Below are 57671 nucleotides of genomic sequence, written 5' to 3'. Positions count from 1 at the left end.
GAGGGGTCTGGTCAGAACAGCTTGCAATTTCTTACAAGCGAGCGTGGCTTGAGCCTCCGAGTTCCTGACTGATGATAATTTCAAAAATCGCACAGCTATTATAGCATATTTGGAATTTTTTTTAGGTTTTTTAATAAAAAAATAGTTATAACGAGGGTCATAAACGTAGGTTTGTAGTGAGGACTTCAGTCCTTCCCCTTAAGGACTAAAGTCCTCACTACGAACCTTGTTTGTTACATTTTTTTAAATTCTCAATTACGGACAATCAACTAATTTATTAAAAGCTGCCTGAGCCGCTGCTTGTTCGGCCGCTTTGATCGATCGACCTTTTCCCTCTGCTACCAACTCTCCCTGAATGTGAACCTCGGCGGTAAAACGATCCTCGCCGCCCTGTACTGTCCCGGTTTCTCGCACGCTATATTTGGGCAAAGTTTTATACTTGCCTTGAGTCAACTCCTGGAGGGCAGCTTTGTAGTTTTGGCGGGCGGGATCGCTGCGAATTTCCGCCGCTAGGCGCTGAAAGTGAGGATCGAGCCAAGGGCGAACTAATTCTAACGTCTGGGCACTCAAATAAAGGGCGGCCAGCAAGGCTTCCAAAGAATCTGCCAGTCTGGGCACTGCGCCTGTTTTGTCCGAGGCGGCGCTGCTGGAAACGATTAAATAGCGATCGAACCCGTAACTGTCAGCGATTTTAGCAAGGATGCGATCGCTCACCAAGATCGATCGAATAGCAGCAAATTCCCCCACCGCACAGTCAGGATAAATTTCAAACAACAATTCCGAAGCCGCCAGCCGCACCACAGCATCGCCGACAAACTCTAATTGCTCGTAATTTGCCTTAGCAGACGCACTAGCATGAGTCAAAGCCAAATCTACAAGATGCCATTTGATCGCAGCATCCTTCGGCAGCCCCAATTTTTCAATTAATATTTCAAGTTGCTTTTGGCGACCTGGATAAATCATACGATTTTAGATTTTAGATTTAGGATTTAGTTTTTTATACTTTAGACTTGAATTTTCAGATAATATTTTATAATTGCAGATTTCGCTTGCTGAATAATATCCGGGTTGGGAGCTTGTATAAAGTAGCATGAATTGTTGAAAAGAATATCAAATTCATTTTAATAAAAAAGCTTGTCATTACAAAACCAAATGTTCAGTTACCCAAATATTTCTGTGGGTGCTGATGGGCGAACCTTACCGAAAAATTGGAGGGGAAAAAGTCGGACATAAGCCGGGTTCTGTTCTCTCAACTGCAAGCAGTTTTCGAGGGCAGTTATCTATCTGGGACGCCTGTTACCAGACGCCTCAAGCGGTACCAAAGAACGGAACCGGTAAAAAACCAACCATAGTCCCTCCGACCTTGCTCCCAACCGGGGTTTACCTAGCCAGCACCTCTCGATGCTGCTGGTGCGCTCTTACCGCACCTTTGCACCCTTACCCCTAACACTTTGCGATTTTTGACGATCGATTTTTGATGCAATCTCCAATCTCCAATCTCCAATCTCTAAATGGGGGGCGGTATCTTTCTGTGGCACTATCCTCACGATCGCTCGCACTGGGCGTTACCCAGCAAGTTTGGTTTTTCGGGAGCCCGGACTTTCCTCAGACCAGCTTCCGCTAATCCGCAACCGCCTGCGCCTACTTTTTCCCCAGATTTATTGTACAGGAAGCCAGCGATTTTAGATTTTAGATTTTAGATTTTAGATTTACTTGCAGAATTGAATCTGGGAGCTTAAGAAGTTTTGATCGATGATATAGCCTTTCTCAAAAAAGTGAGGTATACCCGCGATTCCAATGCCCTGTTTGCCCTGTTTGCCCAATGCCCTATCCCCATGAGTACCTCATATGAGAGATCGAAAGGCTATATCAATGCCCAAATTAGGTACGTAGTTGCGCTTGGGCGCTCTTTCCTAATATTTATAAAGAGCGCCCAAGCGCAACTACGTACCTTGGCTCAAGTGCGAGCCGATCTTTGAGCGATACTTTTGGTAGTTTGAGATTTCCTATCCTGACAATAAAACCGCCCTGCTCTCCTAAAAAATGTCCTGGGTGGCGATCGCATTTTATCGAATTCCTGGGTTCAGTCATCCTTAAGAGTAGAAAAATTCTCAAACCAGCCGCGCCGCCAAAAAAAGTAAACTAAAGTAGAGGCGATCGCTAGCATCAGCCCCCAACAAAGTGGATAGCCAAAATACCAATTCAGTTCCGGCATATTCAACGGTGATTTCTCTGTATTGAAATTCATCCCGTATACTCCCGCCACAAAAGTTAGAGGAATAAAGATACTCGAAATCACCGTCAGCAGTTTCATAATTTCATTCATTTTATTGCCAACCGAAGACAGATAAACATCCATCAAACCCGAAGACAACTCCCGATAAGTTTCCACCATATCCATCACCTGCACCGTGTGATCGTAACAGTCGCGCAGATAAATTCGCACCTCAGGACTAATCAAATCGCTGCTATCGCGAATCAAAACATTAATTGCATCCCGCTGCGGCCAAATGGCGCGGCGCAGCGTCAGCAATTCTCGCCGGATTTTATAAATTTTTTCAAGAGTTTTTCGCGTTGGGCGCACCACCACTTCATCCTCTAACTCTTCAATCCGCTCTCCGTAAACTTCTAATACAGGGAAAAATCCATCTATAATCGAATCTAGGAGAGTATAAGCCAGATAATCTGCTTTGTGCTTGCGAATAGTTCCTTGTCCTTTGCGAATGCGAACTCGCACCGGGTCAAAACAATCATAGTCCGGTTCTTCTTGAACAGTTAGCAGGTAATGCTTGCCCAAAATAAAACTTACTTGTTCTTTATGAAAATTATCTGAATTTGGTTTAATCATCACCATCCAAGCAATGATTAAAAGGTGTTCTTCATAGTCTACAACTTTCGGTCGTTGAGGAACATTAACTACATCTTCCTGAGCCATAACGTGCAAATTAAATACTTCGCCCATTTGTCTCCAGGTTTCTTTGTTTCCCAATCCCAACATATCCACCCAAGAAACAGATTCTGTATCTAAATAGGCAGCAGCTTCTCTAGGATTTGCCAACTCGGCGCGGCTAGCTCCTGTCTCGCAATAGTCAATTAATATAATCTCAGGAGGTGGCGCATCGGGTTCTAAGTCGAGAGTTCCCGGCATCGCTCCTGGATCGTCATAAAAATAGTCAACGTAGGAATCATCATCATCTTTAATTGGTTTGGGAACGGCACTAGAAGTATGTATGCTTTTGTATACCATGTTGATATTTCCGAGTTTTGGAACATTTAATTAGACTATCATTTTTCCAGTATAACCATCAATTTTAAATAACAACTGTCCCAGGTCAACTGTCCCAGGTCAACTGACTAATTACCTTTGCTTAATAGGAATCTCGATCGCAAATTCAGTGCCACCACCGGGCGCGGAAATACAGTCCAGCTTGCCCCTGTGTCTTTCCACCACAATCTGGTAGGAGATAGACAGCCCCAAACCAGTACCTTTACCGACTGGTTTAGTAGTAAAAAACGGGTCAAATATCCGAGATTGAACAGACTCTGCCATTCCTGACCCGTTATCCGAAATTGCGATCGCCACCCGATTGTTCTCCAAAACCTCCGTGCGAATCCGAATCAAAGGAAATGCGTCACAAGCCAAAGGTAAAGTAGAAAAATTTTGCCGTTCCCCATCCGCTGCACTCGCCAATTCCAATTTTCTATTTCTGATATTTGCCAAAGCATCAATCGCATTACTTAGTATATTCATAAACACTTGATTTAACTGTCCGACATAGCACTGTACGGGTGGTAGCATACCATATTCTTTGACTATTTCAATCGGGCGATTTCTACCATTTTCTTTGAGTTTGTGTTGCAAAATTAATAGAGCGCTGTCAATTCCTTCGTGAATATCAACACGCTTAATATCAGATTCTTCCAGTCTGGAAAAATTACGCAAAGACAGAACAATTTCGCGAATGCGATCGGCTCCATTTTCAATTGAATTCAGCAGGCTCGGGAAATCCTCTTGCATAAATTCTACTTCTATTTCTTCAGCAAAATTCGCAATTTCCGTTACTGGTTGCGGGTAATTTTTTTGATACAAACTACACAATTGCAGCAAATTTTTTGCATACTCGTTAGCGTGAATAATATTGCCGTAAATAAAACTAACAGGATTATTGATTTCGTGAGCAATTCCGGCCACTAGCTGTCCCAAACTCGACATTTTTTCTGCTTGAATTAATTGAGCTTGAGTCCGGCCTAATTGTTGCAAGGTTTGCTCTAGTTCGCGATTTTTATCTTTTAATTCTGATTCGGCTTGTTTGCGCTTGGTAATATTGCGGGCGATAACTATTGCCTGATTCGAGTTAAAAGGTAGCAATCTCGCTTCATAGGTTTCTTCCCCAGACGGCATGGATAGGGAATACTCTAGACTAACTGGAATTCTATTTTCGGCAACTTCCAGTAGAGCCTCTTCTAGCTGGCTAGCGGCGGTTGTTGGCAATATATCGGTCACTTGTTTGCCAAGAAAAGAGTCGGAATTCAGATACAAATCCGCTGAATTTCCTGACAAATAATCCAAAATAATGCCGTCAGCATTGAGGCGGAAATACTGATCCGGCAATGCTAGAAAAACAGATTCCAACTCAGAAGTTTTTTGGCGCAATGCTTCTTGGGCGTAGTAGCGATCGCTAATATCCAAAATCACCCCGTCCAAACAGGAAACGCTCCCATCGGCGTCGAACACTGGAGAACCTTTATCCCACACCCATTTAACCGTGCTGTCTGCTGCTAGCAAGCGGTATTCTAAATTATAAGACTGTTTATTTTCTATTCCTTGCCGAATAGTTGCTTCTACTTTTGCCAAATCTTCGGGGTAAATAATGCTAGCAAAAGTTCTGCCTTTGCTGTCCAAACGCGAAATAAAATCCCCAGCCGGGTAGCCCGCTATTAAGTAAATTGCCTCGCTAATAAAACTTGTAGAAAAATCGCAACGCCAGCGATAAACCACTCCAGGAATATTAGCAACCAAAGACCTAAATCTGGCTTCACTCCTACGCAAAGCTGCTTCCGATTCATGACGTTTTGTAATATCGTTAGTAAAACCTAGCACTGCAAATATATTACCTTCAGCATCGCGCAGAGGGACTTTTTTGGTATCTAAAATATGTATTGAACCATCAGCAACAGTTGCAGCATCGCAGGGATTGTGGATGATTTCGCCTGCCAGTACAGCAGAATCATCTGTGCGAAATCCTCGGAGATTTTGTGCGGAGTTTCCAAATACTAGCTCTTCTGAAAATCCTAATTCTAAATCTGATTTGCCAATTATTTCTTCGACTGTTTTACCGATCGCTTCGGCTAAACTGTTGTTGGCTAAAATATAGCGAAATTGTTTATTCTTGGCAAAAATCCAGTCACTGGTTTTGTCGATTACCGTCCGCAGCAGTTGTTCCGAACGTTCGGTTTGTGCCAATGCTACTTGCAGTTCTACTTCCAGGCACTTGCGAGCTGTAATATTTTCAAATGCCACGCCTACGGAGTTGTTAGGTAACGGAAAAGCTTTAATAGAAAAAGCAAGAGTTATTTTTCCTGATTCGTCGCAGTCAATATCTTCAACTTCTACGGCTTTTTGAGTGCGAATTACTTCAGCAAATGCTTGGGGAATGTTTTTCGATCGCAAATGCGGAAAAATCTCGTCGATTGTCATGCCCAAAACGTCGGCCATTTCTAGCCCTGTAAACCTAGTGGCAGCGGGATTAGAGGCGATCGCCCTCAAGGTGCTATCATCTTCTATATTTTCCAAGTGATAGACGTACAAACCAATTTGCATATTCTCAACAATTTGGTCGTAGAGGCGCACGCTTTCGTCTACCTGCCTGCGTTCGGTAATATCTTCTGTAATCCCCAAAACGTACTGAGGATGGCCCTGAGCGTCGAGAATTGGCACTTTGCGGGTGTGTAGTATTCTCATACCTTTGTGGCGAGTCTGGATCGGCTCTTCGGCTATTTCTTTAACCAGAGATTGGTTGTGATGACTGGTCAATATTTCCCTGTCTTGAGCGGTAAAAACATCAGCTTGTTCTTTGGAGTAAATATCATAGTCATTTTTGCCGATCGCCTCTTGAGATGTCACACCTGCGATCGTTTCCCCCGCCTTATTCCACAGCACGAATTTTAGCGAAGAAGCATCTTTAGCAAAAACTCCCAAGGGCAGATTTTCTACTACGGAATTGAGGAACCCTCTAGCTGATTTTAATTCAGCTTCTGCACGCTTGCGTTCGATGCCTAAAGCGATGACATCGGCAACGGATCCTAAAGTTTCTTCAAAGGGTACTGTCAGCGACTGGTGGCTGACAATTACCATGACTCCCACTAGCCTTTCTTCGACAATTAAAGGATAGCCGGCGAAGGTAAGAATTTGCTTGGGGATTTGGCAATTTCCCCGATTGTGACTGCTGTCGATAATTGCTAATTGCGAACTGTGTGCTGGCGTGGCTTCCCCGCATTCTTGCTCCTCTAGCCCCAAATGATTCAGTTCAAATCGGCAATCAAATAGTGGTTTTTGCTGTTCGGCGATCGAGTTAACCTTATTTTGAATAAATCTAGCAACCTCGTCTGTGCGGCTGTAGATTCCAGAGGTTGCTTGCAACTCGCAAATATTGTATTGAGAGTTAAAAGTCCAAATTTCAGCAGAGGCGACATCGAGATTTCGTACCATTGCTTCGCAACAGGGAAGCAGGATATCTTGAGGGTGTTTGGTGAGGGCAATACCGACATCGGCTACCATTGCTGTAAGGCGAGAAGCTTGGGCTTTTTCTGCTTCCAGCCGTTTGCGATCCGTGATATCTTCCACCAAAGAAAGCACTGTAAAAGTGTCGCCGCTGCGAATAATCGAGTTGAACCAACGACACCAAATAACTTGTCCGCATTTGGTTTTATTTTGATTGATTGAAGTATTGCCGTTACCGGAGGCTAGTTCGAGTTCGATCGCACTTACAGCCTCTCGATCGTCCTCGCAAACCAAGTCCAAATCGCCGAAATGCTTGCCCAGCATATCATCGGAAGTCCAGCCAAAGATTTCTTCAGCACGTTTCGACCACTGAACGATCCGAAAATTCTCATCCCAGCCTACCATTGCCAGGGGACTGTTAGCTGCATTCAACCACAGTAAATGATTCGAGCGACGCAACTGTTGAGTTTTCTGCTGCTGCCAGCGGTAGTGTCTGGTGATATCTCTACCGACACCCAAAACCCGCATCTGGTTGGTAGAGACATCCAGCGCTGGCGTGTAAGCCGTTTCGTAGATTTTAATCCCCCCGTCTGCCGCCGTCACCTCGTGAATTGCCAGCTTTTTTTCCCCTGTGATAAATACTTGTTGCAGGCAGGAATCAATCTGAGAGATTATATTTTTTAGAGCTGTATTATTGGGATATAATTTCAACAATTCCCGATTCGTTTTGTTGACTGCTTCAGCCGGCTCCAATCCCATCCAAGCAGCAGCTACAGGATTAATCGATATGTACTTTTGCTGTCGATCGCACTCTAGGAAAGCATCAACAGAGTCAGAGAAAAAAGACTGTAACGAGTTGATAACTTCCTGCATGGGTATTTTTTGATCACTTGCAAGTTAAGCTTTAAATTTTTCCTAAAGTTAGTTTAACTCACTCAAATATTTTTTCGCACTTTACTGCTGGCGTTCCCGGTACAATTTTCGGCCCGTTCCCTATAATACAAAAAATTTCAGGAAATAGTATGTTTTGGAATATAACTTAATTAGAGCATCTGCTCTTTTTTTCAACAAGACGCATCGGATACAAAAGGGAGAGGGGTTCAACAGTTGACAGTTGACAGTTGACAGTTGACAGTTGGGGGAGAGATAGGGAGATAGGGAGATAGGGAGAGGGGGAGAGATAGGGAGAGGGGGAGAGATGGGGAGAGGGGGGAGAGAGAGGGGGTGGGCGCATTCGTGTCAACTCAAGGCTGGAACCATTGATAAATCTCGCTTTTATCGGAGGTGAGATCCCCCTAAATCCCCCTGATTGTTGGGGGACTTTGAGTGCTTCCGGTTCCCCCTTTTTTAACGGGGGCTAGGGGGGATCGGAGGGCTTAATCGTCTATCCGAGGGATCCCCCTAAATCCCCCCTGATAGTCGGGGGACTTTGAGTGCTTCCGGTTCCCCCCTTTTTAAGGGGGGCTAGGGGGGATCGGAACATTAGACGTTAAGTTGACAATAATGGACTACATCATGCCCATGCCGCCCATGCCGCCCATGCCGCCCATGCCGCCCATGCCGCCCATGCCGCCCATGCCGCCCATGCCGCCCATGCCGCCCATGTCGCCCATGTCGCCACCAGCTTTTTTCTTCTCGGGTTTTTCGACAATTACAGCTTCAGTGGTCAAAACCATGCCAGCAATGGAACCGGCATTTTGTAAAGCCGATCGCACTACCTTAGCCGGATCGATAATTCCAGCGGCAATCATATCTTCGTAAACGTCGGTGAGAGCGTTGTAGCCAATGTTCAATTCGCTAGCCCGCACTCGCTCGATCGCGATCGAACCTTCAACACCGGCATTATCAGCGATTTGACGCAAAGGTGCTTCCAAAGCTTTTGCAACCAAATCAGCACCAATTTGCTCTTCAGCGTCTAAAGTGCTTCTGATGGCATCAATTTTTGTAATCAGGTGAATCAGCGTCGTGCCGCCTCCAGCGACGATACCTTCTTCCACAGCAGCTTTAGTAGCGTTGAGGGCGTCTTCAATGCGGAGTTTGCGATCTTTGAGTTCGGTTTCGGTAGCTGCGCCTACTTTAATTACAGCAATACCGCCAGCAAGTTTGGCAATGCGTTCGGTTAATTTTTCCTTGTCGTAGTCAGAATCCGTCGCTGCTAGCTGCTTGCGGATTTGCTCGATCCGTGATAACACGTCTGCTTTGTGTTCGTCGCCAGCGACAATGATGGTGTTTTCTTTGTCGATCGTAATTTTGCGGGCGGTACCGAGCATTTCTAGTGTTGCGGTATCAATGCTGAGTCCGACTTCTTCAGAAATCAGTTGACCGCCGGTCAGAACGGCGATATCTTGTAGCATGGCTTTGCGTCGCTCGCCAAAACCAGGAGATTTGGTAGCTGCGATATTCAATACACCGCGTGCTTTGTTGATGACCAAAGTTGCCAAAGCTTCACCTTCAATATCTTCGGCGATAATGATCAGCGGTGAACCGGTGCGGGCAACTTTTTCAAGAAGCGGAATTAGTTCTTGAATGGAGTTAATTTTTTTGTCGGTAATCAGGATGCGAGCGTTTTCGTACTCAACTTCCATGCGATCGTTGTTGGTGACGAAATACGGGGAAAGATATCCGCGATCGTACTGCATCCCTTCGACAACTTCCAATTCTGTCAACAGAGATTTCGACTCTTCAACAGTAATGACGCCATCTTTGGTGACTTTTTCCATGGCTTGAGCAATCATGTCACCGACTTCTTCGTCGTTACCGGCGGAGACAGTGGCGACCTGAGCAATGGCAGATCCTTCAACTGGTTTCGCTAATTTAGCGATTTCTAGGACTAAATGGGCGATCGTTTTTTCAATCCCGCGGCGCAGTGCGACTGGATTGGCGCCTGCTGCGACATTCTTCAAACCTTCGCGAATGAGGGATTGGGCAATCACGGTAGCGGTGGTGGTGCCGTCGCCTGCGATATCTTTAGTTTTGGAGGCGACTTCTTGAATTAAGCGAGCGCCAGCATTTTCGAGAGGATCTTCGAGTTCAATTTCCCTAGCAACGGTGATACCATCGTTAACGATTTGGGGAGTGCCGAATTTCTTTTCGAGTAGGACATTCCGGCCTTTGGGGCCCAAGGTGATGCGGACTGCATCGGCGAGTTGATTGACGCCGCGTTCCAGTGCCCGCCGAGATTTGTCGCTAAATGCAACTATTTTGGTCATGTTTGTCTCCTTGCGCTTACATTAGCAAATTTAGCACTCTCTGACTCTGAGTGCTAAGTCGATCGACTTTAGATTGTAGCGTGTCCCTCAGAAGTGTGGGGCTGGCGGGGGCGGATTTGGGGGAGCAGTCGGGGTGAGTAGAGGACGGCACTGCGGTTTCCCCGCAGATATAATGTTATTTGTGCCATTGCGGGCGATCGGATGGAGTGTCAACTGTCCACTGTCAACTGCTATACGTATCAACGGTTAAATTCGGGTACTAACTGTCAACTGTCAACTGTCAACTGTCAACTGTCAACTGTTATACCTATGGCTCGTTATTCTCGACTGCAAAAACTGATTTCTTATATGCGCCCGCACTGGAAACCCACATTTTGGGGCGTTTTTTCGCTATTAATTGTCAATGCTGTAGGCGTTTATATTCCCCTGCTGATTCGGAATGCAGTTGACACACTCCAAGTGGCGACTAAATTTGACCAAGTTTTCAACTACGTGATACTGATTCTCGTACTAGCTTCAATCATGTGGGGAATTCGGATGGCATCGCGGATTCTGCTGTTTGGCGTCGGGCGTCAAGTAGAATTTGACCTCAAACAGCAAATATTTAATCATTTATTAACATTAGAACCGTCTTATTTTGCTGCCAATACTGTAGGGGATTTAATTAATCGCGCTACTTCCGACTTGGACAATATTCGCCGCTTGGTGGGTTTTGCAGTGCTGAGTTTGGCGAATACAGCCTTTGCTTATGCTTTGACTTTGCCGGTGATGCTGGGGATTAATGTACGGCTGACGCTGTTGGCGATCGCAGTTTATCCATTAATGCTAGTTTTGGTACAGTTATTTAGCGACAAACTTCGCATCCAGCAACTAGCCGTGCAAGAAGAACTCTCGGCAATGAGCGATTTAATTCAAGAGGATATGAGCGGAATGTCCGTAATTAAAATCTATGCTCAAGAAGAAAATGAACGTCGAGCTTTTCGCGATTGTAACGCCAAGTTGCTATCAGCCAATTTGACATTAGCCCAAACTAGAAACTTTATTTTTCCACTGCTGGGCGGTTTGGCAAGCATCAGTTTGCTGGTGCTGCTTTCTGCGGGTGGCGGAGCAATTGCTAAGGGCGACATTAGCATCGGCGATTTTGTGGCGCTGCTAATTTATGTCGAGCGTTTGGTATTTCCCACGGCGCTGTTGGGTTTCACCATTACTGCTTACCAGCGCGGAGAAGTCAGTGTCGATCGCATCGAATCAATTTTGACTGTGGAAGCGCAAATTAAGGATGCTCCGGATGCAGCGGACTTGCCAAGTCCCGTCAAAGGTGAAATAGTCGCTCGCAATTTGAATTATACCTATCCAGGCGCTAAGATACCCGCGCTCAAAGATGTCAATTTTACCATCAAACCGGGCGAAACAGTCTCGATTGTTGGGGCGATCGGTTCTGGTAAATCAACCTTGGCCAATGCCCTGCCGCGCTTGCTGAATATCGATGCAGGTGAGTTGTTTGTAGACGGGCAGGATATTACCGAGGTGAAGTTGAGGGAGTTGCGCGGGGCGATCGCCTACGTGCCCCAAGAAAGCTTTTTGTTCGGTACTACCATCAAGAATAACATCCGCTACGGCAATCCTTTAGCAGAAGAGCCAGAAATTGAAGCAGCCGCGAAACAAGCACAAATACACCCAGAAATCCTCAACTTTCCGCAACAGTACAAAACAGTTGTCGGCGAGCGCGGCATTACCTTGTCCGGCGGACAAAGGCAAAGAACAGCATTAGCTAGAGCCTTGTTAGTTGACGCTCCCGTGCTAATTTTAGATGATGCTCTTTCCAGCGTAGACAATCAAACTGCAACCGATATTTTGCAGAACTTGGCAACCGGAACCGATCGCAAAACCGTAATTTTCATCTCGCACCAAATGTCAGCCGCCGCCAGTGCCGATCGCATATTCGTCATGGAAAAGGGAGAAATAGTGCAAAGCGGCACTCACGCAGAATTGGTAAACCAAACAGGGCTGTATCAGTATTTGTGGAACCAGCAAAAACTAGAAGAATTGCTGCATTAAAGGTTCGTAGTGAGGACTTTAGTCCTTCTTCAGACAGGTTCGTAGTGAGGACTTTAGTCCTTCTTCAGGTTCGTAGTGAGGACTTTAGTCCTTCTTCAGACAGGTTCGTAGTGAGGACTTTAGTCCTTCTTCCGACAAAGGAAAAAGGACTGAAGTCCTCACTACAAACTGGCATTTAGTCCTTCTTCAGACAAAGGAAAAAGGATTGAAGTCCTCACTACAAACTTAAGCTTAGTTAACTTAGTTATTTATCAAATATAGTCGTGGGAAATCAAACTTCTCATCCTTCAAGCCTCTCCAGCAACAACGATTCACCGGGAAATCGTCCCATCAAAATCATGCCCCTAGGCGACTCAATTACCGATGGATACTTCGTACCAGGAGGATATCGCATCGACTTACAGCCTGCAATGGAGAATCGAGGCTATGCTATTGAGTTTGTCGGTTCCCTAAGCAACGGCCCCGAAACCTTACTCTCTCAGCATCACGAGGGACATTCCGGTTGGCGGATCGAAGAAATTTGCGATCGAGTTGCTGATTGGCTGCAAACCTTCCAACCGGATATTATTTTGCTCCTCATCGGCACCAATAATATCGCACAATTGCATCAAGTGGAAACTGCAAGCTATTACCTCAACCAATTACTCGATCGCATTTTTCAAACAGCACCCAATGTCAAACTCTTTCTCGCTTCAATTCCGCCGATGTCTGAACCCACCTTAAATCAGCGAGTTATACAATACAATCAAAAGAGCGAGGACTTAGTCAAGGAAAAACAACAAGCAGGGAAGCCCATAGATTTTGTTGATTTATATAAGATCCTCAGCCTAGACGATCTCCCCGATGGCGTTCATCCCAACCGAGAAGGATTTCGGAAAATGGCTGGTGCTCTGGAAGCTTGTCTGTCAGCGCACCTAAGTTAACCAATTCCCGATGCTGGATGAGACTCAGTTTACAATCGTCGCTTTCGCATCATAAAGTGTCGGATGTGACTACTAAAAGAAGTCATAAATAATATGTCAGGATATCTAAAAATATTACAAAAATAGTATAATGAATATATCTACTCTAACCCAATAATACCGAATCATGCTCGCAGAAGCAAACGCCACAGTCTGGCCTAGTCTAATTACTGTTTCAGCATTAATTCTCTATTTCATTGTTACCATCAACGTCGGCAGAGCCAGATTCAAATACAAAGTTTCTCCCCCGCAGATGACCGGAAACCCGGACTTTGAACGAGTGTTGCGAGTTCAGCAAAATACCTTAGAGCAAATGATTCTATTTTTGCCCTCGCTATGGCTGTTTTCGCAATTTGTCAGCCCACTTTGGGCCGCCGGTATCGGTGCAGTTTGGATAATTGGACGCATTTTGTTTGCTTGGGGTTACTATCAAGCTGCCGAAAAACGAGCGGCAGGATTTGGCATTAGTACCTTAGCCACTTTAGCTCTGTTGGGCGGTTCCTTAATTGGCACAATCATGTCGCTGCTGAAAGTTTCACAGCTATAATTGATATTAGTAGGGTGCGCCTCGCGCACCTTTTTATGTAAATCTAACTCTTTCAATCTCGTTCAGGATTAAATATGTCAGAAACAAATAAACCCGTATTTCAAATTAACCAGCAACTTTTTCAACAGCTTACCGAGTGGCAAGAAAAACTCGCACTAGAAGATGAATTAGCCAGCGAGTCAGAAGAAGAAAAACAAATAGAGGTAAAAAGTCCTCCCGATAGTGATGAACAGCATTCTCAAACAAATAATTCCTAGCTGGTGGCTAGCAGCATCCTTGGCATTTCCGGCTGCTGTCTCGGCTCAATCGGTGACACCAAGCCAAATTCAGCAAATCAATAGCGGTTTGTTTCGTTCTAACTCTCAAGATTTCTTTCAGCAAGGAAACCGCCAAATAGAAAGGGAAATCGCAGCTTTGTTGCGAAAAAATACCACTTCCCAAGATAAGATTCTGGAGATTGATGAAAAATTGCTTTCTGAGCTTTGTGACGAAGATTTTCAAGTGTCCTCGCGGTATTTTGATAATTTTAATTGGGTTCAGGCTAGCAGTTTGAATCGAAAATTAAAAGAGATTTGCAGACAAAAATAACATAACAATGCTATCATATCCGGTCAATGACCATCATAAAAACGGCTCGCACGTGCAGAGTTAAGTTGGTACGTGCGAACTAATCTGATTGAGGTTAATCGCTCGGACACGATATGAGGTCAAGATTAAAGTGTTGGCGTTAATGGATAAAGAAGTAATGACAAAATTGAAACTAGCTATGCTGGAAGCGGAAACGGTGGATCAGTTGGCTGCGATTATTATTGATTACACTCATGAGGAAATGATGCTGGTTTTTCACGATCTTGAATGGGAACAGCAGGCTAGAATTAAGGATATTTGGAAGAGTGTTTGAGGGCTGGCGCATTTAGGACTAAGGATCGCAAATTAAATAATTTACACTCTTGAAAGTGGGATGGGCGTCCCGCCCGTTCTTTCATGACGGGCGGGACGCCCCTCCCACAATAACCATCAAGTTTTACAGCCTTTCTCAACAAGGTAAGGTATGCGTGATAGCTTGTATAACCGCTTAGACTAAGAGGGCTGAAGCCCAACAACATACCTCATCTTTCTGAGAACCGCTATAAGTTATTTAATTGTCATTTCTAAGCTAGGGATTCGAGACACAATTGACGGAAATGATCGCCGCGCTGCTCGAAGCTTTGGTATTGATCGAAGCTGGCGCAGGCTGGCGAAAGCAGTACGACTTTAGCTTTGTTTTGTTTGCCTAATTCTGCGGCTCTGGGAATTGCTCTTTCCATTGTTTCGACGATTTCCCAAGCGTTATAATTTGCTTGTTCCAGCCGATCGCTAAAAATGCCCGCTGCATCCCCAATTAACAGCACTGCAACAGCCTTCGCCTTAATTGTATCAATCCAAGCGCTATCGTCGCCCTCTTTGGGATCGCCACCCGCAATCAAAATCGCCGGCGCGCTGACAGCAGCTAACCCGACTTGCGCCGCATCGTAATTAGTCGCTTTGCTGTCGTTGATGAAATCTATGCCTTCCCAGGTGCGGATGTGTTCGAGGCGGTGCGCCACTCCGGGGAATTTCGCGATCGCCCGGGCGATCGCACTTCGATCTATCCCCGCCAAATTAGCCGCCGCCACAGCCATCAACAAATTTTGCAAATTGTGTTCGCCCACCATCCGCAAAGACTCAGCAGGCAAAATTTTATCGCCTTGAGCGATTACCCAACCGTCTTCGATGTAGGCTCCAAAACTGCGTTTTCCCAACAATTCTTTTTCACCTTTGACACTCGTCCAACACGCATCCGGCCAAATGTCAACTCCTTGCTGCCGCAAACCAGGATCGTCACCGTTGATGATTTGCAATTCCGACTTTTTCAGCAAATGTGCTTTAATGCTGTAGTAATTTTCTAAAGTTTTGTGGCGGCTGAGGTGATCCGGCGTCAAAGTCGTCAAAACTCCGATGCGCGGCGCTACAGACGGCGATGATTCTATCTGATAGCTGCTGATTTCTGCGATTACCCAATCCGGCGGTTTCTTGGCTAAAGCTAATTCGCACGCAGCATAGCCAATGTTGCCGCAAGCAGGAGCATGAAGCCCTGCTTCCGCAAAAATCGCAGCAATTAAAGCAGTAGTCGTAGTTTTGCCGTTAGTACCAGTAATTGCTACCCAAGGAGATTTGAGATAGCGCCACGCGAGAGCCATTTCTCCGATTGTTTCAATTCCTAATTCTCGGGCGCGTACTAATGCTGGAATATCCCAGGGAACGCCCGGACTTACTACTACTAATTCTATCGATTTGTCAGGTTCAAAAGATTTACCTAACTCCAGATTGATGCCTTCGTTAGCTAGTTCCTGTTGTTGTTCGAGCAAGTTTGGGGCCGATGAGCGATCGCTCAGCGTTACTTCCCATCCTTCGCGTTTGAGCAGTCTGGCGGCGGCAATCCCTGATTTTCCTAATCCAATTATATGAGCGATCGGCATACGTTATGTGTGTGATGGAGCGAATTTCCCTGGTTTTCTAAGTTTATATCTTAACCTTGCATGAATTTTTGCCTATTGGCCATTATGCTTAATTTACGAAAAAAGGTATGTTGTTGCGCTTAAGCGCTCTTATTTATATAGATGAAAGAGCGCTGAAGCGCAACTACGTACCTCGTCTAAAATCGATTGACGATCGCCCTAAAGTCAGCCAACACCCGCTATATAAGAAAGAGCGCTGAAGCGCAACAACGTACCTTTATGTATGAAAGAGCGCTGAAGCGCAACTACGTACCTCGTCTAAAATCGATTGACGATCGCCCCAAAGTCTGCCAACACCCGCGCGTGATTCCGCAACAAACCCAGTAAATTCAAGCGATTGCGCTTAATTTCAGGGTCGGAATCCATCACTAAAACGCTTTCCGGGCCGTCAAAAAAGCTGCTCACAGCCGGAGCAATCTCAGTCAAACTATCTACCAACTGTTGGTAATTCCGAGTTTGCTTCGATAGCAGGGTTTGCGGCACTAATTGCACCACAGCATCGTAAAAAGCTTGTTCGGAAGACTTTTGAAATAACTCGGGTTTCACTGCCGTTTTCGGTTCCAATTCTACCTTATCCAAATCACCTTGAGCCGCCAAACGAGTGGAACGGTTGACTGTTTCGTAAATCAGATCCAAAGTCTTGTCATTGCGGATTTGTTGCAGGAAAATTGCTCTTTCCAGCGCGTCCAACAAATCTCTCAATGCTCGTTCAGTATATTCTGGGTCGTTTTCTCCCAAAACAGCATTCACTAAATCGTAATCTACGTTATTTTCTTCTTGCAACAAGGTGCGAATTCTTTGCAGGAAAAACTCGTATAATTGCGATAGCAACTCCGCCGATGTTTGGGGGCGCACCGCGGTAAATTCTGCGACAACTTCTGCAAGTAGTTGGTGCAAATTGATTGGTAACTGAGCCGCCCAAATAATGTTAGTTATTGCATTGGCTGCGCGGCGCAGGGCGAAGGGATCGGAGGAACCACTCGGCAGCATTCCCAAGCCGAAGATGCTGACTAATGTATCTAATTTATCGGCGATTGCGACAACTTGACCTGTGAGAGTTTGCGGCAAATTATCGCCCGCACCTTTGGGCAAATAATGCTCAAAAATTGCTGTGGCTACGGCTTCCGGTTCGCCGCAGGCTAAGGCGTATTTCTGCCCCATAATTCCTTGCATTTCGGGAAATTCGTAAACCATTTGGGTAACAAGGTCGGCTTTGCAAAGCAATGCTGCTCTTTCTATGTAAGCTTGTTCTGCTGCTGTGATTTGCAGTTGCTTGGTGATGAGGTTGGCAATCTTGCACAGTCGATCGACCTTTGCGCGCACTGTCCCCAAATCTTCCTGGAAAGTGACCGTCTCCAACTTTGGCAAATAATCTTCTAGAGGCTTTACCAAGTCTGCTTTGTAGAAAAACTGACCGTCTGCCAATCTCGCCCGCACGACTCGCTCGTTACCTGCGGCAATTATCGCCGATTTTGCCGGAGATCCGTTGGAAATTGTAATGAAATAGGGGAGGAGTTCGGGGAATTCTGGGCTTTTGAGAATTGGAAAATAGCGCTGGTTGCTGACGATAATTGTGGTGATTACTTCCGGCGGTAACATCAAAAAACCGTCGTCAAATTTGCCGACTACGGCGTTGGGCCATTCTACTAAGTCGGTGACTTCTTCTAACAAATCTTCGGTAATGTCGGCGTAACCGCCTTGTTTGGTGGCGGCGGCTTCTACTTGTGCTTTAATTTGGATTTTGCGCTGTTGTCGATCGACTTCCACGCCAGCAGCCCGCAGACACTCGACATAATCCTCGGCTTGAGGAATCGAAACCCCTCCCGTCCCCGGTGCAGGCAGGGTGTACAACACCCGATGTCCTTGGGAAATGCGATCGCTCTCGACGGTATCCGAGCCGCTCACTAAGGTAATTGGGAGTACAGTATCATCTAACAACGCTACGATCGATCGAATCGGGCGCGGAAACTTCAAATCTCCGTCAGCCCACCGCATAAATCTTTTGCCTTCTAACTTGTTAATCCACTGCGGCACAAGTTCGACCAAAATATCCGCCGTCATCCGCCCCGGAATCTGTTTGAGAACAAACACAAAATCGCCTTTATCGGTAGCGCGAACTTCCAAAGCATCGATTTCTACGCCTTGTTTTTTCGCAAAACCTTCGGCTGCTTTCGTAGGTTTGCCATCTTTAAAAGCCGAACTTGCGGGCGGCCCTTTTACCTCTTCTTCTCTGTCTAATTGCTTGAGTGGCAGTCCTTTAACAAGAACGGCCAAACGTCTCGGAGTTGCGTATACATTAATTGAGTTATTTGTCAAAGATTGTTCTGCCAGAGTTGCAGGTACGAGTTCCTGCCACTGTTGGACGCTACCTGCAACAAAAGATGCGGGCAATTCTTCGGTACCGAGTTCTAATAAAAAGTTAGGCATATAACATAGTTAGGTAGTTTTGTCAATAGGCAATTCATTTGCCCGTTCAATCATTACAAAAATTAGCGATCGGCAATCAAAAAAAGCCTGGAATGGCGATCGCGATAACATTACAGAATGATTTTACTGGTGTGGAACTCTAATTAGATTCAAAAAAGAGTCAAATGACCAGCATACCACGTAAAATCGGGGTGAAAGACAATAGCTCAACACCTCATGACTTTGGCGGAAAGACTGGCACAAGATTGGAAGGCGCGACTGGAACAAGATTGTCCGCAGGAGAGTTCTAGCACTCGCGAGAGTGTTGTCCGCTGGCTGTTGGGAGACAAGCCAGAAAGATTTGACTCTCTCAATCCGACTCAACTCGCTGTTGCTTCTGGGGCGATCGACTTTTTATATCGAATTTTGCAGCAGCGGTATCTCGGAGTAGCGCCAGAAAGAGCTTACCGCAACTTGATCGGACGCCTGGGCGGTTTGGTGGTGCTCCGACAAAAAATCCAAGCGTGGGTTTCGTTGAGTCGCGACAGACAGCGCAGTGCGGTAGAGGTTCTGCAAGAAGTGATTCAGGAAATGCTGAATTCCGATCGCTACCTCCAGCAGCAAGTCGCCTGGATTGCCGAATGCACAACAGATAAACGCTTGCGAAATGCTTTGCTGCTAGCGAGCACAGAAGAATACTGCTTGCGGCCGATTCGCAACCAGCCGCTGCTGGTGTACCGCTTCGTCAACTACCTGCGGCGTTCCCAGCGGGGCGGGTTGACGCAAGTCCCGGCGGGAGATTGGGTGCGACTGGTGTCGGAACAGGTTCTACCTGACGATACAGACGAACCGCTCAGCCTGCTAGACGAACAGGCGATGTCGGATTATCGAGAACATCAAGCTTGGGAAGAACGGCAAACTCAGCGGCAGATTGTCCAACAAGAATTTGAGAATTACTTGACCGCTGAAGTCGATCCGCTGGCTTCGCGATGGCTGCGGCTTTACCTGCAAGGCCGTTCCCAAGAGGCAATTGCTGAGGATTTGAAGGTGCCGGTCAAACAAATTTACCGCTTGCGAGAAAAAGTCAGTTACCACGCGATTCGGGTGTTTGCAGTCAAACAAGCACCAGAATTAGTCGCTAACTGGCTGGAAATTTCGCTCCAAGAACACAGTTTGGGCTTGACTCCCGCCCAGTGGCAGCAATATTTACAAGATCTCACGCCGGTGCAGCGGCAGTTGATAGAATCGCTAAAAGCAGGGAAAAGTGTAGAGACGATCGCCTCTGAATTAAAGTTAAAAACCAATCAAGTCATCGGCGAGTGGAGCAAACTCTATTTAGTAGCTCAATCCCTCCGAAACGACTAGATTGGTAATGAGTGGCGGGCGAAGCGTAGCGGAGGGAATTGCTAATTGTTAATTGGCGGTAGGAATTTTCCGAATTCGCGCTACAAATCAATTCCCCAACAGCCACGCTGGTGCTGCGAGTTTCTCCGTGGAAACCGCGATCGATCGTTCGATCGCGATCGAATCAGGTAATATCGATCGGGATATCGCAACTGCTACCGCGATCCACCCAAAAACGGATACCGTCCCACGTACTTAAATCGTGCTGATCCCCAAATTTGAGACCAAAGATCCACATCCCAGATTCATCTAAAGGAGTCAATCTAAAATCTAAAATCTAAAATTGACTGACGATCGCGATCGGGGATGCTCACCGCGAACTTTGTGGAGTAAGATATTAGTAGGACGATCGAATGAATCAGGATTTTTGAACCAATCCTCAATTCAGCAGTTACCTGTCAATCATCGGTTGTGGTGTATCTCTCAAACTTGGGCATTCAGACACAATTTTATCTTTGCCAGCCACGGGAATCAATCTGGGGCGATCTATTATATTTCGTCGATAGTGCGCCCGCCATCATCTAGCTGTCAATCCTTCTGTATAATTTGAGACTGGAATACAGCACAGAGAAAATTCTGAGACTCAAGATTTTTCTTTCATCAAATCTTCCGGTTTTCATACGAATACCTCCGTCAGGGAAGTTGCAGGGTTTAATAACTGCATCTGAATAACTAGACAATACTGTATATTACTCGACAAAACATTTGATATAATAGCTCCATGTCTAGTTTGGAACCCAAAAAGTAGCAACGCCGGCGAGGCGTAACGGTTAGAACGATAGCACCGCCCGAAGATGTCTTTGATTAAATCGACTTGTACCATTGCTCAAGTAGCCTATCAGTTATGAGAATTAGTTTTAAAACCGAACTAAAGCTGAATAACTATCAAAGAACTCAACTGGCAAAACACGCCGGAGTCGCTCGTCATGCTTGGAACTGGGGCTTAAACTTATGTAAAATTATACTCGGCTACAATGTCGAGCATCCCGAAGCAAAGCTTAAATTCCCCAGTGCGATCGACCTACATAAATTATTAGTCAAATGGGTAAAATCCGAGCATAATTGGTACTATGAAGTATCCAAAACCAGCCCCCAATATGCGCTGAAGTATCTATCAGCAGCCTTTACGGATTTCTTCAAAAAGAAAACAATCAGAGGTAAGCCAGTCGGATTTCCCAGATTTAAGCGAAAAGGTCAACAAGATAGCTTCACATTAGAAGGGACAATTAAGATTGACCGTCGAAAGATTCAACTACCCAAAATAGGACTACTGAAAACCTATGAAGAACTACCAATTGGATTAACTCCCAAGACAGCAATAATTAGTCGAAATGCCCAGCGCTGGTTTGTATCCTTCAGCTATGAAATAGATATCCAACCAACTGATAAACAAAGAGCGGTTGTGGGAGTCGATTTAGGCATCAAAACCCTAGCCACTTTAAGCAGTGGTGAAACTTTCGCCAATCCTCAACCTTACCGCACAGCAGAACGCCGCCTCAAACGACTCCAAAAAGCAGCTAGTCGCAAGGTAATTGGCTCAAATAATCGGCAAAAAGCTAACCAGAGACTGGCTAAACAACACGCAAAAGTTGCTAACATTCGCAAAGATACTCTCAATAAATTAACAACTCACTTGGCTAAAAACCACGGACAAGTAGTGATTGAGGACTTGAATGTATCGGGGCTGATGGCTAATCACAAACTGGCTAAGTCAATCTCCGATTTAGGTATGTATGAATTTCGCCGTCAGCTCACTTATAAATGTGAGTTGTATGGCAGTAAATTAATTACTGTAAATCGGTTTTATCCCAGCTCTAAAACTTGCTCTTGCTGTGGACATATTCAAGAAATGCCGCTCAAAAAACGTGTTTTTAACTGCTTGGGGTGCAGCACCAGCATCGATCGCGATCTGAATGCAGCACTAAATCTAGAACATCAAGCTTTTATACTGGCTTAAAAGTATACGGGGTGCAGCTTGCGCCTTGAAGCCTGCCGAGAGTTAACCGCTCCCATGCCCTCGTTGACGCAGGAAGTAGACTTCAATTTAGCTTGTCTAGATTTGTGTAGGTTCTATCGAGCGGTTTAATTGTATAAATAAGGTTGGCGTGGCGCGATCGATCGCGCTTCCGACTACAGAGAAGCTAATGGTACATACATCTTCAACAGACTCGGCGACTACAATGGACTCCGATCGAATATTTCAACTAATCGATACAGTTGTTCCCTTTGAAGCTTGCCTTTACTATCAAGTTTTGCCTTTATCTCTAGAAGGCAATCTATTTAAATTGGGCGTAGTCGATGTGCAAGATGACTCCGCTTTGGACTACGTGCAGCGGATTTTAGCATACATGAATTGCTCGGTGACAACGGAGCAAATTGCCCCGGAAACTCAGCGTTCGATGCTCTCAGCTTACTTGCTCCACGGGAACCAAGTCAGAGAACCCAGCCTGACAGAAACCACACCAGCCCCAACACCGATACCAGCCCCAACACCAATAAATCCCGCACCAACAACATCAAGCTCCGAAGCAGACACCCTGCTGTCTGTACCCCAACCCTCCATTCGGGTTCCCGAGGGGTTGAAACCTCCCGATGCTCAGGTTTTGCTGACGCCGACAGAACTTTCGGTTTTGGATGTCGAGGCCGTGCACTTGTCAAGCCCCGTCGAAGTTTTGGCAACTTTACCCGCGCCCCAACTGCTGCAAGAATTGCTCGGTAGAGTGCTCGTAGACGGTATCGGTAGGCTGTTTTTTGAGAGACACCAGTCCCAAGGTAGGATTCTTTGGAGTCAAGACGGCGTTTTGAAATCGATCCTCGAAGGTCTCTCTCCCTTCCTGTTTCAAGAAGTCATCGACGAGTTGAAACGGCTGACAGATATGCCTGTTTCCCCGGTGGAACATCCCAAACAAGTCGAAGTAGAACGCATCTATGGAAAAACTCATTTGCTGTTGCGCTTGCGAGTAATGCCCGTGGGCGGCAAGGAAGAAGCCACATTGCAAGTCTTGCGGGGAGCAGCGTTGAGGTTTTACCAGCAGCAGCAATTGTCTACTCTGAGTCGAGATGCGCTGCAACTGGCCAAAGAATTGCAGCGGAAAGTGAATCAAATTCGCGATCGTACTCGGCTTTCTCCTTTACCTTTGGAAGGTTTACCCGCCTTGGAACAAGTTGTCAGAAATGTTGACGACCAACTTGAAGCTTTGATGCAAGAACAGAATCCTGAGGATTTCTAATTAGAAATAGTTGTAAGTTTAGAAATTTCTTTAACTCAAATCTAGCCCGATCAAATAAATAACAATAATTAGGTTCGTAGTGAGGACTTTAGTCCTTCCTCATCGAACTGAAGAAGGACTAAAGTCCTCACTACCAACCTATAATCATAATAATTAGGTTCGTAGTGAGGACTTTAGTCCTTCCCGATCCAAATCTGAAGAAGGACTAAAGTCCTCACTACCAACCTATGTGAGTGCAGTTGTGCGATCGCACCTAAGATGAACCGTGCTCGAAAATCTTATCGTACTGCAACAAATCCAAAGTTACAAAAACTGGCAAACACCCAAAACATTGCTGTGCAACTTCCCAGCGTTCCTCTCGCTGCAACATAGCAGTCAACTTTTGTTTAGCGCCCAGCAAATATCGGACATCGTTAGCAGCGTAGCTCAATTGGTCATCAGAAAGATGCTCAGAATTTCCCCAATCCGAACTTTGAGAAGTTTTATTGAGTTCTACTTTTTCCAACTCTTGGATTAACTCTTTAAGTCCGTGTCTGTTAGTATAAGTTCTGGCTAACTTGCTAGCTATTTTTGTGCAGAAAACAGGTGCAATGTCAATACTTAAATTGTAACGCATTGTTGCCAGATCGAAGCGCGCAAAGTGAAATACCTTCTCAATATTTTCAGCTTCCATGAGCTTTTTCAAATTTGGCGCCGCCGTCTGGCCTTTAGCAATCCGCACCGCCGCCACTTTACCTTGCGGATCGCACAACTGTACTAAACACAGGCGATCGCGCCAGGGCATCAAACCCATTGTTTCAGTATCAACGGCGATCGCCTCCGCCGTCAAATAATAAGATAGCAGAGCATCGGAGATATCGCGATCGCACACTTGAAAATCTGGAAATTCCATCATTGAGAATTGGTAATTGGGCGGAGCGTAGCGGAGGGATTGGGCATTGGGCATTGGGCATTGGGCATTGGTACAAATAACCAATAACAAATAACCAATAACAAATAACCAACTATCGACTGCGAACAAAAAGCTGAGTAAAATAATACTCCCCTTTGGCATTTTTGGCAATCGCAATACCAGTTAAATTAAATTGACTCTCGATATTCTTGCGGTGGCCCTCACTTTTAATCCAACCCTCAACAGCATTGCGAACCGGGTCGCTGTAGCCAAAATTGTAAGCAACATTTTCAGCTACACTTTGATAGGGAACAGTAATTGCTTTCGCCCGCCCTTCAAATCCATCGTGGCTAAATTTAACTTTCCCACTCGCCATATTTTCGCTGTGAATTCTGGCTATCTGACTAATTCGCGGATCGACAGTTAGCGGCGGCAACTTTTTCGAGGCTCGATATTGATTGATCTGTTGGTTAACAGCTTTTTCTAACTCAGCAATTGAACTCGTGGCAGCAATATTAGTATTCATGGAAGTTTCTGGGAGCGATCGCGCAGGAATGGACTCGGCACAATTAGGCAGGATTGTCAACAATCCTAAGGACATCAAAACCAAAGCTCTGGACATGAACTATTAGCGACAAATAAAGTTAATTGTTACCCAATACGATTCAATTAGACCTGCTTTCATTGGGCTTCAAGAAAGCAATCACGAAGACTGGGATGCCTCTCAATTAGGTGAGGTACTGAGCAATTACATTCTTATACCAATTTAATGGGTCGTTGCACATATCCCGATCCCCCTCGCATCCCCCTTTCCAAGGGGGACGAAAGAATTCTTGCTCCCCGTTGGAAAGGGGGCTGGGGGGATCGAATTCTACGGGGCCTCATAAAAAATTAGTATTAACTGAACCGTATTGAATTGTTACCAGAAAGAATTGGTTGAAAGCCTCTCCTTTTGAGGGAAAAATTAAAATCAGACTATTCATTACTCCAATCCTATTCCTTCTAAGTAGAGGTAGCTGTCAACTGTCAACTGTCAACTGTCAACTGTCAAAAGATTCCTACAGTGCGATCGCCCGAAATTCCGGTAAACTAGATATTCAGAACCTTCGCTACAGTGTTCACATCTTTGTCACCCCGTCCAGAACAGTTGAGGACAATGCGCGGACTGCCGGTTAGCTGCGGGCACAGAGTCTCCAAATAGGCGATCGCGTGAGCAGTTTCCAAAGCCGGAATAATCCCCTCCAACTGCGAAAGACGCTGAAAAGCATCCAAAGCTTGCTGGTCAGTTACACTATAATATTCAGCCCTACCAGCATCCTTCAAATAACTGTGTTCCGGCCCCACACCAGGATAATCCAAACCCGCACTAATCGAATGCGGCTCAATCACTTGACCCTCATTATCTTGCAACAAATAACTCATCGCTCCGTGCAGAACACCCACAGTTCCCTTCGTCAAAGTAGCAGCGTGTTTATCAGTATCCACACCTTCTCCCGCCGCTTCAACACCTATCAACCGCACAGTTTCTTCCCCAACAAACTCATGGAAAAGACCCATAGCATTAGAACCACCGCCGACGCAAGCTAATAAAATATCCGGCAAACCGTTCCATTTTTCTAGACACTGACTGCGAGTTTCTTGACCGATAATCGCATGGAAATCCCGCACGATCATCGGGTAAGGATGCGGCCCTGCAACCGAACCAAGAATGTAATGAGTTGTTTCGACATTTGTTACCCAATCGCGAATCGCTTCTGAAGTTGCATCTTTCAGCGTTCCAGTACCAGCAGAAACACCGCGAACTTCCGCTCCCATCAAGCGCATTCTGAATACATTTAAAGCTTGTCTTTCCATGTCATGAACGCCCATGTAGACAACGCATTGTATGCCGAAGCGAGCGCAAACTGTGGCCGTAGCAACACCATGTTGTCCGGCTCCAGTTTCAGCAATTACGCGCTTTTTACCCATGCGTTTTGCGAGCAATGCTTGAGCCAAAGCATTATTGATTTTGTGAGCACCAGTGTGGTTTAAATCTTCGCGTTTGAGGTAAATTTGCGCGCCAGTGCCGTCTGGTTTAGCATAATGCTCCGTGAGGCGTTCGGCAAAATACAAAGGGCTGGGGCGGCCGACATAATCCTTAAGTAATCCTTGAAGTTGCTGTTGAAACTCGGGCTCGCTGCGGTATTTGTGAAAAGCAGCTTCGAGTTCAAATAAAGCCGGCATCAGGGTTTCGGGGACATATTTGCCGCCGAATTTGCCAAATCTGCCGAGGGAGTCGGGGCGTTGGGCGGTTTCGGTGGTTTCGGTGGTGAGACGCAGGGGAGTGACTGTCACGGACTTTGTGGGGATAATGGGACAGATTTTATTATATCCAGTAGATGGGGCTACGGGCGATCGGGTAATTTTGCGATGGCTGCCAAAAATCGCTAGGATGGCGGAAGTTCGTCGGAGCCTTCGAGATATTGCCCTGTAAGGGTTTCAGGGATTTTTTCTGTAGATGAGAGGTTGTTTGTACAGAGATTTTTGGGAGTCCTCGCAAATGGCCTCTGGACACGTTGCGCTGTATGGGGTTTATAATCGAGGGATCCCCACTCGCTGGGGAAACTAATTGAATGGAAACTAGGATCTCCCGACCTTTACTTTTGGTAGGTTGACCTGTTCCCGCTCGTTGGGGAAACTAATTGAATGGAAACTTCGTAATGGTGAACAATTATGAATTCAAATCAGCAGTTTCTGCAAAATTTATACGATGCTTTTAACAAACGCGAAATTGAAACAATCATCTCGTTGATGCGCCCAGACGTGAAATGGGCGAACGGAGTGGAAGGCGGTTTCGTTTATGGACGCGATGCGGTGCGCGAATATTGGACAAATCAATTTAAGGATATTCAACCGGAGCTTGAAACGTTAAAATTTGAGACTGACGAAAACAATCGGAACATTGTCACCGTTCATCAAATTATTAAAGATTTGCAAGGCAATGTGCTTGCGGATGCAACAATTCATCAAATTTTTACCATTGAGGATGGTCTGATTTGTCTTTATGAAATTGGCGAAACCGAAACAATAGAGGAGATGATTCAAAAGACAAAAAGTTCCAACTAGCAATGATGTCCTTGGGCGGGGGCGGGTTTTACAAATAATATTTAATGCCAAGAAACAATCTACATAAACCCGCCCCCTTATGCAATATGTTAAATTTATTGAAGAACGCAACAGTTGGCTCATTCAATCGTAGTAAACTAAAAGCGTAGACCTACAATTCTCACTTCCTTTAGTTATTGTTACACAACAGGAAACCAAAATCGTGGATATCGACATTCGTTATAAACCTTCTTTTGCCACAATCTTTCTGACTCTCGAACCTGGAGAAAGCATTATTGCTGAATCAGGAGCGATGATAGCAATGGATGCAGCACTCACGATGAAAACAGAATTTAATGGAGGTTTTTTGTCAGGTGTATTGAAAAAGTTTTTTGGTGGTGAATCGCTGTTCGTCAATCGATTTATCAATCCAACACGGCAGTCTCTCCAAGTCGTTCTTTCTCAATCGACAATTGGAGATATTGCCGAAGCTCAAGTCTACGAAAATAGCCTGTGCTTTCAACCCGGTGCTTATATTGCCAGTACCCCCGATATCAAATTAGGTGTGCGCTGGGCTGGATTTGCCAGTTGGTTTTCGGGAGAAGGCTTATTTAAATTGCAAGCAAGCGGACAGGGAACAGTATTTTTTGGTGCCTATGGTGGTTTGACTAGCAAGCAAATCAATGGAGACTTCATTGTCGATACAGGGCATTTAGTAGCTTACGAATCGGGAATGAAAATGTCGATAAAAATGGCAGGTGGATTATTAGGTTCGATTACATCCGGGGAAGGGTTTGTAAATAAAGTCACTGGCAAGGGAACGATTTACTTGCAATCGAGAAGTATCGAAGGTTTAGTGCAGTTTTTATCAACTAAAGTTTGAGTTGCGAGCGAATATATCCATTACCTACTACCAAATATGAAAATTGAACTTTTACAACAACCCGACAGCACAATCGCCCGTGTCACTCTAAATGCAGGTGAAGAAATCGTTGCCGAGGCAGGTGCAATGGTGGCAATGAGTGGCAATGTACAAGCAAGTACGACATTGCGCCAGGGCAAAGGTGGCGGTATTCTCGGCGGACTCAAACGAATGATTGCCGGAGAGTCGCTATTTTTAAGTGTTTTTCGATCGCCAACACCCGAAAATACATTGTTTTTAGCACCCAAAATGTTGGGCGATATGCTGCACTATCAAATGGGGAAAAGTGGCTTAGTAGTACAAGCAGGTTCTTATTTGGCTAGCACACCAGATGTTAATATTGACTTGGGTTTTCAAGGCTTCAAATCGATGTTTTCTGGAGAAAGTATCTTCTGGCTAGATATGGGGGGTCAAGGAGACGTGTTATTGAGTTCCTTTGGCGCAATTTACGAAGTTCCAGTCAAAGGAGAATACATTGTTGATACAGGTCATATTGTCGCCTTTGAGAAAAGTTTAAAGTTTGAAATTACTAAGCCCCCAGGAAGTAGTTGGGTGAGTGCATTTCTCGGTGGAGAAGGTTTAGTTTGTCGATTCAAAGGTAACGGTCGTCTGTTCTGTCAAACCCACAATACCACAGCATTCGGTCAAGCCGTCGGCACTCGTTTACCTCCCAGGTAAGCTGTGTTGTATCTAGATTGCCTATGATATTAGAGAGGAGAAGGGAAGAAGATTTGACGATTAAGGTGCGTCGCTATCTATAATCTGCAATTTTTATCTAAGATATCGCAGCGATGCACCCTACCAAACTATCAACTGCCAACTACCAACTACCAAATATCAACTTTATATGCCTAAAAACATCTCATATACAATCGAACATTCTCCATCCTATGCCCAACTAAAACTCAAGATTCCTGCCAACCAAACGGTGTTGGTAGAATCTTCGGGAATGGCAGCAATGGATAGTCACATTACCCTGAAATCAAAGGTCAAAGGAGGTTTAATGAAAGGCCTCACGCGAATGTTAGCAGGTGAGTCTTTGTTTATCAGCGAATTTACTTCACCGGAACGTTCTGGAATACTTTACGTTTCGCCTGGAGTTCCCGGCGATATTCAACATTATCACCTCGATGGCAATAGTTTGATGCTGCAATCTTCGGCTTTTGTGGCATCGAGTCCTACTGTAGATCTTGATACTAAGTTTCAGGGATTAAAAGGTTTCTTTAGTGGCGAATCATTGTTTTTTCTGAAAGCAACTGGACAAGGTGATATCTGGTTTAATTCCTATGGCGCAATTCTGGAAATTCCAGTCAATGGAAGTTATATCGTGGACACCGGTTATATCGTTGCTTTTGAGGATACGCTGAAGTATGATGTTGAAGTCCTGGGCGGACTATCCTGGAAAAATTTGAGAACGGGAATTTTAGGTGGAGAAGGCTTAGTTTGTCGTTTCAGTGGACAGGGGAAACTGTGGATACAGTCTCGCAATCTGTTTCCTTTGATTAATTTCTTAAATCCCTTCCGACCGACAAAGAACAATTAGTTGATAGGGGGTAGGCACGGGGGCACTACCCCTACAAATTTATCTGAATCATTTAAGATTGCTATACTATAGAATAATTAAAAAACATTATGACCGATCGCAATCCACCCACAAGCAACAGGCAACTGCTAACCTTATTAGGAATCTTTTTAGCTTTAGGATGTTTATTGCTTTGGGGAAGTCTCAAACTGGTAGATGGACTGATTTTATTAATTCCTCCCGAACTCGAACAGCGTTTGGGGGCGTTGGTTATCCCGGCTTACGAACGTCTTGCGGAATCTTCTCCAGCACAAGATACCCTGAATCAACTTCTCGATCGCCTGGAAACTAAATTACCTAAACAAAAAAATACCATCGATCGCAATTATCGCCTAATTTACATTCCCGATGATACTGTCAACGCGCTAGCCTTACCTGGAGACACAATTGTTGTTTATCGGGGTTTAATCAAGCAATTGGAATCGGAAAACGAGTTGATGATGATCTTAGGTCATGAGTTGGGTCATTTCGCCAATCGCGATCATTTGCGGGGAATTGGACGGGGATTGGCGTTACAATTTGTGGTAGCGGTGTTCGTAGGCGATGGAGGTGGGTTGGTAAATCTTGCTACTGCGATCGCTTCCAATTTAAGCAAAGCCCAATTTTCGCGCAGTCAGGAAGCCCAAGCCGATGAATTTGGCTTACAACTCTTGGTTTCCCATTACGGGCACGCGGCAGGTGCAGCAGACTTTTTCCAGCGATTAGGGCGACAATCTCGTTTAGATCTTGCTTTGTTATCAACTCATCCGGCACCGGGCGATCGCAGTTTAACCCTAACACAAACGATCGCCCAACGCCGCTATCCGATTCAAGAGCGATCGCCAGTACCCGCAACACTCAAAAGCAATCCATAATATCAGAGTCTCAACGAGCGATCGCAACCTTACCAGAAAGAATTGGTTGAAAGCCCGCCCGCCTTTGACGGACAAATTACGATCGGGCTATTCATTACTCCATTCATCTTCCTTCTAGCTAGAGGTCGCTCTCGAACGGTTAACTGTCAACTGTTGAAACCAATTCCCTAAAACTAGAAATACCCGTAAAAAAGTTCAGGCATTATAACATATGGCAGCATCCAAACGCAAAAATTCTGACAACAAAACAACTGACGGCAAACGAGTAGTTTACTCTGAGTTTGGCAACTACGAAAACTCGGCTGCTCTCGAACGAGGAACCCCGGAAGTTCCGTCAAATCAACAAACTTTGAAAGTAGAAGCATCCCGAAAAGGACGCGGTGGCAAAACAGTTACAGTCATCAGCGGATTTCAAGAAAAACCCGAAACCTTAGCAAATTTAGCGAAGCAGCTAAAAGCCCAATGCGGCACGGGCGGTACAGTTAAGGATAATGACATTGAAATTCAAGGCGAACACAAGCAAAAGCTCCTCGAACTCCTGACAAAATTGGGTTATAAAGCTAAAATTAGCGGAGGTTAATCTCAATTCTAAGTTCGCAGTCAAAAATTGAGTTACTCAGGGTCGATCGCGCGCATATCAAAGAAACCGGGTTTTTTTGCTGAATCGGCAGGTGGGAACCAGTATTTTCGCAAAAAAAAACCGGTTTCTAGGCCTCTCGTACATAAGTTCTATCCTTTTGATTTAGGATTGTGGAAGAACGGACTGAAGTCCGCACTACAAACAACTTCTTCCTTCTTTAAACTGTCAACTGTCAACTGTCAACTGTCAACTAATTTATGTATACTAGACCCTTAGCCCGTTTGATCGAACAATTGCAGCGCTTACCCGGAGTCGGGCCAAAAACGGCACAGCGGCTGGCTTTGCACATTTTAAAACGACCGGAAGAAGACGTGCAAGCCCTAGCTCAATCATTGATTGATGCCAAAAAACAAGTCGGTTTCTGCAAAGTATGCTTTCACTTATCCGCTGAACCTGTTTGCGAAATTTGCCGCAACACTAACCGGGACAGTTCTACTATTTGTGTTGTGTCAGAATCCCGCGATGTAATCGCCTTAGAAAAAACGCGGGAATACATCGGCAAATATCATGTTGTCGGCGGCGTGATCTCGCCGATGGATGGAATTGGCCCGGAACAATTGAACATTCAGCCATTAGTCCGCCGCGTCAGCCAGCAAAAGATTAGTGAAGTTATTATTGCGATTAGTCCTAGCGTGGAAGGGGAAACTACTACTCTTTATATCGGTCATTTATTGAAACCTTTTACTAAGGTTACGCGAATAGCTTTTGGTTTACCGATGGGGGGAGATTTGGAATATGCGGATGAGGTAACTTTGGCTCGCGCTTTGGAAGGAAGGAGGGAATTGGATTAGGTTAATTGAAAGAGAAGAGAAATGAACCGCGAAGACGCTAAGAACACGTTCGGCGAAGCCGTTCCCGAAGGGTAGGAAGATGGGAGAGAAGAAAGTGCGATTGCTTTATTGAGGTTCGCAATGACAATTTTGTAAAAAAGGTTAAACTGAATAAAGTTACTGAGAGTGAAAAATATGACTCAATTCGATCGCCCTTTAAGCTACCCCACAACCCGCAAAGCCGAGCAAACAGACGATTACCACGGCGTCCAAGTATCCGACCCCTACAGGTGGCTGGAAGACCCGGATTCAGAGGAAACTCAAGCCTGGGTGGAAGCTCAAAACGCAGTCACTTTCGGCTACCTCAGCCAAATTCCGGCGCGGGAAAAAATCAAACAGCGCCTGACTAAACTGTGGGATTACGAGAAATACGGCATACCTTTTAAACAGGGCGATCGCTATTTTTACTACAAGAATGACGGTCTGCAAAATCAATCCGTACTCTACACTTTAACATCTCTCGACGGCGAACCAAAAGTATTAATTGACCCGAACACTCTCTCAGAAGACGGAACCGTTGCTCTCGGCGGCATAGCTCTCAGCGAAGACGGCCAACTTATGGCCTACGGTTTGTCAATTTCTGGCTCGGATTGGCAGGAATGGAAAGTTCGCGATGTGGAAACTGGGGAAGATTTATCAGACAATTTAAAATGGCTGAAATTCTCAGGTGCAGCCTGGACTCACGACGGTAAAGGTTTTTTTTACAGCCGCTACGATGAACCCAACGAAAAAACCAAACTCGAAGATGTTAACTATTACCAAAAGCTATTCTATCACAAGCTCGGCACTCCGCAATCTGAAGATGTATTAATTTGCGATCGCCCTGACCAAAAAGAATGGGGATTTAGCGGTGGTGTTACGGAAGACGGCAAGTATTTGATTATATCAGTCTGGCTCGGCACTGACCCGCAAAACCTGATTTTTTACAAGGATTTAACCGCGCCGGAATCAAGCATTGTCGAACTCATTAACAAATTCGAGGCTGAGTACAGTTTCATTGATAATGAAGGCTCATTGTTCTGGTTTCAAACCGACTTGAATGCACCGCTGGGCCGCGTAATTGCGATCGACACTAACAACCCTCCTCCCTCATCCCTCGCTGCCGATGACAGTCAAGGGAAATTCACCGAAATCATCCCCGAAGCAGCCGAAACCCTCGGAGGCATTGGCCTTCTCAACAATCAATTTGTCGCTTCTTACCTGAAAGACGCCTACACTCAGATTAAAATCTTCAACTTAGATGGCTCTTTTGCGCGAGAAGTAGCCTTGCCGGGAATTGGTTCTGCAGGAGGTTTTGGCGGCAAGCGGCACGACACCGAAACCTTTTATGCTTACACCAGCTTCACGACTCCGAACACAATCTACCGTTACAATATGCTGACGGATGAAAGTAGCGTTTATCGGCAGCCAAAGGTTGATTTTAATCCAGAGGATTACGAGACAAAACAAATATTTTATCCCAGCAAAGACGGTACGCAAGTACCGATGTTTGTCACGCACAAAAAAGGCTTGCAGCTAGATGGCAATAACCCCACTTATCTGTATGGTTATGGTGGTTTTTCTATCTCGCTGACTCCAAGTTTTTCTCTTAGCAGGCTGGTTTGGTTGGAGATGGGCGGAGTTTATGTGACAGCTTGTTTGCGGGGTGGTGGCGAGTACGGCGAATCGTGGCACCAAGCTGGGACAAAGTTGAACAAACAAAATGTGTTTGATGACTTTATCAGCGCTGCGGAATGGTTGATCGAGAATAAGTATACCAAACCTGCTAAATTGGCGATCGCAGGTGGTAGCAACGGCGGCTTATTGGTGGGGGCTTGCATGACTCAGCGGCCAGAATTGTTCGGTGCAGCATTGCCCGCCGTCGGCGTCCTAGATATGTTGCGCTTCCACAAATTTACCATTGGTCATGCTTGGGTTCCTGAATATGGTTCGTCGGAAAATTCCGCAGAATTTCGGGCGATTCACGCCTATTCTCCGCTGCACAATCTGAAAGCGGGAACTGCTTATCCGGCGACAATGATTACAACTGCGGATCATGACGATAGAGTGGTTCCAGCCCACAGTTTCAAGTTTGCTTCGGCTTTGCAAGCAACGCACGCAGGCGAAAAACCGGTGTTAATTCGCATCGAAACAAAAGCGGGACATGGGGGTGGCAAACCTACCGCTAAAGTCATTGAAGAATTGGCAGATGAATGGGCTTTTTTGGTGCGCGAACTAGATATTAACGTTTAACCAGCGCGGGATTGGGTGCGCCTATTCCCTAGGCGCGCACCCGCACTCCTCTCTTCAACTGCTGGTGAACACCACTTACCTGATGGTATGATCTGACACATCTTTTGCTGCTAACCTGGTGTTCAATGTGGAAATCGTGCGATCGTTTCATGGCCTGTGGCTGCGGAGATCGATCGCTACAGCATAAATTAGTGTAACTTGTCAACTCCCACTTGTCTTAATTTGCCTGACATTCTGTAACTTTTTGTATGGTTTAGCCTTGGTTCTGAGCTTTTTAGAGATGAAACCCTATTAAGTAAAGTTCGTGGCAATGTCAACTCCCACAAGTAGTAAATCCAAGCTACAATCAAAAAATTTTCTAATTCTCGGAAACGTTTTTTTCAGTGGATTTACGGTCAAAATTTCAGAAAAAATTACACTCCCAACTGTACTGAGAAGCATCCCGTTACCGGAATCACTGCCTTTTTGTCAGCAATACGTAAGTAAGTGCCGATCGCAATCTCAAGGTTCTGGGATAACTTATTTTCAAAAAAAAAATACTTGACTGGCGCAATCAAAACCAGATAATGCTTGCATATCTAAGGGTGTAGTGATTTATTACCTAGGCCAATGCGCGAAGGTGATACAGCATTCTCTATCCAATCCTTCCCTCACATCTTAACTTCAACAAAACACGTAAGTGTTTAATTTATTTCGTAAATATAATTTACAGTAAATTTATATTTCCGTGTATATCGAATGTTCTCAAAGGGGGTAGCTTAAAACTAAGTAACTAAATCAGCGAACTATGAAAACGAGCCCCAATACGTCGAATGTGTCAGCCGTAAAAATACGCAAATCTACTAATATTACCACTACCAACAACTTATTTTTTAAGCCAGCAAACTCTACAGCGTATCTAGAATCGAAAACATATCTAGTCGTTGTTGACTCCCGAGTAGAAAACTACGAGGAATTGATCCGTGGAGTCAAACCCGGAAGCGAAGTATTGGTGCTCGATCCAACCAGAGATGCGATCGCACAAATCACCGAATTTTTGGGGCATTACCACAGCATCAACAGCCTGCACGTAGTTTCTCACGGCCGAGAAGCAGCAGTAGAAATCGGTCGGACAGAACTGAATATTGATAACCTAGAAACCTACAGCAGTCAATTGCAGCAGTGGGGAAAAGCCCTTAACAAACCCGGTAGCATTTTACTTTATGGATGTAACGTAGCTGTCGGCGAATCGGGCATTAAATTCATACAAAAACTCAGCGAATTAACTGGAGCAAATATTGCTGCTTCTAACAACTTAACTGGGAGTGCGGCACTAGGCGGCGACTGGGAATTAGAAATTACCACAGGACAAATCGATGCCGAACTAGCCTTTAAACCAGAAGTCTTAAAAACCTACAATCATGTCCTCGGAACATTAGTTACCGAAAGCTTTCAAAATCCCACAGCATTAGGGCCTTGGATCTACGGAACTAGCGGCGGTGCACTGGAACCGGGATTAACCGCAGGTAGCGGCCCCGGCATCATTCCCAGTTTAGGGCTGGGCGATCCTCCGGGCAGTGGCGCTTTAAGATTAACATCGAATGCGAACAACCAAGCAGCTTTTGTCATCTACAACAACCCAATTTCTTCGACTGACGGCATCAGAGTTGCCTTTGATTTATTTGCCTATGACGGCACCGGTGCCGACGGCATTAGTTTCTTCTTAATTGACGGGGCTGCTACACCAACTCAAGCAGGTGGATTCGGCGGTTCTCTCGGTTATGCTCCCAACAACAGTTCTGGTATACCGGGGATTGTCGGAGGTTATTTAGGTGTTGGATTTGACGAATATGGCAATTTTTCAGATCCGAGTGAAGGGCGTTTAGGTGGCCCGGGATCGATACCTGATGCGGTAGGAATTAGAGGCAGCCAAACCGGAGAATATAAGTTTTTAACTAACAATGTAATTCCCGGCGGCATAGATAATCCTACCGTTACCGATCGCACTCTTGCCAGAAAAAGAGTTCAAATTACTTTACAACCGTCTACTCCCACAATACCCAGCCGTTTTTTCGTTAACATCGACTTAAACGGCGACAACTTATTTAACGGCCCGGGCGAAAGTGCGATCGACATCCCAAATTTGGCTGCTATAAATGGCACAATTCCGCCGACTTTCAAATTTGGTTTTGCTAGTTCGACAGGATCGGCGACAAACATTCACGAAATTCGCAATCTCAGCGTTGAGACTGTGACAGAACCTACAATCTCCGCCGACATTGCCACGGTTAAAACTGGCCCCGCATTTGCCCTACCCAACAGCAGTATTACTTACACCATTACTTCCACCAATAACGGGCCGAGCAGCGCTACCAACGTCCTGATTCAAGATCCCCTGCCTCCGGGCTTAACTTTCAGCAGCGCCGATAATGGTGGGATTTTTAACCCGACAACGCGGAGTGTCAGTTGGCCAGTGATTTCGACTCTGGCTAACGGTGCCAGCGTTACCCGCAGTATTACCGTGACTGCACCTGCCACAATCGGATCGGTAACTAACCTGGCATTTAGCAGCAGCAGCACTTTCGATCCCAACCTGATTAACAACAGCGGTGAAGGGGCAGTATCTAAAGCTACAACTGCGATCGTAGCGGCTACAGCCGACATCATCACCTCAAAAACAGGCCCGACAACAGCCGTGGCTGGATCGACAGTCACCTATACAATTACCTCACAAAACAGCGGGCCGAGCAGCGCTACCAACGTCACGGTAACAGATGCTTTGCCGGCAGGTTTAACCGGAGTGACAGCCTCCGACGGAGGCAGTTACAATCCTGCCACAGGTGTTGTCACTTTCCCGGCGATCGCAACTTTGGGCATCGGTGCCGCTAACGCCGTCAGCCGCACAGTCAGCTTCAGTACCCCAAATACCGGCACTGTCATCGACATTGCCAGGAGTACAGCCGAAACTCCCGATCCCAATAGTGCCAACAACAACGGCACGGCTGCGATCGCTCAAGTCAGCACCACGATAACAAGCAGCGCCGACGTAGTTACCACCAAAACTGGCCCGGCATCTGTCACGCCCGGAGCCACTGCCACTTATACCATCACCGCCCAAAATGCCGGCCCTTCGTCTGCCGCCAACGTTTCCATCACCGATACCCTGCCTGTGGGCTTAACCGGAGTGACAGCCTCCAACGGTGGCACTTACAACCCTGCCACAGGTATTGTCACCTGGACGGCGATCGCAAGTTTGGCAAGCGGGGCAGCCAACGCCGTCACCCGCACTGTCAGCTTTCCAGCGCCCGCGGGCGGCACAGTCGCCAACACCGCCAGAAGCACCTCCGACACCCCCGATCCCAATACTGCCAACAACAACGGCACGGCTGCAAACGCGCAAGTCACCACCACCATCACTGCCAGCGCCGACGTAGTTACCACCAAAGCAGGCCCGGCATCGATCGCCCCGGGAGCCACTGCCACTTATACCATCACCGCCCAAAACGCCGGCCCTTCCAGCGCCACCAACGTCGTCATCACCGATACTCTGCCTCTGGGGTTAACGGGAGTGACAGCTTCCAACGGTGGCAGTTACAACCCTGCCACAGGTGTTGTCACTTTCCCGGCGATCGCAAGTTTGGCAAGCGGGGCAGCCAACGCCATCACCCGCACTGTCAGCGTTGTTGCTCCTGCCAGCGGTAGCGTTGTCAACACTGCCAGAAGCACTGCCGCCACCGCCGACCCCAACAGTGACAACAACAACGGTACCGCTGCGAACGCTCAAGTGACAACTGCGATCGTTCCCGCGAACCAACCTCCGGTAGCCAATAACGCCAACAGCGCGATCGCACCCAGCAGCACCGTTTTACTGACCGGATTGGGAGGCACAGATCCCGACGGGACGATCGCCTCCTTCACCATCAACACCCTACCGCCAGCAGCCCAAGGAACCCTGTTTCTGGGCAATCCCGCGTCTGGGGGAATTGCCGTCACAGCGGGTCAAACTCTCACACCCACTCAAATCAATCAATTATTTTTCCAAGCGACCAACTCCTTTGCCGGAGCGAACTTCACCTACAGCGCTACCGACAATCTCGGCCTCACGAGTCCCGGCACCGCTACCGTCTCTGCGGTACTGCCGACACCCAACAAACCTCCTGTAGCCAACAACGCCAACATCAGCCTACCTCCGAACAGCACAGCCAACATTGTCGGACTCGGAGCAACCGACCCCGACGGAACGATCGCCTCCTACACAATCAACACCCTGCCGACAGTCGCTCAAGGGGTGCTATTTTTAGGCAATCCCGCCTCTGGGGGAATTGCCGTCACCGCAGGTCAAATTCTCACGCCCGCTCAAATCAATCAATTATTTTTCCAATCTACAGGCACTTTTACCGCAGCCAACTTCAGCTACAGCGCCACCGACAATCAAGGCGCTACCACCCCCGCCAGCGCTAGCGTTGCCGCCGCCATTCCAGTACCATCGCCAACACCCGCACCGGTCAACAAACCTCCGGTTGCCAATCCTGTCAACAGCAGCCAGCAGCCCAGCAGCACCGCTTTATTGACCGGATTGGGAGGCACGGACTCCGACGGGACGATCGCCTCTTTTACGATTAACACCGTGCCACCTGTCTCTCAAGGGCAGCTATTTTTAGGCAATCCCGCCAGCGGAGGCGTAGCGGTGACACCAGGCCAAGTTCTGACTCCGGCACAGATTCAGCAACTATTTTTCCAAGCCACAGGAAGTTTTACGGGAACCAACTTCAGCTATACCGCCACTGACAATGGCGGTGCCACCAATGCTGCTACCGCAACTGTAGCGGCTATCCCCCTGCCGTTGCCAACACCGACTCCTGCACCAGTGCCAACACCAACTCCTGCACCAGTGCCAACACCGACTCCTGCACCAGTGCCAACACCAACTCCTGCACCAGTGCCAACACCAACTCCTGCACCAGTGCCAACACCGACTCCTGCACCAGTGCCCCCTCCCAACCAGCCACCAGTTGCCACAAATGTCAACTTCACTGTTCCCCCCAACACCAGCCCGCGAGTTCCGGGATTGGGAGGAACTGACCCCGACGGGACGATCGTCTCTTTCACTATCAACAGCCTGCCACCAGCAGACCAAGGACAGGTATTTTTAGGAGATCCGGCCAACGGAGGCGTTCGACTCACACCCGGTCAAGTTCTGACTCCGGCACAGATTCAACAAATATTTTTCCAAACGACGGGCAGCTTTACGGGAGCCAATTTTACCTACAGCGCCACCGACAATCAAGGCGCCACCAGTCCCGCCAATGCTACAGTTACCGCTTTGGTTCCGGTGCCGAACCAACCGCCAGTTGCCACAAATGTCAACTTCAGCACCCCGCCCAACAGTAGCAGGTTAGTCACGGGATTGGGCGGAACCGACCCCGACGGGACGATCGCCTCTTACACGATCGACACTTTGCCACCGGCCAACCAAGCAGTTCTATTTTTAGGAGATCCGGCAAACGGTGGCATTCGCGTCACACCCGGCCAAGTTCTGACTCCCGCACAGCTTCAGCAAATATTTTTGCAAACGACTGCCAACTTTACAGGAGCGAATTTCAACTACAGCGCTACGGACGATCGCGGTGCTACCAGTCCCGCTAATGCTACAGTTGCTGCCATAGCTCCAGCTCCGGCACCGACTCCAACTCCAACTCCGACTCCGGCGCCAATTGTTCTCAACCAACCTCCAGTTGGCATAAATGTCAACTTCAACATTCCGCCCAACAACAGCGTGCGGGTTCCAGGATTGGGAGGAATTGACCCCGACGGGACGATCGCCTCTTTCACAATCAACACTTTGCCACCGGCCAACCAAGGAACACTGTTTTTAGGAGATCCTGCTAACGGTGGCATAGCGATCGCACCCGGTGAAATTCTCACTCCCGAACAGATTCAGCAACTATTTTTCCAAACGACGGGCGACTTTACGGGAGCCAATTTCACCTACAGCGCCACCGACAACCGCGGCCTGATTAGTCCCGGCACCGCTACTGTTGCTGCGATTCGCCCGACGACCAACTTACCGCCATTGGTGAACAATGCTAACTTCAGCATTGCTCCGGGCCGCAGCGCCCAGGTTCCGGGATTGGGAGGCAGCGACCCCGACGGGTCGATCGCCTCTTACACCATTAACACCCTGCCCCCAGCCAACCAAGGAGTTCTATTTTTAGGAGATCCAGCCAACGGCGGCGTTCGCGTCACACCCGGCCAAGTTCTAACTCCGGCACAAATTGAGCAATTATTTTTCCAAACCACAGGAAGTTTTACGGGAGCCACTTTCAGCTACAGCGCTACAGACGATCGCGGCGGTATCAGTCCCGCTACCGCTACTGTGGCTGCAATCTTGGGGCCGGTGGTGCCAACACCAACCCCAATATCAAATCCGATCGCCGAACCAGATACCGACTGTCTGTGCGAACCCATCGCAGACAAACCAGGAATTAACTTTGCACCGCCGCCACCAGCACCCGGAGTTCGATTTGTCCGACCAACTTCGCAACTGGGAGAGGGACAAACCACCAAAGGTACAGACGGCAATGACTCGATCGCAGACAACAAAGGCAACCAAAAAATCATCGGCTTGCGAGGCAACGATACGATTTTGGGCAAAGACGGCGCCGACGAAATTTACGGCAATGAAGGCAATGACAGGATTTTTGCAGACACTGACACGGATATTGCTTACGGCGGCGAGGGCAACGATATCATCCGTGCGGGCAAGCAGAACGACTGGATTGCAGGCGACTTAGGCTCTGACACCCTGTTTGGAGATGAAGGCGGCGATACGATTTTGGGAGATAACGGCCGCGATAACTCTAGCAGCGCTGCGGACAATGGCGATTCGATCTTCGGAGGTAACGGCGCAGACATCATTAACGGCAACGAAGGCGACGATACCATCTATGCCGGTAAAGGTAACGATCTTGCCCTTGGAGGCAAAGAAAATGACCTGATGGGGGGTCAAATCGGCAATGACACCTTGATTGGCGGCACCGGCAATGACACCTTGTTTGGCGGTTTCATCGGCAACACAGACTTCGATTCCCAGGGACGCGACTTGCTCTATGGAAGCGACGGCGACGACTTCCTCAGCGGCCAAGAAGCCAGCGATACCCTGGTTGCAGGCAAAGGTAACGATCGCGCTTACGGAGGTAAAGGCAATGACCTGATCTACGGTCAATTAGGCTCTGATACCCTCTACGGCGGTGCAGGCAACGATACTCTGCTAGGCGACAAAGGCGGTTCCAACTCAGTTAACGGTGCTAGCGAAGGAGATTTAATCTTTGGCGACAGCGGCAACGACATCATCGGAGGCGGTAACGGCAATGACACCGTGCAAGCAGGCAAAGGCAATGATTGCGTTTGGGGCGGCAAAGAGAATGACTTGATTTGGGGCGAATTAGGCTCCGATACCCTTGTCGGCGACAGCGGCGATGACACGATATACGGTGGCGCTCGCAGTCGAGCTCGAGATGTCAACGGCCGGGACTTGCTTTTTGGCAACATCGGTGCTGACGTACTCTTCGGCGATGAAGCTGACGATACTATCAGTGGCGGTGAAGGCGATGACAGCATTTACGGCGGTAAAGATAACGATCTCATTCACGGAGATCTTGGCAACGACAAGATTTACGGCGGTGACGGGGGCGATGAGCTCTGCGGTGGCGAGGGCAACGATACCATTTATGGCGATCGCTCGGATAACCGGGCTGTATCGGTGGGCGCAAACGACCAGCAAGACTGCATCAATGGCGACGCTGGCGACGATTTGCTCTACGGCAATGAAGGGGAAGATACCCTGAATGGAGATGCTGGCAGCGATACCCTAATTGGCGGTAAGGATAACGACTTGCTCAATGGGGGTGCTGGCGATGACTGGCTGTTTGGTGGCTTGGGCGACGATACTTTAATCGGAGGCATTGGGAGCGATCGATTTGTCTTGGGTGCTGACAGTGGTACTGATACTGCGATCGGTTTTGAGGCCGGTGTCGATAAGTTTATTTTGATTGGCCTGAGTTTTCAGGAGTTGCAATTGAGCACCACTCCCGAAGGTACGTTGCTGCGAGTTGCAGGAAGCGATCGGGTTTTAGCGAATCTGGTAGGGATTAATGGGGCGATCGGCTCCTCGGATTTCCTATCATCAATTATCTTGCCTTCTTAGGGTTATAATTCAATACGGTTTACTAAAAATCTGACTTGCCCAAAATGGCTATATTGCCAGAAAATCGTCAGATGAAATTCATCAAAAGCATTAAGTAAACCGTATTGAAATACAATCCACTCCATCAACAGAAGAGTTTTGAACCACAGAGGGCGCAGAGGGCGCAGAGGGCGCAGAGGCAAGAGTATTGCGAGGGTTTTGGAAAAAAACCTTTTATCCCTCCCCTCTCTGTGTTCTCTGTGTTCTCTGCGGTAAAATCTTCTTAATATCTACTTCACCTCTTTATAATCCAAAAATCGTCAGATGAAATTCATCAAAAGCGTTAAGTAAACCGTATTGGGTTATAATTGGTCGCGAAATTACCCTATTCTCATAAGAAAACGCCACAGCAACTTACAATTTCTGTGGCGTTTCGATAATTTTTAATAATCTAAAACTCGACTGTAGCAAGGTTTGTAGTAAGGACTTTAGTCCTTCTTGAATGTGGGCTAAAGTCCTCACTACAAACCAAATTCGATCTGATAGAACTCAGAAGTTTACTTGCACATGATCAAGTTTCCAGCCGAGATGAATCCGGGAACTGGGGCTGAAATCTCAACCCAATTGCGGTTTTCTCCATTCTTATCTTTGACTAACTGGAAATTCGGCACAAGCGTTACTTGACCGTTAGCAGGTACGCCGCCTTTAACTGTCGCAGTCTTTGAAGGCTCCGCACGAATAGCTAAACCTTTCGGTGCTACCCGAGGTTCTACTTGGCGGCAGAGGCTGACGGGGCCCGTTGCAGGTGCTGGTGTTGCTGCTGGCGCTGGTGTTGCTGCTGGTGCTGGTGTTGGCGCTGGCGCTGGTGCAGGTGCTGGTGCAGGTGCAGGTGCAGGTGCAGGTGCAGGTGCTGGTGCTGGTGCAGGTGCAGGTGCTGGTGCAGGTGCAGGTGCAGGTGCTGGTGCTGGTGCAGGTGCAGGTGCAGGTGCTGGTGCTGGTGCTGGTGCTGGTGCCGGTGCTGGTGCCGGTGCTTGACTAACTGTGCACGAAGCTAAATTAGCCTCATTGTTCGGGTATCCGGTAGCTATATACCCTTTTACCGGAGCGGTAATTTGAATCCAGAGGCGGCCGTCGGAGGCTTTAACAGAAGTAGCACCTTGGAACAGCGTTACCTGAGTATTCATGGCTACACCGCCAACTCTCGCGGATTTGGGATCTGGGTTCTGGCGAACTGTCAAACCTTCTTTGGGAGTTACTTTGCGGCAAAGCGTGTCAGCTTGGGCGATTTGAAAGGTGGCGCTGTCTTCAAAGGAAATTTTTTCAGCATCCTGACTGGTAGTGGATGCTGGTGAGGTGGCAACACCGATCGCCTGAGCCTGCACACTTCCGGCTACAATGGCGATCGCGCCCAGCAATGCAGCGGGTTTGTTCCAACAATTCAAGTTTTTCATCCGTTCAACTCCTCAATCTAATCAAAACCATTATCTTTATTGCTGGTCAATATAGCAAAAAAAGCGATTTGTCTTCCATGAAAATGCTGTACATAACAGAATACTGCCTGCAAGTCAATTTTTATTTGTATAAATTAATGCAGCCTAAGATTTAAGCGAGGAAAAATTAAGCTGCTTTCAACAGTTGACAGTAGACAAGTAACAGTAGACAGTTTGAGAGCGAACTCTACCCTTCCCATCCTCCCGATGAAGCAAAAAGCAAGTGTCTAGACTTGTCTAGTATTTGCATCGCAGAAGGTGAAGGAAGCGAAGGAAACAGCCAAGAGAAATACTGCTAAAGTCGATCGAGCAGGTTTGTAGTGAGGACTTTAGTCCTTCTTTTCCCAGGTTTGTAGTGAGGACTTTAGTCCTTCTTTTCCCAGGTTTGTAGTGAGAACTTTAGTCCTTCTTTTCCCAGGTTTGTAGTGAGAACTTTAGTCCTTCTTTTCCCAGGTTTGTAGTGAGAACTTTAGTCCTTCTTTTCCCAGGTTTGTAGTGAGGACTTTAGTCCTTCTTTTCCCAGGTTTGTAGTGAGAACTTTAGTCCTTCTTTTCCCAGGTTTGTAGTGAGGACTTTAGTCCTTCTTTTCCCAGGTTTGTAGTGAGGACTTTAGTCCTTCTTTTCCCAGGTTTGTAGTGAGAACTTTAGTCCTTCTTTTCCCAGGTTTGTAGTGAGGACTTTAGTCCTTCTTTTCCCGAGGACTTTAGTCATCATTACAAACCAACATGACCGCGATCTATCTCTTTGGATAGGATATTAGATTTTTTAGCTTTCTCTCCTCGATCGAAACTCAAAACATCGATCTACATTAACCAAAACCCTACAGTCATAGTAAAACCCAGGGCGGTTTTATTGTCGTCAAACAAATTAGGTACGTAGTTGCGCTTCAGCGCTCTTTGCTAATCTTATAAAGAGCGCTGAAGCGCAACAACGTACCTTCAGAGTAAAACCGACCTCAAGCCACTACTTAAAACTGCCGCAAAAATCGTAAATCGCTAGCATAAACCCGGCGAATGTCGTCAATTTCATAAAGTACCATAGCGAAACGCTCCACCCCAAAACCGGCTGCAAACCCAGTATACTTTTCTGGATCTAAACCGACTCCTTTAAGAACATTAGGATCTACTGCACCGCAGCCCAAAACTTCCAGCCATTTGCCGTTCCACTGCAAATCAACTTCAGCAGAAGGTTCTGTAAACGGAAAGTAACTCGTGCGGAAACGAATCGGCAAATCTTGCCCGAACATTTGGCGCAAAAACTCTTTAATTGTGCCTTTCAAGTCAGTAAATGTCAGATTTTCACCAATAGCTAAAAGTTCAATTTGGTGGAAAACTGCCGCGTGAGTAGCATCAACAGTATCGCGGCGGTAAACGCGGCCGGGAGAGACAATCCGAATCGGCGGTTTGTGCTGTTCCATGTAGCGAATTTGCACCGATGATGTCTGAGTCCGCAGCAAGTCGCCACCTGGCAGGTAAAATGTATCTTGCATATCCCGCGCCGGGTGGTCGGGTGGAGTGTTGAGCGCCTCGAAGTTGTAATAATCTGTTTCCATTTCCGGGCCGTTGGCGACGGTGTAGCCGAGGCCGACAAAAATATCGAGAGCGCGGTCTATGACGGCGTTTAAGGGGTGAATTCGACCTTGAGGGGGAAAAATCCCCGGCATGGTAACGTCAAGGGTTTCTGAGGCTAATTTGGCCTGGATTTGGGCGGTTTGGAGGGCGGCGCGCTTGTCTTCTAAGTCGGCTTGTAGGGCTTCTTTTACAGTATTGGCGATCGCGCCTACTTTGGGCCGCTGGTCTGCCGAAAGTTTGCCCATCATGCCTAAAATTTGAGAGAGTTGGCCTTTTTTGCCTAGGTAGCCAAGGCGCAACTGTTCGAGTTGTTCGAGGGTATTCGCAGTTGCGATCGCACTTTTGGACTCTTGGCCCAGGGTTTCTAGTTGAGTTTCAATGTCGCTGAGCTGGACAGTCATTTTGATTTTAGATTTTAGATTTTAGATTTTAGATTGATGGCAGTTTTGGGCCAAGCTGAGTGTAGCGCAATTTTGGATCGACTGACTTGTAGATTTTAGATTTTAGATTGATGGCTGCTTAATATGTAATTAGGTAATAGATAATTGCAGGTGAAACCGATCGCCATACTTGAATCTAGTTTAAGATTATTATCAGGCCTCTAACAATTTCAATGAAACTTTTAATTAGCAACGACGACGGCATCTTTGCACAAGGCATCCACAGCCTCGCCAACGCTCTCGCCGCCGCCGGCCACTCTGTGAGCGTTGTTTGTCCCGACAGAGAGCGCTCCGCTACCGGACACGGCCTCACATTGCACCAACCCATTCGCGCCGAAATTATCGAATCTGTTTTCGATCCCGCCGTCAAAGCTTGGGCTTGCTCGGGTACTCCCGCCGACTGCGTCAAACTAGCTTTGTGGGCTTTAGTTGACAAACCGCCCGATTTTGTCCTTTCCGGCGTCAACCACGGGCCGAATTTAGGCACCGACATCATCTGTTCGGGGACGGTTTCGGCTGCAATGGAAGGAATTATGGAAGGCATTCCCAGCATTGCTTTCAGCCTCGCCAGCTATACTTCGCAGGAATTTGGGCCGGCGGTAGATTTTGCTGTCACCTTGCTACGACAGTTGGAAAAACAGCCAATGCCCAAACCGACACTGTTGAATGTCAACATACCAGCAGTCTCACAAGCAGAAATTACCGGAGTTGCGATCGCCCGTCAAGGCATTCGCCGCTATTTCGACATATTTCAAAAGCGCACTGATCCGCGCGGCAAAACTTATTATTGGCTGGCTGGGGAATTGTTAGAAGATGTGGAAGAAACCTCCGAATCGGCAGTGTGGCATGATATTCCTACAGACGTACAAGCTATTCGCGACAATAAAATTACCGTTACTCCCCTGCAATACAATCTCACCTGTGTTCCCGATTTGCACTCGTTGCGAGATTGGCAATTTGAAAGTTTTCCCAAGCAGTGAGCTCCGATCGACCCGATCGCCGCTGTAAACTAGGAATTAAGGATAAAGTGCCTCTTTAGGTATAGCCTTTCTCAAAAAGATGAGGTATAACAGACAGTTTGCAAAACCAGTAAACTCAGAGGGCTAAAGCCCAACAACGTACCTCATCTTTCTGATAACCGCTATATATGCCCTAGGCGTTAACGCAGGCTCTCAATTGGTTGTTGGTTTTTTACTCAAGAAAAGCAGTTATGAACGCTCCCACCTATAACACTCATTCTGTCACTTGCCCGATTTGCAACCGTTCCAGCGTCGTGGGCCCAGTCGGAATGGTCAGCGGACTATTCACCTGTCCCCACTGCCATTCTCATATGGTAATTAGCTGGAGCGGCCATTTTGTCCGCGATCCTTTTAGTCTCAAACAACTGACGGTGGGAAAGATGCTCAGGCGCGAGAGCAGGCCGTTAGCTCGCCTTCAGCGCGACTTTGGGCTGGGCAAGCATTTTCCGCTACTGGCAATTTTGGGAAGCGTGGTATTTTTGGGATGTGCGATCGCAGCTACAGAACAATCGCTACCCCGACAGAGTTCATTTCAAGGATTTTTAGAGTGGGTGAGCGGAACTGGCAATTCCCAAGATGTCTCACCTTAACATTTCAACATAAATTGTGACAGATATTGCTTGTAAATATCTATTCCTTTAGGTAGAGATAGCGATAGAAGACTTACTGATTCCGACTTCTGGAAACTGGGTTTTTACTGTTTTCATGGGCTTTCATTCAGTTGACAGTTGACAGTTGACAGTTGACAGTTGACAGCAACCTCTACCTGGAAGGAAGAGGATTTGAGTAATGAACCGTCTGATTTTAATTTATCCCTAAAACCCAGAGGCTTTCAACCAATTATTTCTGGTAACGAAGTTTTTTTGTGAAAAACCCGGTTTCTGATTAGGTGTGCCTAAGTTATAGCAGTTTGAACTTATACCGATTCCCAGAAGTATGCCTACTTTTAAGAATTGGTAATTTTTCGTTTTTTTAATCTACTTATACTCAGGCTGCGGACTGAAGTCCGCACTACGAACGAATCTTACTGCGGTTAATTGAGTGAGCCGGCACGATATGATTCCATAAATCTTGGATTGATAAATCAACCGCAGATAAACGCAGATAATCTCAAGAGAGGAGAGTGCTTGAATGCAATCTTTTTAATTGAGCAATTAACTGAGAAATTCCGCAATTTTTCTAACTGCTGCTTCCAAAATTTCAGGTGACTCAACTAAGGCAAATCGCACGTAGCCTTCTCCTGATTTCCCGAAACCGGCGCCGGGGGAAGCTGCGACTCCTGTACTCTGTACTAGCTGAGTGCAAAATTTCACCGAATCCGAGGCCCAAGGTGCTGGTAGTTTCGCCCAAACGTACATCGTGGCGGGGGGTACGGGTACTTCCCAGCCGATCGCCCTTAGCGCACTTACAAAGACATCCCGGCGCTTTCTGAAGGTTTCGACGCTGGTGGTGACGGTATCTTGAGGCCCCGTTAATGCCGCGCTCGCTCCGTTCAAAATCCCTAGATATTGGTTGAAGTCTACTGCGGCTTTTACTTGTCGCAGGGCTGTAATTAGTTCGGGATTGCCGATCGCATATCCAACTCGAAAGCCTCCCATACTGTAGGATTTTGATAGGGTGAAAAACTCGATCGCCACACTCTTATCTCTATCCGCCTGAAAAATCGACGGCGCCATCAATTTACGAGAGGGCGGGCACGCACCATCCACCGCCCCTAGGGAATCGTCAAACACCAAATCCACATAGGGGAAATCGTGCACTAAAACGAGATCGTGTTGGCGACAAAAATTCACTGCTTTCTCAAAAAATGCCAGCGGGGCGATCGCAGTTGTAGGATTGTGAGGATAGCTCAAAACCATCATCTTCGACTGAGCCAAGACGGGCATCGGAATATCTTCAAAGACTGGCAAAAACTGATTTTCTGCTAATATAGGCATCGGGTAAATTTGACCGCCCGCCAAATAGACACCGCCTGCGTGGGAAGGATAGCCCGGATCGAGCAGCAAAGCAAAATCTCCGGGGTTGAGTACAGCTAAAGGCATATGCGCCGTGCCTTCTTGGGAACCAATTAACGGCAGCACTTCTGTTTCGGGATTGACTGAAATCCCAAATTTTTGTTCGTACCAAGAAGCTGCTGCTTCCCGGAAAGAGCGGGTGCCGTTAAACAGTAAATAGCCGTGGGTGCTAGGATCTGATAGGGAATTGGCGATCGCATCTGTAATGTGAGCAGCCGCAGGCAAATCGGAAGAACCCAGAGATAAGTCGATCGTATTCTGTCCGGCTGCTCTTGCTAGAGCTTTCGCCCGATCCATATCGGCAAATACATTAAATTTTAGGGGTGCTAAACGTTGGGCAAATTTCATATGGGCTACCAGTATTTTTGTGAATTGTAAATTATATTATTTTTGCGATCGGTAAAATAACGATTATCAGGTTCGTAGTGAGGACTTCAGTCCTCTGACGGATGCGGACTGAAGTCCTCACTACGAACCTATTTTTTGATTTTTGTTTTGTCTAGGATTAAATATTATCAATTATTACCAATTTAGCGGGGACAATTTGTAGAGTGAGATTGAAGGATTCAGAGTTATAATTTATTAGTTATAAATTAATAAATTAACTTATAACTAAAATTATATAACTCAAATTTATACATTCAAAACTCAAAACTTTATAAATGACCGTCTAGTAAGCCGATCAATGTTTGTTTGGTAATTGCTCCTTCGTGGGAAAGGACTACTTCGGCATTTTTAAACAGTCTGAGTGCTGGAACTCCTTCTACTTTATACTGTTTGACAGTAACAGGATTGGGGTCAATTTCCATTTTAACCACTTTTAGGTCGCTGTAGTTGGCAGCCAGCCAGTCGATCGAGGGCGCGATGAGTTTGCAAGGCCCGCACCAAGATGCCCAAAAATAGGCAAGCACTGGTTGCTCTGCTTTCAGCACTTCTGTTTCAAATTTTTCGTCGTTAATGACAATTACACTGTTGCTCATGGTTGTACGATGATTTTTCCTGATTATTTATAAAGCACGGGCGGGCGTTAAACTTGCACCAAATTAAAAGACAGGCACAAAAAACTGTTTCTAATTTTAAAACATCCTGCGAACTTATTGAGTATAAACTCAGGAATGGGGGCTAATGGCTAATTCTGTATGGCGTTTAATTCCGCTGCTGTCGGCGTCTGGTAGGGTGCAGATGGCGATCGACAAATGGCTGCTAGAAAAGCATCTAGCGGGGAAAAATCCGCCAACTCTGCGATTTTACACCTGGGCACCGGCGGCGATTTCCTTGGGCTACCACCAGCAGCGGTGGCCGGAATTTTGGCAGCAGCTATCTTGGGAGGGACAGCCTCTGGAGTTGGTGAGACGCCCCAGCGGTGGGCGCGCTGTACTCCACCAAGGAGATTTGACTTATGCAGTTGTGTCGTCGGGATTTGAGAGCAGCCGCCTGAAAGCTTATCACACTATATGCGAGTTTTTGATTGAAGGTTGGCGGGCGATCGGTGTGGATTTGCACTACGGGGAAGCTGGGCGCGGTTACATTCACAATCCCAATTGTTTTGGTACTGCGACGGGTGCAGATTTGGTGACTGTTGATGGCTGCAAGTTAATTGGTAGCGCACAATTGCGCCGTGGTGATGCTATTTTGCAGCATGGTTCGATGCGTTTGCAGCCGGATATTGGTTTGTTTACTCAGGTTTTTGGGGAGGAATTAATTCCTGTGAAATCACCTCTATCTGAAGGGGGAGATGATTTGATTGCAACTGTAATTGATGCTTTGAGTGCGGCGGCTTGTCGCTGTTTTGATATTGATTTGGAGGTGCGGCCTCTTTCGGAGGAGGAATGGGAGGAGATCTGGGAATTGACTCAAGAAAAATCTATTTGTAGATAGCTGAAAGAATTCTCTAGAATTTAATCTGTAATCTCCTACAGGTCGATGCCGTGAAATTGTCGATTTTTTTGAGGGATTGTTGGTGGCGACGCACCCTACGAATACTGTTACTAAGAGGGCTGAAGCCCAACAACGTCCGCGAATCTTTTGGGAACAGCCAAGATGGCCGTTCCACAAAAGATTTTTGGTATCATGCTTGTGGGGTGGGAGATCTTGGCAACACCCAAAAAGTTAAATTTAAATGCTGTAGAGCTTATGGTTTTGGCTCAGTTTGCACTTGGACGATCGGCTGTTTGGCAATTTTGGTCAATTTCACTGCATCTAGCAAGCTTTCCCAATCAGCATCCAGCATTGTATCCGAAGGGCGATCGCGACGAGCAGCAGCTAAATTGCTCAGAGCATCTTGCCAAATCCCATTTTCAGCATAAATAGCTGTTTTCCGGCGCGGATCTGCCTTTTCTAATTCACTGCGGATATCTGCACTGAGTTCAACTCGCAGCAAACGACCGGTTTCGAGCAGATCGGCAGATCTGTCTTCAGCCTCGCAAATCACTGTAAAATTCCAAGTGTATTTTTTGCCTACTTCCAACGGAGGCACATTGTTGTTAGCAGGGATACTAACGCCGATTACTCCTGATAAATTAGCAACTTTGAGAGTCTGTTTATAAATCTGGTTGCCGCTTGGATCTAGTAGGATAAATTCTGCTGATTCTGCCTTTGTTGGAGGCAAGTAGAAAAAGAATGTTGGATATTCGGAAACAGTCCGTGCGATTTTATTTTCAGGGACTAAGCCTGTGAGATTTATGGGATTAAGCCCGCTGTTGCGACAGTTACCGCGCGTCTGTCTGCCCGCTCGGGGGGGCGATTGCTCCATATCTTCACGGGGCTGAGCGAAGCGCGGCCCTCCCGGTACAGTATTGCGCGGCTGGCCCACATTATCTGGCGTTGGCTGTCCCAGACTTGCAAATTGGCAAGCATTAAATGCTCCTATCAACAATATGGAACTAAAGGCGAGGGATTTTAGTGTAAATTTAGTCATTTTTTTTCTAGGATTTGCATGATGTTTGCAAGATATCTTGTCTATTTTTACTTGGACGATCTTTCTCCTCCCAAGACGCGATAGACATTAACTTTTTGCTCCCTGCCTTTTAAAGGTAAAGCTCCCCAAGATTCTACCTCAAATTTTCCTTGAATGTGCACTAAGGTTTCTTCGGCAATTAAAATGCGGCAGGTGTCCTCTTGCCGATGTTTTTCACAGCTTTCCAGGCGAGAAGCGATATTGACACTATCACCGATTACTCCATATTCTAAACGGGTTTTGCCTCCCAAACTGCCCACCATTATCGGCCCTGTAAAAATTCCGACTCGCATTTTTGCCGACGGCAAACCGCGATCGATCCAACTTTGATTCAGGGCTGGTAACCACGCACTTATAGCTAGGGCGCAAGATACCGCAAGGCGAGCATCTTCGGCAATTTCTTCGAGAGTTGTGCGGGGGATAGGAACACCAAATACAGCCAGCATTCCATCTCCGGTAAATTTATTAATCACCCCTTGATGTTTTTGCACTTCCTCGGCCATTGCTGATAAATATTCATTTAACCAAGGCATTACTACTTCTGGGGATAATTTTTCGGAAATAGTGCTAAAACCCTGCAAGTCAGTCACGATCATTGTAGCAGTTAGTCTTTGCCCCGGCAATAGGCCCGACTGGAGGAGATGGACGCGCTCTTTCCACAGGGCATTGGCGATCGCCGGTGAGGTTTGCTGTCCTAATAATTTCATCACAATTTCTTGCTGCTGCTTTGACTGCTGGTACTTGTAGGTGATGATAACTCCTGGGGCGATCGCAAATGCTAGTGTTGGTGAGGCCAGTGATATCCACCCCTGTTGAGTAAATAGAAAAAATGTGAATCCCCACAATATGCCGCCAAGGGCGATCGCGCTGAGTATGGAATTGAGCGTATTTTCTAGCCGCCAAGCTAAACAGCCGCCAACTGCTCCCCAAACAGCTATCCACAGCATTTCTTGCCATTCATCCCAAAACCAAAATAGATTTTTGCCATCTAAAACTGCGTTAACAATTTGGCTAGTTGCCGCTGCATGAATAAAGACTCCCGGCATCATGCGGTTGTCGCTAGCAGTGGCGCTGTAAGGGGTAGAAAAGACATCTTTTGTAGTTGGGGCTGTAACCCCGATTATCACTATTTTATCCTTCACCAATTCGGGGTCTAGTTTTCCCTCCAAAACTTGAGTGAGTGTCACGGTTTTTGCGGTATTTTCAGGAGAGCGGTAATTGAGCAAGATTTGATAGCCTCCAGTGTCAATTGTCTGATAACCTCCTGAGTCCGATCGCAGTCGCGAAAAAACTGTGTTTCCTGCTTTTATTTCTTGATCTTTTGTGAGTGTTGCAGGAATTTTTTTACTGTCAATATATTTGAAAGCCAGCCGGAGCGCAAATGAGCTGAGAGTCGATTGTCCGTTGGAACGATAGATCAAGCTCCGGCGAATTATGCCGTCTGGATCGATTACTAAATCGTTAAATCCTATCCGTGCTTTGGGTATGTTGGGAGGTGGTAGAGCGCGATCGTACTCTGATTTGCCGATGAAAGTAATCGGGATGACTTTGGGGTTTGTGAATTGAGCTGCCAATTCTGCGTTTCCTGGTTCGTAGGGGATATCGCGGATTATATCCAGACCAATAGCGACGGGTTCGAGACTCGCTATGGAGGCGATCGCACGAGCTAAAACTCCATCAGAGATTGGCCATTTCTTAAAATGATGAATGTCCTTTTCTGTGACTGTCACTACCAGCAACCTCGGATCGGGGCCTGCATCGGGGCGCAACTGTACCATCAAGTCAAAAGCCTTCAATTCCAAGGGCTGCAACCAACCTAAATGTCGCACTCCTAAGAGAGTTCCTGTCACGACAATGCAGGTGACGGCAAGAGGTTGTAAATCAGCGAAGGGTAAGGAAAAACTTAACTTTTTCCAACTCCAACGTTTCTCTCCCAATTGATGAAATATCTTAAAAAAATTGGGCATAAGAATTTTTGTTTTAACCATCTTGGACAAAAAAGTGTGCTATATTAGGTGGTCATAATTAACAGAACAATACCGTGGGTCATAAGTTCCTGACAGCAAGGAAATTAGCTTTTTAGGTTGAGTTTATTTATGCACGCCTATTTACACCTGAAATTGTGACTAATCTGGATTATTGATGCCCCATTTTAAATTAATTTTCTTGTACGGTTTTAGCGATCGCACTTAACTGCAATCCCTGGGGATAACTGTTTTCTTCTTTGCTGCGCTTGATATCAGCTTCGGAAATCTTGGGTTTGAGGTATTTTGCCATAACTTTCATCACGTCGCCCCGATCGATCGTCCCTACGACTGCACCAATGGACGAAAGGACGAGGATTCGCGGGAGTTGGCGGGCTTCCATGCTGTTAATTACTTCTGCAATGGATGCTTTTTCGGAGACTGTGGGGGTTTTTTCCAGGGGTTGCAAAATGTTGTGCAAAGTCTGAATTTGCCACTGACTGCGCTCTGTGCAGCGGATATCGTCGATCGACACTAAGCCCAAATCCCGCCCGTTGGTTGCAGCGATGTAAAATGGAAACGGATTGACTTCTAGCAAATAGCGATCGGCAAATTCTCGCAAAGTCAAATTTGCATCGACAACTCGAAACTCGCGGCTCATTGCATCGGCAGCCTTAGTTTTGAGCAGCGCTTCTTGCAACGAAGTAAAGCGACTGTAGTCACTGGCATTCCGAATCGCAAACCCGCCGATCAGCGCAATCCACAAACCGCCGTACTGGCGCGCTAACAAACATAAACTGACACCGAAAGCAACAGCCAACCAACCCAAAACTTGTCCTGTTTTTGCAGCCCAACGCACGCCGACAAATCGAGAACCAGTGATTTTCCAAATTGCTGCTTTTAAAACTTGTCCTCCGTCCAAAGGCAGCCCGGGAATTAAGTTAAATAATCCCAAAACTAGATTGATTACTGCTACCTTTTCTGTAATAATGAATAGCAAACTTGTCCGGGGAAAAACTTGAGAACCCAAACCGAGGATTAAAAACAGCGCAAAGCTGACGAGGGGGCCAGCAATAGCTACTTGAAAAGCTTGACCCGGAGTTTTTGATTCAGAGTCGATCGAAGCTACTCCGCCAAATAAGAATAGAGTAATAGAATTAACTTTAATGCCTTGGGACATCGACGCCAAGCTGTGCCCTAATTCGTGCAACAGCACGGAAGCAAATAGTAGCAAAGCTATTGCGAACCCGGCACTCCAGGAGAGCGCGGATCCCCACAATCGGTAACTGCTGGCGTATTCGCGGGTTGCTAGGGCTAAAATTATAAACCACGAATAATCTATGAGTAGCGGGATGCCAAATAAAGAGCCGATTCGCCAACCTGTCTGCATGAAAGTTTCCTGGGAAAGGAGAGCAAGAATAAATGTCTATTATATCTTTTATGACTCTTGCCTTTCCCGAACCGTGATTTTTAAAGCACTCCGGCGTTACCCAAGCCCAAGATTACTCCTGCCCCGAGCAAGTGGCCCAAGCTGGTTGTGGCCAGCAATTCTGGGATGCCGAAGCCTTTGAACATTCCAGGGACTGCAACGGGTAAAGCTGGGCCCTTGCCTCGGTTTTGTTTGTTGATGCCGTAGTAGCCGATCGCGATCGCCAGCAAGTTGCATATAATCATTGTCAGTCCTACCATTGGTGTCCATTCCGGCGTTGAGGGAGTGGTAGCTTGTACGGCTAACAGCAAAGATGAGTTAATCATGTTTATATGCTCCTGATTTCACAGATTATTTGATTTAGAAAATTATAAAAATTATTTTGCATTAAACTAAGATTTGTTTTAATAGTTAACAATTCGTTTATATTTTGATACAAATTCAGCACAGAGGAAAAAAAGTGCGGGTAAAAATTTGCGGAATCACTAAATTAGACCAGGGAATGGCGATCGCCCGTTTGGGAGCCCAAGCTTTGGGGTTTATCTGCGTGCCGGCTTCCCCGCGCTATGTCAGCCCCCAAACGATTCGCCTGATTGTCGAACAGTTGCCGGAAAATGTCGATCGCATCGGCGTGTTTGCAAATACCACAATCGAAAATATCTGTCAAGTAACCGCAGATTCAAATTTAAGCGGGGTGCAACTGCACGGAGATGAAACAGCGGAATATTGCGATCGGCTGCGCGAGTTTTTGCCGGGAATTGAAATTATCAAAGCTTTGAGAGTGAAGAGTCATGAAACGTTAGCCACTGCTGCAATTTACGCCCTGCGTGTCGATACTTTACTGTTGGATGCTTACCATCCAGCTCAACTTGGCGGTACTGGCAAAACTATAGATTGGATGATGTTAGCAGAGTTTAAACCAGCTTGTCCTTGGCTGCTGGCTGGCGGCTTAACACCGGATAATATTTTAAATGCGATCGATCGCGCGATCGGCAACAAATTCAGCGGTGTTGACCTTTCGAGCGGCGTAGAAATAGCGCCGGGAGATAAAGATTTAACCAAAGTTGCTCAGTTATTTGCTAATTTAAATCAACTTGCCGGTCGTGAATAATTGGCAATATAAAATCCGGGCTTATCAATTCATACTTTTGTCAGCGCCCGCCGAGGAAATGCCAGTGTAGTGGCGGTTAAAACCGCCGTTTGTGCTATTTATTTTTTTATCGGCGGAGTTCAAAAGTGCGATCGCCCTCCGGTTCTTCATCTGCCAAAACTAACTGACTAACCGCAGCACCAGTCGGGCCCCGGCGACACCAGTCAATAATCGCTTCAACAGCTTGTTTGTTACCTTCAAAGACAGCCTCGACACGGCCGTCGGGGAGATTTCTCACCCAGCCACCGAGGCGCAGATACTTGGCCTGATTCATCGTCGAATATCGGTAGCCGACTCCTTGAACTAACCCGGAAACAAAAACGCGGACTCTGACAGGCGGCGGTGATTGATTTTGCATAAAGGCGTCAACTTACTGCTAATATCATGTCCAGTCGATGACAATCAGAAAAAAGGTTCGTAGTGTGGACTTCAGTCCGCAACCAGAAAGCCGACTTTCCGGCACACAAAAAAGGTTCGTAGTGTGGACTTCAGTCCGCAGCCAAAAAGGTTCGTAGTGTGGACTTCAGTCCGCAACCAGAAAGCGGACTTTCCGGCGCACGCCCGATCCTTTACTTATTTCTGTCAATCGAACCGACATGATATAACATTTGTTTAAAAATTTTAATTATAAATTTGATTATGTTAAATTTTAGTGCGATCGCACTCTTCGATTTGCTAGCACGCCGCCTCACCCACGCTTTTTCAACTATTCCCGATTTCACCGATTGGCTGGTTGTAGCTCTGCTGGTGCTAGTCTACAGCGCGATCGCACTTCCCATCGGTTTTTCGTCCGGATTTCTGAAAGTAGACGTGCAAACCTCCCAGCCAATAATTGCCGGAGTGCTCGCAGGCTGTTTGTTAAGCCCGGGGCTGACTGAAGAAGTTTTTTTCCGCGTGTTAATGCTGCCGCACCCTTTCGAGAATGCTTCTGGGCTGATGCTGTGGTTTTGGGGATGCTCCAGTTTGCTGCTGTTTGTAGTTTACCACCCGCTCAACGCGCTGACTTTTTATCCGATCGGTCGATCGACCTTTATGAATCCCGTGTTTTTGCTACTGGCGGCTGTTTTGGGCGCAGCGTGCTCCATCGCATACCTGCAAAGCGGTTCCATCTGGACTGCGGTGGTGATTCACTGGCTGGGAGTGACAGTCTGGCTGCTGCTCTTGGGCGGTTACAGGAAGCTGTATGGGTGAATTACCCAACTCTCACCTTGCGGTAGAGAGTGGGCTTCCAGCTTCGACCGCAACAGCATCCGAGAGAACCGAGATTCTTCCGGGTTGACTTACATTGCGTCCACTGGCAGTAGCGCTGATTCCCAACGCCAAAAACCGCAAGCCTTCGTCTCTAATGTTTAGCGCTGCGTTG

Annotated in this window: 43 protein-coding genes and 1 other RNA gene; 25 read left to right on the top strand and 19 right to left on the bottom strand. The window is 46.7% G+C overall.

Going from position 1 to position 57671, the window contains the following annotated elements; genetic code table 11:
- Positions 1–255: 255 nt before the first annotated feature.
- The 5 genes from rnc to groL form a co-directional block, all read right to left on the bottom strand.
- On the bottom strand, positions 256–963 hold the full coding sequence (gene rnc, locus QZW82_RS20920; protein ID WP_293152190.1) for a ribonuclease III: 708 nt from the start codon (positions 961–963) through the stop codon (positions 256–258).
- Between the two features lie 251 nt (positions 964–1214).
- Positions 1215–1649: RNase P RNA component class A (rnpB, locus tag QZW82_RS20915), an RNA gene on the bottom strand.
- 434 nt (positions 1650–2083) lie between these two features.
- Entirely contained in the window at positions 2084–3247 is a 1164-nt protein-coding gene (gene corA, locus QZW82_RS20910; RefSeq protein WP_293152187.1) for a magnesium/cobalt transporter CorA, read from the bottom strand.
- Positions 3248–3358: 111 nt separating this feature from the next.
- A complete protein-coding gene (locus QZW82_RS20905; RefSeq protein WP_293152184.1) occupies positions 3359–7594 on the bottom strand; it encodes a PAS domain-containing protein in 4236 nt (1411 codons plus the stop codon).
- 635 nt (positions 7595–8229) lie between these two features.
- Positions 8230–9930, bottom strand: coding sequence for a chaperonin GroEL (gene groL, locus QZW82_RS20900; RefSeq protein ID WP_293152181.1), 1701 nt, complete (start codon positions 9928–9930; stop codon positions 8230–8232).
- Positions 9931–10239: 309 nt separating this feature from the next.
- Between groL and QZW82_RS20895 the strand changes: the two genes are divergently transcribed.
- The 6 genes from QZW82_RS20895 (at position 10240) to QZW82_RS20870 (ending at position 14398) form a co-directional block, all read left to right on the top strand.
- The gene (locus tag QZW82_RS20895; RefSeq protein WP_293152244.1) at positions 10240–11988 is read left to right on the top strand and encodes an ABC transporter ATP-binding protein; all 1749 of its coding nucleotides are present in this window, start codon (positions 10240–10242) and stop codon (positions 11986–11988) included.
- A 263-nt stretch (positions 11989–12251) separates the two neighbouring features.
- On the top strand, positions 12252–12911 hold the full coding sequence (locus QZW82_RS20890; RefSeq protein WP_293152178.1) for an SGNH/GDSL hydrolase family protein: 660 nt from the start codon (positions 12252–12254) through the stop codon (positions 12909–12911).
- A gap of 166 nt (positions 12912–13077) precedes the next feature.
- On the top strand, positions 13078–13497 hold the full coding sequence (locus QZW82_RS20885; protein ID WP_293152175.1) for an MAPEG family protein: 420 nt from the start codon (positions 13078–13080) through the stop codon (positions 13495–13497).
- Positions 13498–13571: 74 nt separating this feature from the next.
- A complete protein-coding gene (locus QZW82_RS20880; protein ID WP_293152172.1) occupies positions 13572–13754 on the top strand; it encodes a hypothetical protein in 183 nt (60 codons plus the stop codon).
- Positions 13723–14085, top strand: coding sequence for a hypothetical protein (locus tag QZW82_RS20875; RefSeq protein ID WP_293152169.1), 363 nt, complete (start codon positions 13723–13725; stop codon positions 14083–14085). Before QZW82_RS20880 ends, QZW82_RS20875 begins: the two co-directional genes overlap by 32 nt.
- A gap of 142 nt (positions 14086–14227) precedes the next feature.
- A complete protein-coding gene (locus QZW82_RS20870) occupies positions 14228–14398 on the top strand; it encodes a hypothetical protein (RefSeq protein WP_293152166.1) in 171 nt (56 codons plus the stop codon).
- Between the two features lie 250 nt (positions 14399–14648).
- Here the strand turns inward: QZW82_RS20870 and murD are convergent, their stop codons facing one another.
- Together murD and glyS are read right to left on the bottom strand one after the other, a co-directional pair.
- The gene (gene murD, locus QZW82_RS20865) at positions 14649–15995 is read right to left on the bottom strand and encodes a UDP-N-acetylmuramoyl-L-alanine--D-glutamate ligase (protein ID WP_293152163.1); all 1347 of its coding nucleotides are present in this window, start codon (positions 15993–15995) and stop codon (positions 14649–14651) included.
- Between the two features lie 297 nt (positions 15996–16292).
- On the bottom strand, positions 16293–18461 hold the full coding sequence (gene glyS, locus QZW82_RS20860) for a glycine--tRNA ligase subunit beta (RefSeq protein ID WP_293152160.1): 2169 nt from the start codon (positions 18459–18461) through the stop codon (positions 16293–16295).
- Positions 18462–18677: 216 nt separating this feature from the next.
- Between glyS and QZW82_RS20855 the strand changes: the two genes are divergently transcribed.
- The 4 genes from QZW82_RS20855 to QZW82_RS20840 all read left to right on the top strand — a co-directional run bounded on the left by QZW82_RS20855 (position 18678) and on the right by QZW82_RS20840 (position 23074).
- The gene (locus tag QZW82_RS20855) at positions 18678–19805 is read left to right on the top strand and encodes a HetZ-related protein 2 (protein ID WP_293152157.1); all 1128 of its coding nucleotides are present in this window, start codon (positions 18678–18680) and stop codon (positions 19803–19805) included.
- A 52-nt stretch (positions 19806–19857) separates the two neighbouring features.
- The gene (locus QZW82_RS20850; protein WP_293152154.1) at positions 19858–20043 is read left to right on the top strand and encodes a hypothetical protein; all 186 of its coding nucleotides are present in this window, start codon (positions 19858–19860) and stop codon (positions 20041–20043) included.
- A 645-nt stretch (positions 20044–20688) separates the two neighbouring features.
- Entirely contained in the window at positions 20689–21801 is a 1113-nt protein-coding gene (locus QZW82_RS20845; RefSeq protein WP_293152151.1) for an RNA-guided endonuclease TnpB family protein, read from the top strand.
- A 187-nt stretch (positions 21802–21988) separates the two neighbouring features.
- Complete coding sequence (locus QZW82_RS20840; protein WP_293152148.1) at positions 21989–23074, top strand: hypothetical protein; 1086 nt, start codon at positions 21989–21991, stop codon at positions 23072–23074.
- A 253-nt stretch (positions 23075–23327) separates the two neighbouring features.
- Here the strand turns inward: QZW82_RS20840 and QZW82_RS20835 are convergent, their stop codons facing one another.
- The 3 genes from QZW82_RS20835 to trpB form a co-directional block, all read right to left on the bottom strand.
- Entirely contained in the window at positions 23328–23966 is a 639-nt protein-coding gene (locus QZW82_RS20835; protein ID WP_293152241.1) for a ribonuclease D, read from the bottom strand.
- A gap of 112 nt (positions 23967–24078) precedes the next feature.
- Positions 24079–24588, bottom strand: a complete 510-nt coding sequence (locus QZW82_RS20830; protein WP_293152145.1) for a CAP domain-containing protein — start codon at positions 24586–24588, stop codon at positions 24079–24081.
- Between the two features lie 467 nt (positions 24589–25055).
- The gene (gene trpB, locus QZW82_RS20825) at positions 25056–26300 is read right to left on the bottom strand and encodes a tryptophan synthase subunit beta (RefSeq protein WP_293152142.1); all 1245 of its coding nucleotides are present in this window, start codon (positions 26298–26300) and stop codon (positions 25056–25058) included.
- Positions 26301–26316: 16 nt separating this feature from the next.
- Here trpB and QZW82_RS20820 point away from each other — a divergent pair, with 16 nt between their 5' ends.
- From QZW82_RS20820 to QZW82_RS20775, 10 genes are all read left to right on the top strand, one after another.
- A complete protein-coding gene (locus QZW82_RS20820) occupies positions 26317–26439 on the top strand; it encodes a hypothetical protein (protein ID WP_293152139.1) in 123 nt (40 codons plus the stop codon).
- A gap of 239 nt (positions 26440–26678) precedes the next feature.
- Positions 26679–27071, top strand: a complete 393-nt coding sequence (locus tag QZW82_RS20815; protein WP_293152137.1) for a nuclear transport factor 2 family protein — start codon at positions 26679–26681, stop codon at positions 27069–27071.
- Positions 27072–27273: 202 nt separating this feature from the next.
- Positions 27274–27933 carry a TIGR00266 family protein gene (locus QZW82_RS20810; RefSeq protein ID WP_293152134.1) on the top strand — a complete coding sequence of 220 codons (660 nt, stop codon included), beginning with the start codon at positions 27274–27276 and terminating at the stop codon, positions 27931–27933.
- Between the two features lie 36 nt (positions 27934–27969).
- Positions 27970–28650 (top strand): TIGR00266 family protein, encoded by a 681-nt coding sequence (locus tag QZW82_RS20805; RefSeq protein WP_293152131.1) that lies wholly within the window; start codon positions 27970–27972, stop codon positions 28648–28650.
- 169 nt (positions 28651–28819) lie between these two features.
- Positions 28820–29515 carry a TIGR00266 family protein gene (locus QZW82_RS20800; protein ID WP_293152129.1) on the top strand — a complete coding sequence of 232 codons (696 nt, stop codon included), beginning with the start codon at positions 28820–28822 and terminating at the stop codon, positions 29513–29515.
- 89 nt (positions 29516–29604) lie between these two features.
- A complete protein-coding gene (locus tag QZW82_RS20795) occupies positions 29605–30408 on the top strand; it encodes a M48 family metallopeptidase (protein WP_293152127.1) in 804 nt (267 codons plus the stop codon).
- A gap of 211 nt (positions 30409–30619) precedes the next feature.
- Complete coding sequence (locus tag QZW82_RS20790) at positions 30620–30988, top strand: translation initiation factor (RefSeq protein WP_293152125.1); 369 nt, start codon at positions 30620–30622, stop codon at positions 30986–30988.
- A 257-nt stretch (positions 30989–31245) separates the two neighbouring features.
- On the top strand, positions 31246–31839 hold the full coding sequence (gene recR / locus QZW82_RS20785) for a recombination mediator RecR (protein ID WP_293152123.1): 594 nt from the start codon (positions 31246–31248) through the stop codon (positions 31837–31839).
- Positions 31840–32013: 174 nt separating this feature from the next.
- Positions 32014–34110 carry a prolyl oligopeptidase family serine peptidase gene (locus QZW82_RS20780; RefSeq protein ID WP_293152238.1) on the top strand — a complete coding sequence of 699 codons (2097 nt, stop codon included), beginning with the start codon at positions 32014–32016 and terminating at the stop codon, positions 34108–34110.
- A gap of 787 nt (positions 34111–34897) precedes the next feature.
- Positions 34898–42295: a DUF4347 domain-containing protein gene (locus QZW82_RS20775; RefSeq protein WP_293152120.1), complete on the top strand. Its 7398-nt coding sequence runs from the start codon at positions 34898–34900 to the stop codon at positions 42293–42295.
- 536 nt (positions 42296–42831) lie between these two features.
- On the opposite strand, the gene QZW82_RS20770 is transcribed toward QZW82_RS20775, so the two are convergent.
- Positions 42832–43725: an SH3 domain-containing protein gene (locus QZW82_RS20770; RefSeq protein WP_293152117.1), complete on the bottom strand. Its 894-nt coding sequence runs from the start codon at positions 43723–43725 to the stop codon at positions 42832–42834.
- A 1006-nt stretch (positions 43726–44731) separates the two neighbouring features.
- On the bottom strand, positions 44732–45736 hold the full coding sequence (gene pheS / locus QZW82_RS20765) for a phenylalanine--tRNA ligase subunit alpha (RefSeq protein WP_293152114.1): 1005 nt from the start codon (positions 45734–45736) through the stop codon (positions 44732–44734).
- 212 nt (positions 45737–45948) lie between these two features.
- Between pheS and surE the strand changes: the two genes are divergently transcribed.
- Both surE and QZW82_RS20755 read left to right on the top strand, forming a co-directional pair.
- Positions 45949–46755 carry a 5'/3'-nucleotidase SurE gene (surE, locus tag QZW82_RS20760; protein ID WP_293152111.1) on the top strand — a complete coding sequence of 269 codons (807 nt, stop codon included), beginning with the start codon at positions 45949–45951 and terminating at the stop codon, positions 46753–46755.
- Between the two features lie 230 nt (positions 46756–46985).
- The gene (locus QZW82_RS20755) at positions 46986–47384 is read left to right on the top strand and encodes a hypothetical protein (RefSeq protein ID WP_293152109.1); all 399 of its coding nucleotides are present in this window, start codon (positions 46986–46988) and stop codon (positions 47382–47384) included.
- A 564-nt stretch (positions 47385–47948) separates the two neighbouring features.
- Here the strand turns inward: QZW82_RS20755 and QZW82_RS20750 are convergent.
- Together QZW82_RS20750 and QZW82_RS20745 are read right to left on the bottom strand one after the other, a co-directional pair.
- On the bottom strand, positions 47949–49157 hold the full coding sequence (locus tag QZW82_RS20750; protein ID WP_293152107.1) for an LL-diaminopimelate aminotransferase: 1209 nt from the start codon (positions 49155–49157) through the stop codon (positions 47949–47951).
- Between the two features lie 308 nt (positions 49158–49465).
- The gene (locus QZW82_RS20745) at positions 49466–49789 is read right to left on the bottom strand and encodes a thioredoxin family protein (RefSeq protein WP_293152104.1); all 324 of its coding nucleotides are present in this window, start codon (positions 49787–49789) and stop codon (positions 49466–49468) included.
- 145 nt (positions 49790–49934) lie between these two features.
- Between QZW82_RS20745 and QZW82_RS20740 the strand changes: the two genes are divergently transcribed.
- Positions 49935–50687 (top strand): biotin/lipoate A/B protein ligase family protein, encoded by a 753-nt coding sequence (locus QZW82_RS20740; RefSeq protein WP_293152101.1) that lies wholly within the window; start codon positions 49935–49937, stop codon positions 50685–50687.
- 253 nt (positions 50688–50940) lie between these two features.
- On the opposite strand, the gene QZW82_RS20735 is transcribed toward QZW82_RS20740, so the two are convergent.
- From QZW82_RS20735 to psaK, 4 genes are all read right to left on the bottom strand, one after another.
- Entirely contained in the window at positions 50941–51726 is a 786-nt protein-coding gene (locus QZW82_RS20735; protein ID WP_293152098.1) for a DUF928 domain-containing protein, read from the bottom strand.
- 47 nt (positions 51727–51773) lie between these two features.
- Positions 51774–53732 carry an adenylate/guanylate cyclase domain-containing protein gene (locus tag QZW82_RS20730; protein ID WP_293152095.1) on the bottom strand — a complete coding sequence of 653 codons (1959 nt, stop codon included), beginning with the start codon at positions 53730–53732 and terminating at the stop codon, positions 51774–51776.
- Between the two features lie 190 nt (positions 53733–53922).
- Entirely contained in the window at positions 53923–55119 is a 1197-nt protein-coding gene (locus QZW82_RS20725; RefSeq protein WP_293152092.1) for a site-2 protease family protein, read from the bottom strand.
- 80 nt (positions 55120–55199) lie between these two features.
- Positions 55200–55484, bottom strand: coding sequence for a photosystem I reaction center subunit PsaK (gene psaK / locus QZW82_RS20720; RefSeq protein WP_293152089.1), 285 nt, complete (start codon positions 55482–55484; stop codon positions 55200–55202).
- Positions 55485–55618: 134 nt separating this feature from the next.
- Between psaK and QZW82_RS20715 the strand changes: the two genes are divergently transcribed.
- Positions 55619–56269: a phosphoribosylanthranilate isomerase gene (locus tag QZW82_RS20715; protein ID WP_293152086.1), complete on the top strand. Its 651-nt coding sequence runs from the start codon at positions 55619–55621 to the stop codon at positions 56267–56269.
- Positions 56270–56375: 106 nt separating this feature from the next.
- On the opposite strand, the gene QZW82_RS20710 is transcribed toward QZW82_RS20715, so the two are convergent.
- Entirely contained in the window at positions 56376–56666 is a 291-nt protein-coding gene (locus QZW82_RS20710) for an acylphosphatase (protein ID WP_293152083.1), read from the bottom strand.
- 281 nt (positions 56667–56947) lie between these two features.
- Here QZW82_RS20710 and QZW82_RS20705 point away from each other — a divergent pair, with 281 nt between their 5' ends.
- Positions 56948–57499: a CPBP family glutamic-type intramembrane protease gene (locus tag QZW82_RS20705; protein ID WP_293152080.1), complete on the top strand. Its 552-nt coding sequence runs from the start codon at positions 56948–56950 to the stop codon at positions 57497–57499.
- Positions 57500–57671 lie beyond the last annotated feature (172 nt).

This window comes from Microcoleus sp. bin48.metabat.b7b8b9.023 (assembly GCF_013299185.1).
Taxonomy (GTDB): domain Bacteria; phylum Cyanobacteriota; class Cyanobacteriia; order Cyanobacteriales; family Microcoleaceae; genus Microcoleus.
Note: the sequence above shows the minus strand (reverse complement) of the source record. Positions and strands in the feature narration are given on the sequence as shown.

Excerpts from the sequence above, each read along its gene's own strand:
- QZW82_RS20710 (WP_293152083.1), bottom strand. The coding sequence starts at position 56,666 with ATGCAAAATCAATCACCGCCGCCTGTCAGAGTCCGCGTTTTTGTTTCC.
- QZW82_RS20750 (WP_293152107.1), bottom strand. The coding sequence starts at position 49,157 with ATGAAATTTGCCCAACGTTTAGCACCCCTAAAATTTAATGTATTTGCC.
- QZW82_RS20725 (WP_293152092.1), bottom strand. The coding sequence starts at position 55,119 with ATGCAGACAGGTTGGCGAATCGGCTCTTTATTTGGCATCCCGCTACTC.
- QZW82_RS20880 (WP_293152172.1), top strand. The coding sequence starts at position 13,572 with ATGTCAGAAACAAATAAACCCGTATTTCAAATTAACCAGCAACTTTTT.
- murD (WP_293152163.1), bottom strand. The coding sequence starts at position 15,995 with ATGCCGATCGCTCATATAATTGGATTAGGAAAATCAGGGATTGCCGCC.
- QZW82_RS20845 (WP_293152151.1), top strand. The coding sequence starts at position 20,689 with ATGAGAATTAGTTTTAAAACCGAACTAAAGCTGAATAACTATCAAAGA.
- QZW82_RS20775 (WP_293152120.1), top strand. The coding sequence starts at position 34,898 with ATGAAAACGAGCCCCAATACGTCGAATGTGTCAGCCGTAAAAATACGC.
- corA (WP_293152187.1), bottom strand. The coding sequence starts at position 3,247 with ATGGTATACAAAAGCATACATACTTCTAGTGCCGTTCCCAAACCAATT.
- QZW82_RS20905 (WP_293152184.1), bottom strand. The coding sequence starts at position 7,594 with ATGCAGGAAGTTATCAACTCGTTACAGTCTTTTTTCTCTGACTCTGTT.
- QZW82_RS20820 (WP_293152139.1), top strand. The coding sequence starts at position 26,317 with ATGGGACAGATTTTATTATATCCAGTAGATGGGGCTACGGGCGATCGG.
- psaK (WP_293152089.1), bottom strand. The coding sequence starts at position 55,484 with ATGATTAACTCATCTTTGCTGTTAGCCGTACAAGCTACCACTCCCTCA.
- QZW82_RS20895 (WP_293152244.1), top strand. The coding sequence starts at position 10,240 with ATGGCTCGTTATTCTCGACTGCAAAAACTGATTTCTTATATGCGCCCG.
- recR (WP_293152123.1), top strand. The coding sequence starts at position 31,246 with ATGTATACTAGACCCTTAGCCCGTTTGATCGAACAATTGCAGCGCTTA.
- QZW82_RS20755 (WP_293152109.1), top strand. The coding sequence starts at position 46,986 with ATGAACGCTCCCACCTATAACACTCATTCTGTCACTTGCCCGATTTGC.
- QZW82_RS20790 (WP_293152125.1), top strand. The coding sequence starts at position 30,620 with ATGGCAGCATCCAAACGCAAAAATTCTGACAACAAAACAACTGACGGC.
- QZW82_RS20875 (WP_293152169.1), top strand. The coding sequence starts at position 13,723 with ATGAACAGCATTCTCAAACAAATAATTCCTAGCTGGTGGCTAGCAGCA.
- QZW82_RS20815 (WP_293152137.1), top strand. The coding sequence starts at position 26,679 with ATGAATTCAAATCAGCAGTTTCTGCAAAATTTATACGATGCTTTTAAC.
- rnc (WP_293152190.1), bottom strand. The coding sequence starts at position 963 with ATGATTTATCCAGGTCGCCAAAAGCAACTTGAAATATTAATTGAAAAA.
- surE (WP_293152111.1), top strand. The coding sequence starts at position 45,949 with ATGAAACTTTTAATTAGCAACGACGACGGCATCTTTGCACAAGGCATC.
- QZW82_RS20770 (WP_293152117.1), bottom strand. The coding sequence starts at position 43,725 with ATGAAAAACTTGAATTGTTGGAACAAACCCGCTGCATTGCTGGGCGCG.
- QZW82_RS20745 (WP_293152104.1), bottom strand. The coding sequence starts at position 49,789 with ATGAGCAACAGTGTAATTGTCATTAACGACGAAAAATTTGAAACAGAA.
- QZW82_RS20870 (WP_293152166.1), top strand. The coding sequence starts at position 14,228 with ATGGATAAAGAAGTAATGACAAAATTGAAACTAGCTATGCTGGAAGCG.
- QZW82_RS20730 (WP_293152095.1), bottom strand. The coding sequence starts at position 53,732 with ATGCCCAATTTTTTTAAGATATTTCATCAATTGGGAGAGAAACGTTGG.
- pheS (WP_293152114.1), bottom strand. The coding sequence starts at position 45,736 with ATGACTGTCCAGCTCAGCGACATTGAAACTCAACTAGAAACCCTGGGC.
- QZW82_RS20840 (WP_293152148.1), top strand. The coding sequence starts at position 21,989 with ATGGTACATACATCTTCAACAGACTCGGCGACTACAATGGACTCCGAT.
- QZW82_RS20780 (WP_293152238.1), top strand. The coding sequence starts at position 32,014 with ATGACTCAATTCGATCGCCCTTTAAGCTACCCCACAACCCGCAAAGCC.
- QZW82_RS20885 (WP_293152175.1), top strand. The coding sequence starts at position 13,078 with ATGCTCGCAGAAGCAAACGCCACAGTCTGGCCTAGTCTAATTACTGTT.
- QZW82_RS20830 (WP_293152145.1), bottom strand. The coding sequence starts at position 24,588 with ATGTCCAGAGCTTTGGTTTTGATGTCCTTAGGATTGTTGACAATCCTG.
- QZW82_RS20795 (WP_293152127.1), top strand. The coding sequence starts at position 29,605 with ATGACCGATCGCAATCCACCCACAAGCAACAGGCAACTGCTAACCTTA.
- QZW82_RS20835 (WP_293152241.1), bottom strand. The coding sequence starts at position 23,966 with ATGGAATTTCCAGATTTTCAAGTGTGCGATCGCGATATCTCCGATGCT.
- QZW82_RS20855 (WP_293152157.1), top strand. The coding sequence starts at position 18,678 with ATGACTTTGGCGGAAAGACTGGCACAAGATTGGAAGGCGCGACTGGAA.
- QZW82_RS20805 (WP_293152131.1), top strand. The coding sequence starts at position 27,970 with ATGAAAATTGAACTTTTACAACAACCCGACAGCACAATCGCCCGTGTC.
- QZW82_RS20705 (WP_293152080.1), top strand. The coding sequence starts at position 56,948 with ATGTTAAATTTTAGTGCGATCGCACTCTTCGATTTGCTAGCACGCCGC.
- QZW82_RS20800 (WP_293152129.1), top strand. The coding sequence starts at position 28,820 with ATGCCTAAAAACATCTCATATACAATCGAACATTCTCCATCCTATGCC.
- glyS (WP_293152160.1), bottom strand. The coding sequence starts at position 18,461 with ATGCCTAACTTTTTATTAGAACTCGGTACCGAAGAATTGCCCGCATCT.
- groL (WP_293152181.1), bottom strand. The coding sequence starts at position 9,930 with ATGACCAAAATAGTTGCATTTAGCGACAAATCTCGGCGGGCACTGGAA.
- QZW82_RS20740 (WP_293152101.1), top strand. The coding sequence starts at position 49,935 with ATGGCTAATTCTGTATGGCGTTTAATTCCGCTGCTGTCGGCGTCTGGT.
- QZW82_RS20735 (WP_293152098.1), bottom strand. The coding sequence starts at position 51,726 with ATGACTAAATTTACACTAAAATCCCTCGCCTTTAGTTCCATATTGTTG.